Consider the following 55,385-nt stretch of genomic DNA (forward strand, 5'->3'; position numbering starts at 1 on the left):
CGCTCCTTCGAGGCCCCGATCATGAAGACCCTCACCCTGACCCTGACCGGGGTCCTCCTGGCCACCACCTCGCTGGTCGCGCCGACCCTTGTCATGGCGCAGGACCAGGCCCCCGCGCCGGCCGCCACCCAGACGGACGCCCCGACCGAGGAACAGGCCGACGTCGTCGAAGAGATCGTCGTCCTCGGTCGTTTTATTCCCGAGCCGAAACGCGAGTGCTCCGAAGTCGCCGCCATCCTGACTTCGGAAGACCTTGTACGGACCGGTGACTCCAACGCCGCCGCCGCCCTGACCCGCGTCACCGGCCTGTCGGTCGTCGAAGGTCGATTCATCTATGTGCGCGGCCTGGGCGAGCGTTATTCCTCGGCCATGCTGAACGGCTCGCCCCTGCCGAGCCCCGAGCCGCTGCAGCGCGTCGTGCCTCTGGACCTGTTCCCGTCCAACATTCTCGACAGCGTGACCGTCCAGAAAACCTATTCGCCCAACTTCCCCGGCGAGTTCGGCGGCGGTGTGGTCGATCTGCGCACCATCGACGCCCCGAGCGATCCCTTCTTCGACATGAGCGTCTCGATCGGCGGCGACTCTGAAACGACGGGCAAGGAAAGCCTGATCTACTTCGGCTCGCGGACCGACTTCACCGGCTTCGACGACGGCACGCGCGACGTCCCGGGACCGCTGGGCCTGGCCTTCGCCTCCGGCAAACAGGTCAACAGCGCCAACTTCACCGCCAACGAACTCCAGACCATCGGCCAGTCGCTGGTGAACTCGCCGCTGCGCCTGCTTCAGCGCGAAACCAACCCGGTCGACTTCGGCCTCGGCCTCGCCGGCGGAACCTCGGTCGAGACCGGGCTTGGGACGCTCGGCGTGTTCGCCGTCGGCGGCTATGACAACAGCTGGCAGACCCGCACGGGCAAGCAGCAGGAAGGCCAGTTCTCGGGCTCCGTCCTGGTTCCGGTCACCGACTACGATGTCGTATCCAACCAGAACGACGTGCAGCTGAACCTGCTGGCTGGTCTGTCGCTGACGGGTGAGACCAACACCCTGAAGTGGACGAATTTCTACGTCCGCAACACGACCAAGGCGGCGCGCAGCAAGGCCGGTCCGGACTTCGACGCGGGCGGCTCGCTGCTTCGCACCGACTACACGGAATACTTCGTCCGGGATCTGTTCTCGACCCAGCTGGCCGGCGAGCACGACTTCATGGACGGCGCCCTGTCGCTTGACTGGCGCGCGGCCTATGCCCGCACCTCGCGCGACGCGCCCTATGAGACCAAGTTCGAGTACGGCCAGAACGCCGCCGGCGACTGGATCCACAACATCCAGGGCAACCTGATCTCCTTCAGCGAGCTGGAGGACGAGATCGTCTCCGGCGGGGCGGACGTCAGCTATCGCCTGCCTCTGTCGGATCGCCGGGATGCGGTGTTCAGCTTCGGCGTCGCCGCCTTCGACAACACCCGCTCTGCGGAACGTCGCGACCTTCAGTTCGAGGCGGTCAACGGCCTGACGGACTCGCAACGTCTCTCCCGCGTGGATTTCCTGACCAGCGACTTCAACATCAACCCGACAACGCTGCAGATCCGCGAGATCGCCGGCGGCAACGGCGACAACGCCTATGACGCCGACCTGAAGGTCAATGCGGCCTATGTGATGGTGGACGCCGAGATCATCCCGCTGGTGCGCACCACCCTGGGAGTCCGCTACGAGGACGGGTCGCAGAGCGTCACGCCGCGCAACCTGTTCGGCGGCACGACCCTGTTCACCCCGACGGTGATCGAGGAGCAGTATTTCCTGCCGTCGATCACGGCGACCTGGAACTTCGCGGAGGATCAGCAACTGCGTCTCGGTGCCTCCCAGACCATCGGTCGCCCGCAGTTCCGCGAACTGGCGCCCCAGGCCTATACGGACCCCGAGAGCAACCGGACCTTCATCGGCAACCCGTATCTGGTCGATACGGAGATCCTGAACCTGGACGCCCGCTACGAATGGTTTTTCGCCCGCCAGCAGTATGTGACCGCTGGCGTCTTCTACAAGAAGCTCGACAAGCCGGTCGAGGCGACGATCGTCGATGTGGGCAACCAGCGTCAGCAGTCGTTCCTGAACGCGCCCGAGGCGACGATCATGGGCGCCGAGCTTGAAGCCAAGAAGTTCTTCGAGTTCCCCGATAACGGCATGGCTTTCATCGCGTCGAAGCGCTGGCTGGTCCAGGCCAACTACACCTACGCCAAGTCCGAAGTGAATGTGGACGCAGGGGACACCGTGCTGACGCTCGGCGGCGCCGGCGCGCCGGAGCAGGCGTCCTTCTTCATCGAGGACGGCAGCCGTCTGCAGGGCCAGTCGGAGCACGTCGCCAACCTGCAACTGGGCTGGGAGGACGACGCCGCCCGGTCGCAGGCGACGATCATCGTCAACTATGTGTCAGAGCGCACCACGGCGCGCGGCGCGGGCAGCGCGGGCAACCGCGAGCCCGACTATATCCAGGAACCGGGCGTCTTCCTGGACTTCGTCTATCGCAAGGACTTCGATATCGGGTCGCGCGAGCTGGGCTTCGCCCTGGAACTGCGCAACCTGCTGCGCACCGAGTTCGACGAGTATCAGGAACTGGGCAACAAGATCCTGATCAACAACTACGACCTGGGCGCCAGCGCCTCGGTCAGCCTGACGGCGCGCTTCTGATCCGGACCACACGGAAGGGCGGCTCGCCCTTCCGTGTCGGTTTCGCGTCGTTTGATCCGGGTCCGGTTTAATCGTCACAGCAACTTGTCGCCGTCGTCATGGAGCGGTGAGGGCCGTCCACGGACGATCGGTCTAGGACGGCGATCGGGGGCCGCAGGGCCGACGAGTGTTCAGCGTGATCTCTGGTCTTCGCAACATCGCAGTACGGGCGGGGACGCGCGTCGCCCCTGTCGCCGGGCGATTGAACGCGCCGCTCGTGGCGACGGTCGTGCTGTCGCTGCTGCTGGCCGTTCAAGCCGGTCGGCTGGTCTGGCTGTTCGTCGAGCCCGCGCCCGAGGCCCCTCAGGCCGCAGCGCGGCCGATGCCGGAGGCCGATGTCTCCATCTTCCAGAGGTTTGACGCCTTCTTCCGCACTGGCACCCAGAGCAGCCTGGCCGAGGTCACAGGCGCCGACGCCACGCAGATGCGCCTCTACGGCGTCCGCGCCGGCGGGCCGGGCGGCGGCTCGGCCATCATCGGCCTGTCCGACGGCCGTCAGGTCTCGGTCGGGATCGGGGAAGAGGTGAAGCCGGGTCTGGTGCTGCAGTCGGTCGGATCCGATCATGTGCTGCTGGCGCGGGGCGGCTCGGTCAGCCGACTGATCTTCACCGAGGCTCCGCCCGGAACGCCCGCGCCGCCCGCCGCCCCGGCGACCCCGCAGGTCGTGACGCCGCAGGCCAGTGCGCCCGCGACAACCCCGGCCGCCGCGCCACAGGTCGATCCGGCGCGTCTGGTGGCCCAGGCCGGGCTGCGGCCACGCCTCAAGGGGCTGGGGGTGTCAGGCTTCACCGTGACATCGACCGGAGACGGCGGCGCCCTGCGCGCGGCCGGGCTGCGGTCGGGCGACGTGATCCTCGCCGTCAACGGCTCCGAGCTTAACTCTCCGCAGGCCATCGCCGGACTGCGCAATCGTCTGTCCGGCGCGACCAGCGCTGAAATCCGATACGAGCGCGACGGCGCCGTCCAGACCACGACCATCAGGACCGCCCAATGACGCCGATTTCACGCAGACTGACGAGCGCTGCCGTCGTCGCCCTGCTCGTGCTGCAAGGCCCCATGGGCGTCGTGGCCGCACAGGCCCAGGAGGCGCGCCAGACGCTGAATGTGCAGGGCGCCGACATCCGGGCCTTCATCCAGGACGTGGCCCGTTCGACCGGCCGGACTTTTATCGTCGATCCGGCGGTGACCGGCACGGTGACGGTGACCAGCGACCGGCCGCTGAACCGGACCCAGATGTTCGAGGTCTTCCTGTCGACCCTGCGCGCCAACGGTCTGGTCGTGACCCCGACCTCGTCGGGCGCGTATCGCATCAGCCCGGCACAGGGCGCGGCGCAAGGGCCGGCGACGGTCGGAACGGAGCGGTTCACGACCGAGGTGTTCAACCTTAGGAACATCGACGCCGCATCTGCCGCCGAGACCATCCGGCCTCTGGTCGGGGCCCAGGGTCAGGTCCTGGCCAATCCCGGCGCCAACAGCGTCGTGGTGGCCGACTTCGCCGACAACCTGGCCCGGGTGCGCGCCCTGATCGGCCGGATCGATGTGGATCGGTCCTCCTATGATGTCGTACCGCTGGAGAACGCCTCGGCGCGGGAGATCGCTGGCGTGCTGCAATCGGTGACGGCCGGACCGGGCGGGCAGGGCGGTCTGGTGACCATCACCGCCGTGGAGAGCTCCAACGCCGTCATCCTGCGCGGCGACCCGACGGCGGTGGCGAAGCTGCGTTCCCTCGTCGCCGATCTGGATCAACGGGCGCGGTCGAGCGCGGACCTGAAGGTCGTCTTCCTGCAACACGCCGACGCCGAACAACTGCTGCCGGTGCTTCAACAGCTGGTCGGCCAGACGCCGTCCGCCGCCCCGTCCGCGCCCTCGCTGTCGACGCCGCGCCTTTCGTCCGCAGGTGGATCATCGGCGCCGGAAACGTCGACGAACGCCGCCTCGATCGGAGTCTCGACGACCACGGCGACCGGCCAGCGGGCCGCCATCGCCCGTTTCCCCGGCGCCAACGCCCTGGTCATCTCCGGCCCGGCCGACTTGCAGCGCAGCCTCGGCGAAGTGATCCGCCAGCTGGACGTGCGTCGCCAGCAGGTGCTGATCGAGGCCATCGTTGTGGAGCTCAGCGACACCGCCGTGCGCGAACTGGGCGTCCAGTGGCTGGTGGCCGGCGAGCAGGGCGTCGGCCTGACCAACTATTCCGACCGCGCCGCGCCCCTGGTTCCGATCGCGGGCGGGGCGGCCTCGGGCCAGCTGGACAAGGACGATCCGATCCGCGAGCAGCTCCACAATCTGGCGCTGAACACCCTGGTCGGCGCCAACGGTTTCGTCGGCGGCGCGGGCGGCTCGATGGGCGACGGCCTGTTCGGCTTCGTCATCAACGCCGCCAAGTCCGACGAGAACTCCAACCTGCTGCAGACGCCGTCGTTGATGACACTGGACAACCAGGAGGCGACCATCCTGGTCGGACAGGAGGTGCCGATCACCACGGGCAGCACCCTGCTGGACGGCAACACCAATCCCTTCACGACGACCGAACGCAAGGACATCGGCGTCAAGCTGATCGTCCGTCCGCAGATCAACGCCGGGGGCTCCATCACACTGTCCCTGCGGCAGGAGGTGTCGAGCATCAACGGCGTCCTGACCTCCGGCGCCTCGGATCTGGTGCTGAACAAGCGTGAGCTGGAGACCACCCAGGTGGTCGATGACGGCGACATCGCCGTGGCCGGCGGCCTGCTGGACCAGAACGACCGGCTGTCGGTGGACAAGGTGCCCGGTCTTGGCGACCTGCCCGGCGTCGGCGCCCTGTTCCGCTCAAACGCCCGCCAACGGGGGCGGACCAATCTGATGGTCTTCATCCGCCCGACCATCATCCGCAGCGCTGCGGACGCGCAAAACCTGACCGCCGATCGCTGGGGCTATATCCGTGGCGAGCAGGTGCGCACCCAGCCGGGCGTCGAGCCGTCGCTGGACGCCCTGCTGCGCGACTATATGCAGGCCCAGCCGCCTGCCGCCGCCCCCTCGGCCGGGACGCCGCTGGTCATCGCCCCGGTGGAGGCCCAAGCCCTTCCGCCGGCCCACAATGCGGTCTCGCCGGTGTCATGATCACCCTGGTCGCGCCCCGGCTGCCCTATGGCTTCGCCAAACAGCACGGCGTCATCCTGCTTGATGCGGGCGACATCGCTGTGATCGGACTGCGTGAGGGCGCCGATCCGATGGCTCTGGTTGAGACGCGGCGCGCCCTGGGCCGGCCGCTGCAGGTCGAGCGGCTGGATCAGGCCGCCTTCGACCGGCGGTTGTCGGATGTCTACGCCGAGGAGAACCTGGCCGGGGCCGATGCCGACCTCGCCATGCCGGGCGGTCTGGACGGGTTGATCGACGACCTGCCGGAGACGGCCGACCTGCTGGACAGCGCCGACGATGCGCCGGTCATCCGGCTGATCAACGGCGTCATCGCCGAGGCGGTGCGGGCCGGGGCCTCCGACATCCACCTCGAGACCTACGAGACGGCCCTGATCGTGCGGATGCGGGTGGACGGGGTGCTGCGCGAGGCGCTCAGGCTCAATCCGCGCGTGGCTTCGGTGATCGTGTCACGCATCAAGGTCATGGCGCGGCTGGACATCGCCGAGCGTCGCGTGCCGCAGGACGGCCGCATCCCTTTGGCCCTCGGCGGAAAGTCGCTGGACGTGCGCGTCTCGACCCTGCCGTCGCGCGGCGGCGAGCGTGTCGTGCTGCGGATCCTCGACAAGGATCAGGCCGGGCTGACACTGGACCGGCTGGGGATGACGCCGGATGCGCTGGACGCCTTCCGCGCCGCCCTGACCGAGCCCAACGGCATCGTCTTGGTCACCGGGCCCACGGGGTCGGGCAAGACGACCAGCCTCTATGCCGCGCTGAACCTGCTCAACGACCAGACGCGCAATATCCTGACCGTCGAGGATCCGGTCGAGTACGCCATCGACGGCGTCGGCCAGACCCAGGTCAACACCAAGGTCGGCATGACCTTCGCCGCCGGATTGCGCGCCATCCTGCGTCAGGACCCCGACGTCGTGATGGTCGGCGAAATTCGCGATACCGAGACCGCCTCGGTGGCGGTGCAGGCGGCCCTGACCGGGCATCTGGTGCTGTCGACCGTCCACACCAATGACGCGGCCGGATCGTTCACCCGGCTGAAGGTCATGGGGGTCGAGCCCTTCCTGCTGGCTTCGACGGTGCGGCTGGTCGTGGCCCAGAGACTGGTGCGGCGGCTGTGCGAACATTGCCGCACGCCCGAGGTCGCGGACGGCCCGACGGCCCGTCTGGTCGGCTTGAAGAAGGGCGCGCGCATCTGGCGACCGACGGGGTGTTCGCACTGCGGCCAGACCGGTTACGTCGGCCGGGTCGGTCTGTATGAAGTAGCGCGGGTGGACGACAAGCTGCGTCGCCTGATCGCCTCGGGTGCTGCGGAGGACGACCTGATCGCCGCGGCCTTCCCCGACGGCGGCCGTCTGAACGACCGGGCGCGCGTCGCCGTGGCCGAGGGCCTGACCTCGGTCGAGGAAGCGTTGAGGGTCGCCCGGCAGGAGACCTCGACCGCCCAGGAGGTCGCCGCCTGATGGCCGCCTTCGCCTATACCGCCGTGGACGGTCAGGGCCGGATGATCTCCGGCGAGGTTTCGGCACGCGACGAGGCGGAAGCCCATGCGCGTCTGTCCGGCCGGAAGCTGGCGGTCCTCGAACTGGCGGCAGGATCTGCGGCCCCGGTCGTCGAAACGGCGAGAAAGGGTAGGGGAGACCGGCTGAACGGCCGCATCCTGGCCCTGACGACACGACAGCTGGCGGCCTTGATCGCCGTCTCCCCGGTCGAGGAGGCCCTGCGCAATCTGGCGGATCAGGCCGACCGCCCGGCCGTGCGCAACATCCTGGGCGGCGTCCATGCTCGCGTGCTGGAGGGACGACGCCTGTCGGAGGCCATGGCCGACCAGGGGCGGGCGTTTCCGCCACTCTACCGGGCGATGGTGGCGGCGGGCGAGCAGTCCGGGGCCTTGCAGCCCATTCTGGAACGCCTGGCCGACGGCCTGGAGCGCGACCAGCAGGTGCGCGCCAAGGTCGTGACCGCCCTGGTCTATCCGGCGGTTCTGGCCGTGGTGGCCCTGGGCGTCATCACCGCCCTGATGGTCTTCGTGGTGCCCAAGGTGGTCGACCAGTTCGACAGCATGAACCAGACCCTGCCGTTGATCACCCGGGTGGTCATCGGCCTGTCGGACCTGATGCGGAACTGGGGCTGGCTGCTGGCGCTCGTCGCTGCGGCGGCCGTCGGCGCCGGGCTGGTCTTGCGCCGGCGAGAGGACGTGCGGCTGAGGCTCGACCGCTGGATGCTGCGCCTGCCGGTCGTCGGTCGGTTGACCCGCGACCTGCATGCGGCGCGGATGGCGCGGACCCTGTCGACCATGCTGGCCTCCGGCCTGCCGGTGCTGGAGGGTCTGTCGATCACGGCGCGTACCGTGTCGAACCGGCATCTGCGGCAGGCGACACAGACCATGGCCGACGCCGTGCGCGAAGGCGCCGGCCTCTCGGCCGCCATGCGCCGTGCGGGCGTGTTTCCGCCGATCCTCCTGACCATGACCGCCTCGGGCGAGAACGCCGGACGGCTGGAGCCGATGCTGGAAGGCGCGGCCGACTATCTGGAGCGCGAGTTCGCCACCTTCACCGCCACGATGCTGAGCCTGCTGGAGCCGGCGATCATCGTGGTCATGGGCGGAATCGTCGCCCTGATCGTCCTGTCGATCCTGCTGCCGATCCTGCAGATCAACACCCTGGCCCTGAGATGAGTAACCGCATGTCCCGACGCGAAAACACCGACCACGCCCTAGTGGCCGGCGTAGCGCCAGAACTCCGCGCTCAAGTCGCGAGCCGCCGCGCGGCGAGCATAGCGCAACGTAAAGGCTTCACCCTTGTCGAGCTGATGGTGGTGATCGTCATCATCGGCCTGCTGGCGACGATCGTGGCCATCAACGTTCTGCCCAGCCAGGACCGCGCCATGGTCGGCAAGGCCCAGGCCGACATCGCCGTGCTGGAGCAGGCGGTGGAGACCTATCGCCTCGACAACCTGACCTTCCCGACGGACCAGCAGGGGCTGGCGGCGCTGAAGACCCCGCCCGCCGACCTGGCCCAGCCCGCGCGCTACCGTCAGGGCGGCTATATCCGCCGTCTGCCCAAGGATCCCTGGGGGGCGGACTACCAGTATCGACGCCAGAGCGCCCACGGCGGCGCTTTCGACATCTGGTCCTTCGGCGCCGACGGCAAGACGGGGGGCGAGGGCGATGACGCCGATATCGGCAACTGGCAGGGCTGAGGACGCCCGTGATCGCAAACGGCGGACTGGCTTCACCCTCGTCGAGTTGATGGTGACCCTGGTCATCATCGGCCTGGCCGCTGGGGCCGTGCTGCTGACGGCGCCGGACCCGCGCCCGACCGTCGCCGAGGAGGCCGAGCGGTTGGCGGCGCGACTGGTGCGAGGGCGCGAGGAGGCCATGCTGACCAACCGGCCGGTCGTCGTGATGACCGACACCCAAGGCTATCGGTTCGAGACCCTTCAAGGCGACGACTGGACGCCCTTGCCGTCGCCCTTTCGCAGCTGGACTTGGGGCGAGGGCGTCGTCGTTGCGAGCGACGTGCGACGGCTGATGTTCGATCCGACCGGCGGCGCGGAGCCCGGCGACTGGACGCTGACGCGCGACGGCCGCTCTCTCAGTGTGCGCGTCGACGCCGGCGGCGAGGTGACCGTCCGTGGCTGAGGTCGCGCCCCGCGAGGGCTTTTCCCTGCTGGAAATCCTCGTGGCCCTCGCGGTCTTCGCCCTGGCGGCGATGGCGCTGCTGAACCTGTCGGGCGAGAGCGTACGAACGGCGGCAAGGGTGCAGGATCGCACCTTGGGCGGGATCGTGGCTGACAATGTCGCGGCCGAGGCGGCTCTGGGCATGGGAACGGACAGTACGGGGCAGACGGTTCTGGCGGGGCGTCAATGGACTTGGCGGCGCGACATCCAGCCGACCGGCGTCGCCGGGCTGGAACGGATCGAGGTCCGGGTAGCGCCGCAGGAGGACGCTACGGACGAGGCGGCGCGGCGGATCGTCTTCCGAACCACGGGAAGGTCATGACGCGGCGCGGCGGCTTCACCCTCGTCGAGGTGCTGATCGCGGTCGCGATCTTCGCCGTCCTGGCCGCCGCCGGGGTTCTGGTCCTGACCCGGACCCTGGACACCCGCGAGGTCGTGCATGAGCGATCGGAGCGTCTGGCGGAACTGCAGCGCATGCGCGCCCTTCTGCGAGCCGATCTCGCTCAGGCGGCGCCGAGGCGGACGCGGGGGGCGACCGGGCGTCCTGCGCCCCAGCCCCTGATCGGCGCCGCGCAGCCTGGCGATCCGCTGTTGGTGCTGGCCCGCACAGGCGTCGCCAATCCCGATGACGCAGCCCGCCCCTCGATGCAGCGCGTCGAGTACAGGTTGGTCGAGGATCGCTTGGAGCGGCAGGCCTCGACCTATCTGGACGGCGCCCGACCCGGAGCCCGCCAGATCCTGCTGCGCGGCGTGCGCAGCGCCGGGGTGACCTTCGTGTCGCGGGGCGCGGAGGCTCCCGCCTATGCCGCCTCCAGCGATCGGCCGCTGCCCGACGCCGTGCGCCTGCGCCTGACCGTCGATGGCCTCGGCGAGATCGACCAGTTGCTGCTGGTGGCCGGGGCATGAGGTCGCGGCGGTCGCGCGAGGGGATGGCCCTGCTGACCATCCTGCTACTGGTGGCGGCGATGGCCGCCCTGTGCGTGGCCATCCTCGACGATGTCCGCTTCTCGATCCGCCGCACCACCAATGCGGACACCCAGGCCCAGGCCCAGGCCTATGCCGCCGGCGCCGAGGCCCTGGCGGCGCTGGAGATCGGGCGGCTGTCCGCGGCCTCGCCCGACCGCACCCCGCTGCAACCCGCCTGGAACGGACGCAGCCTGTCGTTTCCGTTGGAGGAGGGCGAAATCCGCGCGACCCTAAGAGACGGTCAGGCCTGTATCAACATCAACAGTCTGGTGCTGGGCCAGGGGGAGGACCTGATCGCCCAGCCGACCGGCGTCGCGCAGTTCATCGCCCTCGGCGCCGCCCTGGGTCTGCCGCGCCAGAGAATGTCAGCCGTCGCGGACGCCGCCGTCGACTGGATGGATGTCGACGGCGAGGCGCGGGCCGGGGGCGCTGAGGACGCCCGCTACGCCGGCCGGGCCGAGGGCTATCGCACGGCCGGGGTGATGATGGCCGAGGTCACGGAGCTGCGCGCCGTGCAGGGGGTGGACGCCGCCCTCTATGCCCGGCTACGGCCCTGGCTCTGCGCCCTGCCGACGACGCGACTGTCGCCGCTCAATCCGAACACCCTCACGGTCGATCAGGCGCCCCTGCTGGTCGCCGTCAGTCAGGGGCGTCTGGGCCTCGCGGCCGCCAAGGCGGCGATCGCCGCCCGTCCGCCGGGAGGCTGGACGACGCTGGACGCCTTCTGGGCCCAGCCGGCCCTCGCCGCCGTCCGCCCCGACGAGGAGACGCGCAACCAGCTGTCGCTCGTCACCCGATATTTCGATCTCAACATCTCTGTCGAGATCGCCGGAACCCCCTATCGCCGCACCGCCCTGATCCGTCTCGATCCCGACGGCCGGGCCCGCACCGTCATCCGCCGCTGGACGTCCGAAGAATGATACCCACCCGACTGGTCCTCATCCCGGTCTCGGCCGACCTGCCCGCGCCCGTCGTCATCGTCGGTGCGGACGGGGCCGTGGCCGCGCAATCCGCCCTGACGCTGGACAACGCCGCAGACCTGGCGCCGATGCGGACGCTTGCGATCGCGCCCGGCGCGGACGTCCTGGTGCGCAGGTTGGTCCTGCCCGTGGGGAGCGCCGCCCAGGTCAGGGCTGCGGCCCTGTGGACCCTGCGCGCCGATCTGGCGGCGCCGGCGGACCGGTTGTCGGTGGCTCTAGGCCCGGCGGTCAAGGAGGGCGAACCCCGCACCGTGGCCGTGGTAGCGACGGCCCTAGTGCAGGCCTGGAGCGACTATCTCGCCAGTCTCGGTGTCAGGCCCGAGGCGATCGTGCCCGACAACCTCATCCTGCCGGCCCCGCACGAGACGAACACCGTGTCCCGGCGTGATCTCGGCGCCGATGTGGTCCTGCGTGGGGCGGATCTGGCGGTCACGACCCAGATCGACCTCGCCGACATCATGGTTGAGGGCCGGGCCGTGGATCTTGTCGACGATGTCCGGTGGGCCCGTGCTCTCGCGGCGACCGCGCTTGCGCCGCCGCTGGACCTACGGGCGACGGCCTCCGCGGCCTCCGCGCCCGGTCGCAAGGCCTGGCGTCTGCCGATCGGGCTGGCCGCCGCCCTCTTGGTGTCGCCGCTGCTGCTCGCGATCGGCGGCGGGCTGCGCGATACGGCGCTCGCCCGGGGCGCCAAGGATCGAACCGCGACGATGATCGCGACATCCGCGCCAGAGCTTGCCGAGGCGGAGAACCCAGCAGCAGAGGTGCGTCGTCGGGCCGAGGTCGCCCTTCCTCGCGGCGTGGGCCAGGCCGCCGCCGCCCTCTTCGCGTCCGTTGAAGGTGTGGACGGCGCTGAGATCGATGCCCTGTCGTTCGAACCCGCCCGGGGGCTCAGCGCCACAATCAGCTATCCGGCCTTCCAGGACCTCGACGGCCTGCGCACGGCCATGGCCGCTGCAGGCTACGGCCTGATCGACGAAAGCACGGTGGAGGACAACGGGCGCATCGTCAGCGGCGTCCTCATCGGGAGGGACGGATGAAGCTTGTGGCCCATATCAATGCCTGGCTGGACGGGCGCACGCCGCGCGAGCGGGTCATGCTGATCGTCTGTGCCGGCCTGGCCGCAGCGGTGCTGTGCTGGCTCCTGATCTACCGGCCGTTGCAGGCCTGGCGGGAGACGGCGGCGGATCAGCGCTTCGCGGCTGTCGCCGAGGAGACAGCTGTGGCGTCGGCGCTGAACGGGGCAGGGTCGCCCAGGCCAGCGACGCCGGTCCGGAACATCAACGCCGTCGTCGAGGCGGCCGCCGCCGAGGCCGGGGTGACGCCCAACCTCGCCATGGCCGCCAACGGCGATCTGGGCTTCACTGCGTCCAGCCTGCCCACTGGCGCGGCCTTCGCCTGGCTGGCGGCGATGGAGCGGGAGGGGCTGACGATCACCTCCCTGTCCGTCATCGAGAACGCGGACTCCACGGTCACGGTCGAGGGGGCGGCGAGCGGCGCTGCTCGGTAAGGGTTTTTCCATAGTGCCGGCCTAGATTGGCTCCATCCCGGGGAACAGGAGCCTGAATGTCGTCGCCACGCCCCAGATTCGTCCGCAAGCGCGCCCTTCAGCCGCGGACGGATCTGCTTGCCTTGGCGGCGGTCGTCGCGGTGACGAGCAGCGTGGTGACCCTGTTCGCCCAGGCCATGCACGCGCCCGGATCGAGCCAGGTTCTTCCGGCCGTGATGGCGGGTGTCGTGGCCGGGTCGCTCATTCTGCTGCGCCAATGGAGAAAGTCGATCCAGCTGAGCCGCACCTCTGCGGCCCGCTCGCAGTATCTGCTCAATCACGACCCGGTCACCCAACTGCCGAACCTGAATGGCGTCGTCAGCCTGCTGGAGGAGCAGCGCCGTCGCGCCCTCAGCCTGGGTGAAGACCCGACCTATGGCGCGATCGTTTGCGTCGGCCTGACCCGCCTCCAGGAGATCTACGACAATCTGGGCCACGACTGCGGGGATGCGGTTCTGGCCGAAATCGCGACCCGTCTCCAGGGCGTGTTCGACGAGGTCGATCGGGCCGCCCGCGTGGGGGAAGACGTCTTCGCCATCGTGGTGGGCTCCTTGACCCGGGCCAAGCTGGCCGTCCTAAGCGGCCAGTTGAACCGCTTGATGGACATGCCGGTCGCGACCCCGGCGGGCTCGGTCATCATCGGCAGCGCCGTCGGCGTCAGCTTCCCCGACGCCTCCTGCACCGACCCTCATGAGGCCATCCGGCAGGCCCGGCTGGCTCTCTCTGCCGCGCGGAACGCCAGGGGGACCATCGCCTTCTTCGAGCCGGAGTTCGACCAGTCCAGCAAGCTCCGGCTAGAGCTGACGCGTGAGCTGCGCGCCGCCCTCGTCGATGGGGCCCTGCGCATGGTCTATCAGCCCCAGGTGGACGAGCGGGGCGATCTGGTCGGCGTCGAGGCCCTGATGCGCTGGACCAGTCCGGTTCGGGGCGAGGTGCCGCCGACCGTCTTCATTCCCATCGGCGAGGCGTCCGGTCTGGGCGAGGCTTTGGGTCTATTCGCCCTGGGAGCCGCCTTCCGCGATTCCAAACGCTGGCCGGGCCTGAAGGTGGCGGTCAACGTCTCGCCCGTGCAGTTGAAATCGACCGAGTTCGTCCCGGCCGTGAGGCGGTTGGTCGAACATCATGCGGTCAGGCCTTCGGACTTCGAGCTGGAGATCACCGAGGGCGTGCTTCTGGACGCCGATCCCGTGGTGAGCGCCAGTCTGGACGACCTGCGCGGCCTGGGCTTCTCCATCGCCCTGGACGACTTCGGCACCGGCTATTCCAGCCTCGGCTATCTGAGCCAGTTCGAGGTCGACAAGATCAAGATCGACCGGTCCTTTGTCGTCAATCTGGGTCTGAGGCCCGACGCGACGGCGATCATCAAGGCGATCACCGATCTGGCGGAGGCCCTCGGGGTCAAGGTTCTGGCGGAGGGGGTCGAGAACGGCGCCCAGCTCAAGATCCTGCGCGCCGAAGGCTGCAAGCTGGCCCAAGGCTTCTACGTCGGCGAGCCGGCGACCGCGGAGGGCATCGACGACGCGATGGCGGCCCCGTCTGCCTCCGGTTCGTTGAAAGCTGCGGCCTGACAGGGCTCGAATCGAAACCGCCCCGAACCTTGCGATCCGGGGCGGCTTGATGGGCGGGAGATGGATCAGGCGGCTTCGCCGAACTGGTTCATCGTGTTGTGAACCCCGCCAGCCTTGAGGGCGGCCTCGCCGGCGAAGTACTCCTTGTGGTCATCGCCGATGTCCGAGCCGGACATGTTCTGATGCTTCACGCAGGCGATGCCCTCGCGGATCTCCTTGCGCTGCACGCCCGCGACATAGCCCAGCATCCCCGCCTCGCCGAAGTACTCCTTCGCCAGATTGTCCGTGGACAGGGCGGCCGTGTGATAGGTCGGCAGGGTGATCAGGTGGTGGAAGATGCCCGCCCGTTTCGCCCCGTCCGCCTGGAAGGTGCGGATGCGTTCGTCGGCGGCGACGGCGAGGTCGGTGGCGTCATATTCCGCGCTCATCAGCCGGGCCCGGTCATAGGCCGAGACGTCCTTGCCCTCGGCGGCCCAGGCGTCGAACACCTGCTGGCGGAAGTTCAGGGTCCAGTTGAAGGACGGAGAGTTGTTGTAGACCAGCTTGGCGTCGGGGATGACGGCGCGGATGCGATCCATCATGCCCGCGATCTGCTCGACGTGGGGCTTCTCGGTCTCGATCCACAACAGGTCGGCGCCGTTCTGCAGGCTGGTGATGCTGTCCAGGACGCAGCGGTCCTCGCCCGTGCCCGCCCGGAACTGGAACAGGTTGGACGGCAGGCGCTTGGGCCGCAGCAGCTTGCCGTCGCGGTTCAAGATGACGTCGCCGTTCTTCAGATCGGCCGGCGCGATCTCCTCGCAGTCCAGGAAGCTGTTGTATTGATCGCCCAGGTCGCCGGGTTCGTTGGAAACGGCGATCTGCTTGGTCAGGCCGGCGCCCAGGCTGTCGGTGCGGGTGACGATGATCCCGTCCTCGACGCCCAGCTCCAGGAAGGCGTAGCGACAGGCGCGGACCTTGGCCAGGAAGTCCTCGTGCGGGACCGTGACCTTGCCGTCCTGGTGGCCGCACTGCTTCTCGTCCGACACCTGGTTCTCGATCTGCAGGGCGCAGGTCCCGGCCTCGATCATCTTCTTGGCCAGGAGATAGGTCGCCTCGGCGTTGCCGAAGCCGGCGTCGATGTCGGCGATGATCGGAACGACGTGGGTCTGATAGGTGTCGACGGCGTCCTGGATCTGGCGCGCCTTGACCTCGTCGCCGGCCTCGACGGCGGCGTCCAGATCGCGGAACATCATGCCCAGCTCACGCGCGTCGGCCTGGCGCAGGAAGGTGTAGAGCTCCTCGATCAGGGCCGGCACCGAGGTCTTCTCGTGCATGGACTGGTCGGGCAGGGGGCCGAACTCCGAGCGCAGGGCGGCGATCATCCAGCCGGACAGATACAGGTACTTTCGCTTGGTCGTGCCGAAGTGCTTCTTGATCGAGATCATCTTCTGCTGGCCGATGAAGCCGTGCCAGCAGCCCAGCGACTGGGTGTATTGCGACGGATCGGCGTCATAGGCGGCCATGTCGCGACGCATGATGGCGGCGTTGTAGCGGGCGATGTCCAGACCGGTCTGGAAGCGGTTCTGGAGGCGCATCCGGGCCACGGCCTCGGGGCTGATGCCGCTCCAGGTTCCGGACTTGGAGGCGATCAGCGAGCCGACCTGGGTAATATGGTCTTGATACGACATGGCGGGCGTCCTTCGGCGAAGTCGAGAGAACGGCCGGATACGACGCTATTTCCCGGTGGTCATCGGTCTGCGCGGTGAAGGCGTCAAACACTACAAACATTCTTTGTAATGATGTAATGTCTTGACAGCACAGCGAGCCGCCATGTCCACGCCCCGTCGTCTCTATGTCGGTCCCAGCCTGCGTCGCATCCGGCGCGACCTCGGCCTGACCCAGGCTGACATGGCCTCCGACCTCGAGGTCTCGGCTTCCTACATCGCTCTTCTGGAGCGCAATCACCGGCCGCTGAGCGCCGAGATGCTGTTGCGTCTGGCCCAGACCTACAAGCTGGACATGGCGACCTTGGCCGGAGAGGCGACCAGCGACATCGCCGCCCGAATACAGTCGGTGCTGAAGGATCCGATGTTCGCCGACATCGACCTGCCGCCGCTTGAGAACGCCGACCTGACAACCAACTTTCCCGGCGTGACCGAGGCCCTGCTGCGGCTCTATTCGGCCTATCAGCAGGAGCATCTGGCTCTGGCCGACCGGACGGCAGAGGCGCGGTCGGGACAGGCGGACGACGCATCGGATCCAGTGGCTGAGTCGCGCCGGTTCCTGGCGGCACGACGCAATTGCTTCCCGGCCCTGGACGAGGCGGCCGAGGCGATCTCCCGAACGGTGGCGGACCTCGGCGGTCTGGCGGCTTGGCTGAAGGACCGCCACGGCCTGAGAACCCGACGCATGCCGTCAGACGTCATGGTCGGATCGCTGCGCCGCTATGACCTGCACCGGCGAGAGGTCCTGCTGGACGATGCGCTCGACGCCGCCGGCCAGCAGTTCCAGCTGGCGTCACAGATCGCCTATCTGGATCTTGGCGCCCAGATCGACGCGGCGCTGGGCGAGGCGGTGTTCGCCACCGAGGACGGGCGGCGGTTGGCCCGCCGGGCGCTGGCGGCCTATGCGGCGGCGGCTATCGTCATGCCCTACGCGGCCTTCGCACGGGCGGCCGAGACGCGACGCTACGACATCGAAAGTCTGGCGCGGCAGTTCGGGACCAGTTTCGAACAGACGGCCCACCGCCTGACCACCCTCCAAAAGCCGGGGCAGGAGAGGGTGCCCTTCTTCTTCCTGCGCGTCGATCCGGCCGGGAATGTCTCAAAGCGTCTGGACGGGGCGGGCTTCTCCTTCGCCCGGCACGGGGGCGGCTGTCCCCTGTGGTCGGTGCACACCGCCTTCCGCATGCCGCGCGAGATCGTGCCGCAATGGCTGGAACTGCCCGATGGCCAGCGGTTCTTCTCCATCGCCCGCTCGGTCACGGCCGGGGGAGGGGGATATGGCGCCCAGCGGATCGACCGGGCTGTGGCCCTGGTCTGTGCGGCCGAGCATGCGGACAAGTTGATCTACACCCGGGATTTCCCGGAGATGGCCACGCCCATCGGGGTCGCCTGTCGCCTGTGCCACCGCGCCGAATGCACGGCGCGGTCGGCGCCGCCGATCGGTCGTCCGATCCTGACCGACGACATCCGCCGCCCGACCGCCCCCTTCGCTTTCGCGGACGGTTAGGCGGCCTTGCGCCGGCGACAGTGGTCGGCGAAGCCTGTCACGAAGTCGGCCAGGCGTTTGCGGATCGTCTCGTCCGCGACGCGACCGTCTCCATCGAACACCGAACCTGCACGCGCCACCATCAGCCGCCCCTCGAACCAGGGGTCGGTCCCCAGGGTGCGCAGAACCGGCCACCAGGCGTTCTGGCTGAGGATCGTGCCGAATCCGCCGGGCGAGGCGCCCAGCACCGCCACGGGCAGACCGCCGAACACGCGGCCGATGTCGTCTGACGGCCGGCTGAGCCAGTCGATCGCGTTCTTGAACACGCCCGGGATGGAGTTGTTGTACTCGGGCGTGAACAGCATCAGGCCGTCGCTGTCGGCGATGAGATCCTTCAGCACCGTCACGGCGTCCGGCAAGCCGTGGTCCCGCTCCAGATCGCCGTCATAGAGGGGAATGTCCCGGATCGATCCGGCCACCAGCTCGACCCCGGCCGGCGCCAGCGACTGGGCCTCGCGCAACAGGGCCGCGTTGAAGGAGCCGGCCCGGAGGCTTCCCGAAAGTCCGATCAATCGCACGTCATGTCCCATCCGTTTTAAGGCGAGCCTAGATCAGGCCCTGCCGTCTGGCGACCTTTCAAAGCCTGTAACGGCGTCCGGACAGGCCTGCCCATCGCGGTCGATCGGTGCTAGACACCGGTATCATTTTGCGCGCGACGGTCTGCATTCGGCCCCGCGCCCATCGTCTGTCGAGAGGAAACACCATGAAAATCGCGCTGATCATCGAGAACAGCCAGGCCGCCAAGAGCAGCGTCATCCACGACGCCCTGACCGCCGTCACCGAGCCTCTGGGTCACGAGGTCTTCCACTACGGCATGTATGCGCCCGAGGACAAAGCCTCGTTGACCTACGTCATGAACGGCCTTCTGACCGGCATCCTGCTGAACTCGGGCGCCGCCGACTTCGTCGTCACCGGCTGCGGCACGGGCATGGGCTCCATGCTGGCCGCCAACTCGATGCCGGGCGTCTTCTGCGGCCTGGTCATCGACCCGACCGACGCCTTCCTGTTCGGCCAGATCAACGACGGCAACGCCATCTCCATGCCCTACGCCAAGGGCTTCGGCTGGGCCGCCGAGCTGAACCTGCAGGACGTCTATCGCAAGCTGTTCGAGGGCGAGCGCGGTCTGGGCTATCCCAAGGAGCGCGCCGAGATCATGGCCAAGAACCGCGGCATCCTGAGGTCGCTGAAGGCCGTGACCTGCCACGACATGCTGACGGTGCTGAAGACCGTCGATCAGGACCTGCTGAAGGCCGCGGTCGCCGGCGAGAAGTTCCAGGAATACTTCTTCGCCAACGCTACGGACGCGGGCATCCGCGACTACATCAAAGGCGTCGTCGCCACCGCCCCGGTCCTCGAACCGGCCTGAGCCTGCAACCTGTCCGGACGGGGCCATGCGCTCCGTCCGGAGATGGCGGAAGAGGTGGGATTCGAACCCACGGACGGCTTGCACCGTCGCCGGTTTTCAAGACCGGTGCCTTAAACCGCTCGGCCACTCTTCCTGGACGTCTCGAACGGGAAGGGGTGCATAGCAGGGTCACCCCCGATTAACCAAAACGGAAATTCCTTCGGTCATCCTGTTTGATCAGGAGGGTCCGATGAACGGCCTTGTTCGCATCATCAAGGTCTCGGCCATCGGGGCCGCCGGCCTGCTCATGGCGGCGTGCGGCAGTCTGGGATTCGCCGGGGGAGGCGGGCCGCCTGCTGCTCCGGTGGTGCGTGACCCGGCGCCCATCGTCTCCGGCACGATGAGGCCGTATCAGGTGCGCGGCCGCTGGTACCGGCCCAGCGAACAGCCCGACTATGACGAGACCGGGATGGCGTCCTGGTACGGCGACGCCTTCAACGGCAAGCCGACGGCCACCGGCGAGCGCTTCGACATGCATGGGCTGAGCGCCGCCCACAAGACCCTGCCGCTTCCGGGTCTGGTGGAGGTCACCAACCTGGCCAACGGACGCACGGCGGTGCTGCGGGTCAACGACCGCGGGCCGTTCGTGGATGACCGTATCATCGATCTGTCGCGCGGCGCGGCCGAGGAACTGGGCATGATCCAGCAGGGCGTGGGCCGCGTTCGTGTGCGTTATCTCGGTCCGGCGCCGCGCGGGGGCGGGGTGGGGGATCTGCGCTACGCCCGCCGCGAAGCTCCAGCGCCGCGCCCTGCGCCCGCCCCCACGGAACGTCCGGCGTCGTACTGGGTGCAGGCGGGCGCCTATTCCGACCGCACCGCCGCCCAGATCGCCGCCGAATCGCTGGGCGAGCGCACCCGGGTCGAGACGGCCCGTGTCGACGGCCGAGACCTCTATCGCGTCATGATCGGCCCCTGGAGCGACGCCAATAGCGCCGAACGGGCCCGCCAGGGGGCGATGGCGCGTGGCGTGCGCGACGCCCTGTTGATATCGGGACGCTGATCGCCACAGATCGTCTGCATGGGCTTGCCTTGCGCTGTCGCCCCGCCATTGTGCCCCGGACATGAGCGGCAGATTCATTACATTCGAGGGGGGCGAGGGCTCCGGCAAATCGACCCAGGTCGGCCGTCTGGTCGAGCGCCTGACCGCGCGCGGACTGGACGTCGTGCGCACCCGCGAACCCGGCGGCTCCGCCGGCGCCGAGGATATTCGCGCCCTGGCCCTTAACGGGGCGGCGGAGCGCTGGTCGCCCATGACCGAGACCCTGCTCATGTACGCGGCGCGGTCGGATCATCTGGAGCGCACGATCCGCCCGGCGCTGGCGCGCGGAGCCTTTGTGATCTGCGACCGCTTCTCCGATTCCAGCCGCGCCTATCAGGGCGCCGGCGGGGGCGTGGACGCGGGCTTCATCGAGGCGATGGACGCGGCGGTGGTGGGCGAGACCAAGCCGGACCTGACCCTGATCTTCGATCTGCCGGTCGAGATCGGGCTGGAGCGGGCCCTGGCGCGCGGCGGCGCAGACCTCAGGTTCGAATCCAAGGGACTGGCGTTCCATCAGCGCCTGCGCGAGGGCTTCCGACGCGTCGCTACCGAGTATCCGGAGCGGTGTCGCATCATTGACGCCAGCGGCGATCCGGACGCCGTCTTCGCCCGGGTCTGGGCGGCGGTCGAGCCCGTCCTGCCGTGACCGAGGTGCATCCGCGCGATCGGTTCGATCTGCAGCCGTCATCGGCGGCCGAGGCGGCGTTCGAGGATGCGCGCGGTCGTGACCGGCTTCACCATGCCTGGCTGCTGACCGGCCCCGAGGGGCTGGGCAAGGCGACCTTCGCCTACCGCGCCGCCCGGCGACTGCTGGGCGCGGCGCCCGATCCTTCGCGCGGGCCGCTGGGCGCACGGCCAGACGATCCGGTTTCGCGCCTGATTTCGGCCCAGTCGCACCCTGACCTGCTGGTGCTGGAGCGGCTGGTCGAGAACGGCAAGGTCAAGAAATCGATCTCGGTCGATCAGGCCCGCGACCTGCCGGAATTCTTCTCCAAGAGCCCGTCACAGGCCAGGGCGCGTGTCGCCATTATCGACGCCGCCGACGATCTGAATATAAACGCTGCCAATGCCTTGCTCAAGATTCTTGAGGAGCCGCCGGAGCATGGCGTGCTCTTAATGGTCACCCATTCGCCCGGGCGCCTGCTGGCCACCATCCGGTCGCGCTGCCGCAGGCTGTCTTTCCAGCCCTGGAGCGAGGCGGCGATCCGCGACCTGCTGGTCCGCCATGGCGAGGTCGAGCCCGACGACGCCGACCGGATCGCGGCGATGGCGGGCGGGTCGCCCGGCGCGGCTCTCGGGCTGGCCTCGGCGGCGACGATGGAGGCCGACGCCCTGGCGCATCGCTGGGTGTCCGGCGACGCTCTGGACCGGGCCGAAGCCCTGTCGGTCGCCGACGGGTTCAGGGGCGCCGAGGGGCCGGCGAAATTCGAGCGGATCATGGACCGGCTGATTGCGGCGGTGAAGGCGCGCGCCCTTTCAGCCTCGACGGCCGAGGGGCAGGCCTGGGCCGATCTGTGGTCCCAGCTCAGCGAGATTCCCGAGCGCACCGCCGGTCTAAATCTGGATCGCGCAGACGCACTTGCCGGCGCCCTGACGGCGCTGGAGCGTACGCGGGCCGTGGCGGCGGGGAGGACGCGCTGATGCTGATCGACAGCCATGTGAACCTGCACGCGCCCCAGTTTGACGAGGATCGCGAGGAGGTCATCGCCCGCGCCCGCGCCGCCGGGGTCGGCCTGATGATCGAGATTTCCGACCGGCTCGCGACCTTCGAGGCCACCCACGGCTTGGCCATGGCCCATCCCGAAATCTGGTGCACCGTCGGCGTCCATCCGCACGAGGCGCGCCACTATGAGGATCTGACGGACGATCGGCTGGTCGAGCTGTCGGCCCGACCGCGCGTGGTCGGGATCGGCGAGTGCGGCCTGGACTTCCACTACGACTTCAGCCCGCGCGACATCCAGGCCGAGGTGTTTCGCCGCCACGTCTCGGCCGCCCGCCTCACCGGTCTGCCTCTGGTGATCCATACCCGGGAAGCCGACGCCGAGATGGCCGCCATCCTGCGCGAGGAACAGGGCAGGGGGCCGTTCAAATTCCTGATGCACTGCTACACCAGTGGAATGGAACTGGCTGAAACGGCTATGGAACTCGGTGGCTGGTTCTCGGTCTCCGGCATCGCCAGCTTCAAGGCGGCCGAGGACGTCAGGCAGGTCATCCGCGCCATGCCCGCCGACCGCATCATCGTCGAGACCGACTGTCCCTATCTGGCACCGACGCCGTATCGAGGCCGTCGCAACGAGCCCGCCTATGTCGGGCGGGTGCTGGAGACCCTGGCCGAGGTCAGGGGGTGGTCTATGGAGGAGGCGGACCGGCGAACGACCGACGCCTTCTTCGACCTGTTCCACGCCGTGCCCCGACCGGATGCTGCGTCGTGAGCGGCGAGATCGAGATCACCATTCTGGGCTCCGGCTCCTCGGGCGGGGTGCCGCGCGGCGACGGCGACTGGGGCGCCTGCGATCCCGCTGAGCCGAGAAACCGGCGGACCCGTTGCTCTGCCCTGGCGCGTCGGCGCGGCCCGGACGGCGTGACAAACGTGCTGATCGACACCTCGCCGGACCTGCGAGAACAGGCCCTGGCCAATGGCGTCACGGCCGTGGACGCCGTCCTCTACACCCATGATCACGCCGACCAGACCCACGGGATCGACGATCTGCGCGTCTTCGTCATGCGCCGACGCAGGCGCATCGCGGCGTGGATGGATCATCCGACAGAGGCGGCGCTGCGGCGTCGTTTCGACTACATCTTCGACAGCAAGGAAGGCTATCCAGCCTTGCTTGAGGCGCATCGCATTCCAGCTCACGGCGAACACTGGTCCGTGAGTGGTCCCGGCGGCGACGTGCCGGTCGTGACCTTTGATCAGGCCCACGGACCGATCCGGTCGGTCGGGTACCGACTGGGGCCTATTTCATACTCCAGCGACGTGTCGGATCTGGACGACGCCGCGCTGGAGGCGGTTCGCGGCAGCAGGCTCTGGATCGTGGATGCGTTGCGCTGGACGCCGCACCCGACGCACGCCCATGTCGACAAGGCCCTGGACTGGATCGAACGCGCCGACGTCGAGCGCGCGGTGCTGACGAACCTGCATATCGATCTGGATTACAAGACCTTGTGCGCGGCTGTTCCTGCGAACGTCGAGGTGGCTTACGACGGCTGGAGCGCGACCGTGGCGCTGTAGACGCACTTCAGACCGCCCTCTGCAGCCCATGTATTTCGCATAATATATCTTAGGCGATAAATGGATGGGACGATCTGCTAAGTCGTTTCTGGCCTGAACTACCGCCCCGCTGCGGTCTGTCGCTGCGTCCAGGCGGCCAGACGCGTCTGCGCATCCCCCTCAATGTCCGCATAGAACAGATTATAGGGCCGCGCCTTGCGGCGGTCGGCCCAACTGCCACGATTGCTGAAGGATTCAGCGGTCGCGGCGCTGTGGCGCAGCAAGCCGTCACGGCACTGGCTGGACACCTGCCGGTCCAGGATGGCAGGCCTCACCGACCATTCCAGCCCTGTCGCGTTGGCGCCGCCGCGATGACGACGGGCGTCGGCGCGCTCTGGACCGTCGTCCCCCGTCACCGGATTGACGCAGAGCGCACGGCGGTCGGCCAGATCCTCAAGCCGATCTCGATCGTTCCACACCAGGGCCCGGCGGAAACGTCGCGCCGCGGCGCCGTCATCGTCGTCTCCCACCTGAGACCAGCCCACGACGCAGCCGACCTGAACCCGGTCGTGGCAGGCCGGTGTCTCGGGCGCCAAGCGATCCGCAGCCACGATGGCGTCCAGCAGATAGACCGACACCAGACGTCGCCTCAGGGCCGCATCAGGGGCCACCCGGTCCCGCACCAGCCGATCCAGAAGCTCGGCGCCCTGCTCCACCCCAGCGAGAATGATCGGGCCGTCGGGGTGAGCCTTCAGCCACTGCTCGAACGCCGCCTCTATATCGCGATAGGCGAAGGCGCGCGCGTCGCGGGCGTCGCGGCGCAGGGTCAGGCGAGTGTAGAGGCTGGCCTGCCGATAGCGGGGCGCGCTGACGCCCCCCAGCGGCGCGAACGGCCCGGCGTAGTTGGGCAGGACGACACGGGCCAGATAGGCGTCGGCCGCCGGGTCGCCAATCGGGGCGTTCCAGGCGCGGGGAGCGTCGAAGGTCGTGGAATGGACGAAGAAGATCGCGGCCGGACCGGAATTGCTCAGCCGGGCATCCCTCAGCGCCCAGGCCGACGACCGGGCGTAGTCCGGCGCGGACGGCGGGGTATAGGTCTGGAACGGCGTCTGGGGGTCCATGGCGGCGATGCGGATGTCGCTGCGCCAGACGAAGGTCGCCACTGTAATCAGGAAAACGAGGAAGAATCCGCACCAGCCGACCCACTGGCGGAAGGTCAGGCGCGGCCCTCTCATCGATACGGGTCCGGGCGGCTCAGGAAGTCCTGGACGTAGCGGCGGACCCCCTCTTCCAACGGCGTGGATTGACCCGGGTATCCGGCGGCGCGGAGGCGGTCCATGCGAGCCTCGGTGAAGTACTGATAGCGCTCGCGGATGGCCTCGGGCGTGTCGATATAGGCGACGCTGGGCTCAATCCCTGCCGCCGCGAAGGTCGCGTGGGCCAGGTCGAGGAAGGACCGCGCCCGGCCCGATCCGGCGTTGTAGATCCCCGACACCTGCGGCGCCGTCAGCAGCCAGGCGATGATGTCGACCACATCGTCGACGAAGACAAAGTCACGCATCTGGCCGCCGTCGGCATAGTCGGGCCGGTGCGAGCGGAACAGGGTCACCGTCTGGCCCGCCGCCACGCTCGGCCAGATGCCGGCGATCACCGACTTCATCCCGCCCTTGTGACCCTCGTTGGGGCCATAGACGTTGAAGAATTTCAGCCCCGCCCATTGCGGCGGCGCATGGCCGCGACCGGCCTGACGCACCGCGTACTGATCGAACAGCAGCTTGGAATAGCCATAGGCGTTGAGCGGACGAAGGGCGGCGAGGCCCTCGGCGCTGTCGTCATCGTCGAAGCCCTGATCGCCATCGCCATAGGTCGCGGCCGAAGAGGCGTAGATCAGCCGCGTGTCGTGCGCGACGCACCAGTCCCACAGGTCGCGCGACAGAGTGAAGTTGGTGCGCAGGATCAGGTCCGCGTCCGGCTCGGTCGTCGCCGAGACGGCGCCCATATGAACCACGGCCTCGATGGCGTCGGCGTGGCGGTTCAGGCGGTGGAAAAGCTCTTCCGGCAGCCAGAAGTCGGCCACGGCATGCTTGACCAGGTTCTTCCACTTGGCGTCGTCGGCCGAGCCCAGGCGGTCGCAGACGACGATGTCGTAATGGTCCTCGGCCGCCAGCCGGGCGACGACGTTGGAGCCGATGAAGCCCGCCCCGCCGGTGACGACGATCATGCGTCGGCTCATGCCGTCTCTCCGGCCAGCTTGGCGATGGTGCGGGTGGTGGAATAGCCGTCCTCGAACGTCGCCAGCCGGACCTCTCCGCCCCAGCTCTCGACCAGATCGCCGCCGACCACGCCCTCGCGCGTGTAGTCCGCGCCCTTGACCAGAACGTCGGGCCGCAGCCGCTCGATCAGGGCGATGGGCGTCGGATCGTCGAAGGCCGTCACGCGGTCCACGCTGGCCAGTCCGCCGATGACGGCGGCGCGGCTGTCCAGATCGTTGACGGGACGTCCCTCCCCCTTCAGCCGCCGCACCGAGGCGTCGGTGTTCAGGGCCACCACCAGCCGGTCGCACCATCCCCGCGCCTGGGCCAGATAGGCGACGTGACCGCGATGCAGGATGTCGAAACAGCCGTTGGTGAAGCCGACGCGCAGCCCCTGTCGCCGCCACCCCTCGACCTCGGCGGCCAGTTCATCGACCGGCGACACCTTCGCATAGGCCAGCGAGGCGTGCTGGCTCATCTCGGCCTCAATCAGTTCCTGTGGCGTGACCACGGCGGTGCCGCTCTTGGCCACCACCACGCCCGAGGCGAGGATGGCGAACCGCACGGCGTCCTCCAGCGAACGGCCGGCGGCGAGCGCAAGTCCCAAGGCCGCCATACAGGTGTCGCCGGCGCCGGAAACGTCGAACACCTCGCGCGCCCGGCCGGGGAAATGCTGCACGCCGCCGCCGCGCCGCGCCAGGGACATGCCCTTGCCGGCGCGCGTGACGACGATAGCCTCGGCGGTCGTGGCGTCCAGCAGAGCCGCCAGGGCCGTTTCGATCTCGGCGTCGGTCCCGACCGGCAGGCCGGTGGCGCCCGCGAGTTCAGAGGCGTTGGGCTTGATGACGGCGACCGCGCCGTATCGAGCAAAGTCCCTGCCCTTCGGATCCACCACCACCGGGGCGCCGGACTTCAGGGCCGCCTCGATCACCGGATCATCGATCACGCCCTTGGCATAGTCAGAAAGAAGAATGACGGAAGCGTCTGAAAAAACGTCATTCCCATCGAAGGCGGCCTTCGCGGGCGCCTCGTCGTCCTGGCGCAGCAGCTGCTGTCCGGAAGCCACGTAGCGGGTCTTCACAGTCGTCGTCGCATCAGCGGGGCGAGCGATAAAATCCTCGATATCAGCCTCCGCCGCGACCAGCTCGGCCAGGCTGTCGCCGGCCGCATCCTGTCCCGTGACGGCGCCGAGCCGCGCGCGACCGCCCAATGCGGCGACGTTACGGGCCACATTGCCCACGCCGCCGGGCATGACGACGGTCCGCTGGGTTTTCAGGACCGGGATCGGGGCCTCGGGCGAGACGCGGCTGACCTCGCCATAGACGTAGCGGTCCAGCATCAGGTCGCCGACACAGGCGACCGAGCGGCCCCGTGCGTCGTCCAGCAGCCTCTGCAACTCGCCCAGGTTCAGTGCGTGATCCGCCATGCGTCCGGCCTATCGGATTCAGGCGGCCCCGGAAAGCCGGACCTGCATGCGCGACTTTGTCAGGTCGTCATAGGCGATCAACTCGGCGGCCAAGGCTTCGAACTGGTCCAGCGGCACCATGTTGGGGCCGTCCGACGGGGCGTGGTCGGGATCGGGGTGGGTCTCGATGAAGACGGCGTCCACGCCCACGGCCACGGCGGCGCGCGCGAGGACCGGCACAAACTCGCGCTGGCCGCCCGAGGAGGTCCCCTGCCCGCCCGGTTGCTGGACGGAATGGGTCGCGTCGAACACGACCGGGCAGCCGATGTCGCGCAGGACCGGCAGAGCCCGCATGTCCGAGACCAGGGTGTTGTAGCCGAAGCTGGCGCCCCGCTCGCAGGCCATGACGTTCGGATTGCCCGCGCCCGTGACCTTGGCGACGACGTTCTTCATGTCCCAAGGGGCCAGGAACTGGCCCTTCTTGATGTTGACGGCCCGGCCGGTGGCGGCGGCGGCCAGCAGGAGGTCGGTCTGGCGGCTGAGGAAAGCGGGAATCTGCAGCACGTCCACGACCTCGCCCACCGGCACGCAATGCGCCTCGGAATGGACGTCGGTCAGGGTCGGCAGGCCGGTGACCTCGCGGATCTCGGCGAAGATGGGCAGGGCGTCCTTCAGGCCAATGCCGCGCGCCGCGGTGGCGCTGGTGCGGTTGGCCTTGTCGAAACTGGTCTTGTAGATGATCCCGACGTTCAGCCGCTGGCCGATCTCCTTCAGGGCGTGAGCCGTTTCCAGAGCATGCTGGCGGCTCTCCATCTGGCAGGGGCCGGCGATGAAGGCGATGCGAGCGCCGCCGCCGATGACGACCGGCGTCTGGATGCCGTTGCCGGACAGGGTGATGACGGCGTTGGGTGCGCTCACGGGCGGGAACCTTCTCTGGCGATCGGGTCTTGGCCTCGGAGGCCGAATTCGATCTGGACGGGGCGGCTTCTGCCGCGACTATGGGGCGTTCAGGTGGCGTGTCTCGCCGACTGATTCAAGTTATCACGGAGAGAGCGCGCGTGACCACAACGGCCCGAACCAGCAAGGCGCCCGTCATCCTGTGGTTTCGGCGCGACCTGCGCCTGCACGACAACCCCGCGCTGGAGCGGGCGTTCGCGACCGGGCGGCCTGTCCTGTGCCTCTATGTGCTCGACCCCGCCCAGTGTGGACGGGCCTCGGGCGCGGCGTCCCTGTGGTGGCTGGACAAGTCCTTGCGGGCGCTGGCCGCATCGCTGGCGGAGCGGGGCGGACGCCTGATCCTGAGGCGGGGCGACTCTGAGACCGAGTTGCGCCGCCTGATCGACCAGACCGGCGCCGACGCCGTCTACATGAACCGTCTGTTCGAGTCCGAGGGCTTCACCCGCGACGCCGACATCGCCCATGCACTGAAGGCCGAGGGCGTGGAATGCCAGGGCTACAACGGCGCGCTGCTGACCCGCCCGGGATCGGTGCTGAACGGCTCCGGCGGGCCCTACAAGGTCTTCACCCCGTTTCTGAAGGCCCTGCTGGCTCAGGCCGAACCGCCGCCCCACACCCTCGGTCCGCGCGACATGTCGGGTGCGTCCAAGGTCGCCAGCGACGACATCGACGACTGGGGACTGCATCCGATGCGTCCCGACTGGTCCGGCGGCTTCGACTGGACGCCGGGCGAGGCGGGGGCGACCGAAGCCCTGTCGCGCTTCATCGCAGGCGGACTGAAGACCTATGGCAAGGGACGAGATCATCCCTCGGAGCCCGGGTGCAGCCGCCTGTCGCCCCACCTGCACTGGGGCGAAATCTCGCCCTGGCGCGCTGTTCAGACAGCGCGCGACGCAGCCGCCCACGGCAAGGTTCCGGCCGCCGAGGCGGAGAAGTTCGTGGCGGAGATCGGCTGGCGGGAGTTCTCGGCCCATCTGCTGCACCATTTCCCGACCTTGCCCGATCGCGCCTTCCGGCCGGAATACGAGGCCTTCCCCTGGCGGGACGACGAGGCCGGGTTCCGGGCCTGGACGAAGGGCCTCACGGGCTATCCCATCGTGGACGCCGGCATGCGCCAACTCTGGACCACGGGCTGGATGCACAATCGCGTGCGCATGATCGTGGCCTCCTTCCTCATCAAGGATCTGCTGGTGGACTGGCGGCGAGGCGAGGCCTGGTTCTGGGACACGCTGGTGGACGCCGACCTGGCCTCCAATGCGCAGAACTGGCAGTGGGTGGCGGGTTCCGGCGCCGACGCCGCCCCATATTTCCGCATCTTCAACCCGACTGCCCAAGGCGAGAAGTTCGACGCCTCGGGCGCCTACGTCCGGCGCTGGGTTCCGGAGCTCCGCGGCCTCAACGACAAATGGCTGCATGCGCCCTGGACAGCGCCGCCCGAAATCCTGCGCGCTGCGGGTGTTCGCCTGGGGACCGACTATCCCCGGCCCATCGTCGATCATGGCGAGGCTCGGGACCGGGCGCTGGCGGCGCTGAAGGTCGTGTCGGCGTCGCGCGGGGACGACTGATCACTCTATCGGCGTCGCGCCGAGCAGGAGCCGACAGGCCTCGGCCTCATCCAGCAACGCCTTCCGCTTCTCTTCGCCGAAACCGTCCAGCGTCCGATAGGGCATGGCCAGTCGCGGGTTGTCGCGCAGTCTCGCCCGATTGCGCTCCAGAAATCCCCAATAGAGCCGGTTGAAGGGACAGGCCCCCTCCCCCGTCCTGGCTTTCACGTCATACCGGCAGCCGCCGCAGTAGTCGCTCATCCGGTCGATATAGGCCCCTGAAGCCGCATAGGGTTTGGAGCCGACGATGCCGCCATCGGCAAAGGTCGCCATGCCCCGGGTATTGGGCATCTCCACCCACTCGTAAGCGTCGGCGAAGACCACCATGTACCAGTCGTCGACCTGATCCGGGTGGACCCCCAGCAGCATGGCCAGATTGCCGGTCACCATCAGCCGCTGGATGTGATGGGCATAGGCATGGTCGCGTGCCGATTTCACCGTATCGGCCACGCAGGCCATGTCGGTCTGACCCGACCAGTAGACCCACGGCAGGTTTCGGTCGGCGTCGAGAAAGTTGCGGGACCGGTATTCCGGCGTCTTCAGCCCGTAGATCCCGCGGACGAACTCCCGCCAGCCCAGGATCTGGCGAATGAAGCCCTCGACCGCGTTCAGGGGCGCGTGGCCGTCCCTATAGGCCACCTCCGCCCGGCGGCAGGCGTCCAGGGGGTCGATCAGGCCCAGATTGATCGAGGTCGAGATCAGGGCGTGCCACATCCACGGCTGGTCGTGGGCCATGGCGTCCTGCCAGTCGCCGAAGCGCGGCAGGATCTCGGCGATGAAGTCGGCCAGCACCTGCTCGGCCGCCTCCGCCGTCGTCGGCCAGCCGAAATCATCCAGATCGCCGAAATGATCGGGAAACAGCCGGGCCACATCGGCCAGGGCCTCGCGGGTCACCGCATCCGGGGCGATCCGCAGCCGTTTCGGCGGTCGGATGTCGCGCGGCAGGCGTTTGCGGTTCTCGGCGTCATAGTTCCACTGGCCGCCCTCCGGCTGATCGCCGTCCATCAGCAGTCCCTGCTCGCGCCGCATCTCGCGGTAGAAGAACTCCATCCGAAGCTGCCGCTTGCCGGAGGCCCAGCGACGGAACCGGTCGTGCGAACACAGGAACCGGCCGTCCTCGCGCACCTCGACCGGCATCGGCGACGATTCGACGAAAGCCGAGATGGCCTGAGCGAGCCGCCATTCTCCGCATTCGGTCATGACCACGGAGGTCGCGCCGATCTCCTCCAGCGCCCGCTGGATCTCGCCGACGATGGAATGGCGGTTGGCCGGGTCGTCGATACGGACATAGCGGACCGCCACGCCGCGCTGCGTGAGCCGATCCGCGAAATGGCGCATGGCGGCGAAGGTCAGGGCGATCTTCTGCTTGTGGTGCCGGACATAGGTCGCCTCGTCCCGCACCTCGGCCATCAGCACGACATCCGCCTGCGGATCGAGGCCGTCCAGCGCCGAGAGGCTGTCGGACAGCTGATCGCCCAGCACCAGTCGCAGCGCGCCCGTTCGGGCTGTGGTAGGGGTGGCCAATGCGCTCTCCTCTGATCACCACTGACGAACTCGCGGCTAATCTGGATGATCCACGACTGAGGATCATCGACGCCTCGTGGCATCTGGACGGTCGCGATGCGCGCGCCGACTTCGAGGCCGCCCGCATTGCCGCCGCGGTCCATTTCGATCTGGAGGCGGTGTCGGATCACGACAGCCCCCTGCCCCACATGCTGCCGACGCCGGAAGCGTTCGCGGCGGCGGCGGGCGAGTTGGGCGTCAGCGAGACGGACACCGTCGTCGTCTATGACACCGTGGGCCTGTTCTCCGCCCCGCGCGTCTGGTGGACCTTCCGCCTGATGGGGGCCCGGGATGTGAGGGTGCTGGACGGCGGCCTGCCGAGATGGCTGACGGAAGGTCGACCGGTGGATCGTTCGCCGCCCGTCGCTCCGGTTCCGGCCGTCTTCCGCGCGATCCGCCGCGCTTCCGATGTCGCCGACCTGCCGACCGTGCTCGGCGCTCTGACCGGCGAGGCCCAGATCGTGGACGCCCGCCCGGCGCCCCGCTTTCGGGGCGAGGCGGCAGAGCCGCGCCCGGGCCTGCGCTCGGGCCATATGCCGGGCGCCCTGAACCTGCCGTTCAAGACGCTGTTGAGCGACGACGGCGTCCTGCTGCGGGGCGAGGCCCTTTCGGCGCGGTTCGCCGAAGCCGGGGTCGATCTGGACCAGCCGATCATCACCAGCTGCGGCTCGGGCGTCTCCGCCGCCATCCTGACCCTGGCCCTGGCCGAGCTGGGCCGCGACAGCGCCGTCTATGACGGCTCCTGGGCCGAATGGGGCGGGCGGGACGACACTCCGGTCGCAACCGGCTGAACCGCCCCGCCTCAGGGGTCAGACCGCCGGGGCGGTCGGTTCTTCCAGCCCCTCAGGCACGCTGTCGTCGCTCTCGCCGCGCGAGACGACCGTAGCCAGGACCAGGTCGCCGGTGACGTTCAGAGTCGTCCGGCACATGTCGAGGAAGCGATCGACGCCGAGGATCAGGCCGATGCCTTCGGCCGGCACCCCGACCATGACCAGGATCATCGCCACGACCGGCAGGGAGCCCGCAGGGACGCCCGCCGTGCCGACGCCGCCGAGGATGCAGACCAGCATCACCACGATCTGCTGGGTGATCGTCAGGTCGATCTGGAAGAACTGGGCCAGGAACAGCACCGTGACCCCCTCGAACAGGGCCGTGCCGTTCTGGTTGGCGGTGGCGCCGACGGTCAGGACGAAGCGGGCGATCTTGCGCGGCAGGCCCAGCTGGGTTTCCGCCGCCTTCAGCGAGACCGGCAGGGCGGCGTTGGACGAGGCGGTCGAGAAGGCCACGACCATCGGCTCGCGCACGCCCCTGAAGAACTTCATCGGCGACATGCCGGCCCCCAGCCAGACGACCAGCGGATAGACGACGAACATGTGGATCGCCATGGCACCGACGGCCACGCCGACGTAGGCGGCGAGCCGCACCAGCAGGTCCCAGCCGAACAGGGCGGCCAGATTGAACATCAGGCAGGCGATGGCGATCGGCGCCAGTTTGATGAAGAGGTTGATGAGCTTCATCGCGACCTCGAAGACGCCCTCGATCCCCTTCTGCAGGTGGTCGGTGGCGGGGCTCTTGGCCATCACCAGCCCGATGCCGAAGAACAGGGCGAAGATCATCACCGGCAGGATCTGGTTCTCCGCCGCCGCCGTGAAGAAGTTGGACGGCACCAGCTCCAGGAAGAACTGGCCGAGCTGGATGCTCTCCGGCGCCTTGTCCACGATATTGGCCGCGCCTTCCCTGCCCGTCTCGAGCAACTGTGCGGCGAGAATCGGGTCCACGCCCGCACCGGGTCGGAAGACGTTGACCATAACCAGGCCGATCACGACGGCGATGGCGGACACGACGACCGTCAGCAGCAGGGTCTTGATCCCCGCCCGGCCGAGGCTCTTGAGGTCGCCCATCTCCGCCACCCCGACCACGAGGGCCGAGAACAGCAGGGGAATGACCATCATGAACAGCAGGCGCAGGAATATCTGCCCGATCGGGCCGGTGACGTTGGACGTCAGCCAGACCACCCAGGGAGCTTCCGCACCGAAGCTCAGGTGAACGAACAGTCCCCCGCCCAGGCCGACGAGGAAGCCGATCAGCATCAGCCAGTGAAGCGGCAGCTTGCCGGGTTTGGTCTCAGTCATTCGTCCCCCTCGGGCGGAAAATCGTCACGAACGCTCGAACGGGATCAGCCCCCCGGCCGGCCGGTTCAGTCTCAGCGCACGGGCAGGCCGTAGATCAGTCCGCCGGAACGCGCGTTCCATTGTGCATTCAACCCGCGCGTCAGGTCGAGAGGCGATTGCGGTCCCAGGTTCCGGTCGAAGATCTCGCCGTAGTTTCCCACGGCCCCGATAGCAGAGGCCGCCCAGGTCTTCGACAGCCCAAGAGGCGCCCCGAAATCGCTCTCCAGTCCCAGCAGACGCCGCACGCGCGGGTCGCGGCTGTCCTTCGCGAGGGATCTTACGTTGTCGCGGGTGACACCCAATTCCTCGGCCAGGATGACGGCGTTCAGGGTCCAGCGCACCAGGGCCGTCCACTGTTCGTCGCCACGGCGCGTCACCGGGCCCAGGGGCTCCTTGGAGACGATGTCGGCCAGGATGGCGTGCTGCTGCGGGTCGGACAGGGTGGTTCGCGCCGCGGCCAGGGCCGAGATGTCGGCGCTGAAGGCGTCGCAGTCCTCCCGTGCATAGGCAGACCGCGCCGCCTCCTCGTTCGGGGCGACGACGGGGGTATAGGCCAGTCCGCGCGACCGGAAATCGTCCGCGAGATTGAGCGCGCTGGTCGATCCCGACGCCACGCAGATTCGCGCGCCGTTCAGCTCGGACGCCGAGTTCAGATCCAGAGAGCGCCGGACCAGGAAGCCCTGGCCGTCGTAGTAGTTGATCCCGGCGAAGGCGAAGCGCCCCTCGGTATCCTTGGTCATGGTCCAGGAGCTGTTGCGCCACAGGACGTCGATCTGGTCGGAGGCCAGGGCGTCGTATCGGGTCTCGGCCGTCAGGGGGGTGAATCGCGCCCGCTCAGCGTCGCCGAAGATGGCGGCCGCCATGGCGCGACAGAAGTCGATGTCGAACCCACGCCACTGGCCGCGATTGTCCTGGACCGCGAACCCGACCAGTCCCTGATGCACGCCGCAGCGCAGGTAGCCGCGCTGCCGGACGGCCGCGAGGGTCGCACTGGCCCGGGCGCCGGTCTGGGCGGCCGGGGGCGGCGCGCCGGCGTCCGGGACGCCGGGTTCGGCCTTGCGATCGTCGCAGCCGCTCAGGACAGCCGCGCAGGCGAACACGCCCGCCGCCGCCCGCCATCCCGTCACCCTCTCGCGCATCGCCGCTTTCGAGCCCATGCCTCGCCTCGCCGCCTGCGCCCCCACGCTTGCACCACAGGGCTTTTTGACGCCTTTGGAGGGCGATCCGCAACCCGTTCTCGACCACTCGCCTCAACGAATCGACCCATGGCCGCTCCGACAGACCGCACCCGACTGATTTCCGGCGCCACGAAGCGCGGCGGAGGTCGTCGGCCGGTCAGTCCGCCGATCGAACGAGCGTCCACCATGCTCAGCGACAGCGCGGCCTCCATGCGCGACCCGGCCCTGGGACCGACCTATGGCCTGGACGGCGGGTCTGCGGCCCGGGCCCTGCGGTCCGCTGTGGCCGACCTGGAGTGCGCTTCAGACGCCTGGATCGTCCCCTCGGGGCTGGCCGCCGTGACCGTGCCGCTTCTGGCCCTGCTGCGGCCCGGCGACGACGTCATCGCCACCGACGCCCTCTACGGCCCCAGCCGCCGGTTCCTGTCCCGCTGGATGGCCGCGCGAGGCGTGACGACCGTCTATCACCCGGCCGGGGCCGACGCCGGGGCCGTCGCGGACCTAATCGGCGAGCGCACGCGGCTGATCCTGATCGAATCGCCGACGTCCCTGACCTTCGAGATTCTGGACGTCCCCGCCCTGGCCGCCGCCGCCCGGGCGCGCGGGGTGCTGACGGTCATGGACAACACCTGGGCTGCGGGACTGGCGTTCAAGCCTCTGGCCCATGGCGTGGACGTCAGCGTTCAGGCTCTGACCAAATACGCCTCCGGACACTCGGACGTGCTGATGGGCGCCGTGGCCGTTTCGGACCCCGCCCTTGGTCGCCAGATCGAGGCGACGATCGAGGATCTGGGCTGGCACGTCTCGCCCGATGACGCCTGGCTGGCCCTGAGAGGTCTGCGCACCCTGCCGCTGCGCTACGGGGAGCAAGGCCGGTCCGGATTGCGCGTCGCCCAGTGGCTCCAGGGCCGGCCCGAGGTCGCCCGCGTCCTCTATCCGCCCCTGCCGACGGATCCGGCCCACGTGCTTTGGACGCGAGACTATTCGGGCGCCGCCTCGATCATGGGGCTCGTCATGAAAGGCGGCGACGAGGCGTCCGCCCATGCCTTCCTCGACGCCCTGACCCTGTTCGGTCTCGGCTGGTCCTGGGGCGGGTTCGAGAGCCTGGCCACGCATGAGACCGGGCAACTGCCATTCCGTCAGACGCCGCCTATGATGGAGGGAGAGTTGATCCGTCTGCACATCGGTCTTGAAGACCCCGCGGACCTGGTCGCGGATCTCGAGCTCGGTCTCGCAGCCTGGCGGGTCGCCGTCGGCTGACCCGTCAGTTTTGCTGGATTTCCGGCATCAGGCCCAGCACCACCTGACGCATGTTGCTCTGCGGCCTCAGCATCGCGCGCAGGAAGTTGGTCGTGTTGCCGGCCGCGCCGGTGAAGGCGAACGTGGCCTCCGAGAAGGTGCAGTCGATGACATGTGGCGGAGCGCCGCCTTCATAGACCAGCTCCGCCTTCTGGAAATCCACGTTCGTGAACGTCTTGCCGTCCAGCTTGATACGGCCTTGGAGAACTTGTCGCTTCGGTTCGGTCATGGCGGCGTTCCCATCTGCAAAAGCCGTGGCGCGCCCAGCAGGACTCGAACCTGCAACCGTCCGCTTAGAAGGCGGATGCTCTATCCGGTTGAGCTATGGGCGCGAAGAGGGGCCTAACTAGTGCGAGGCGCGGCGGGCCGCAAAGCAAAATGGGCTGGGCAAAGGGCCAAACCCTGAGAGACGGGCTCAAGTCGCGGAGCGACCGCGTCGCGAGCGGCCGCCCCCTCTTCCTGATTTAATGCGTCCAGGACTGTTTGCGGTTGGTGGCGAAGTTGTCGGCATAGGCCTTGAGGATCAGCGGCGGGTCCTGGGGCTCGTGCAGTCGGAAGGGGATGCCGTGCCGCTCGGCATAGGCGATGGCCTCGTCGCGCGTCTCGAAGGTCAGCCGGACCTGTCCGTTCATGTCCGCCGACCCGGTCCAGCCCATGAGAGGGTCGATGGTGCGGGCGGAAGCCGGCTCGAACTCCAGCCGCCAATCCTTCGACTTGGCCTTGCCGGACTGCATGGCGGTCTTGGCGGGGCGATAGATACGGGCCAGCATGACAGTTCTCGCTCCACATCGAAGAAGCGCTCCGGGCGCCTCGCCGATCCCGGCGCTCAAGCCGCGAGCGACCGCGTCGCGAGCATAGCGCCACTAAAATCATGGTCGGAGTGAGAGGATTCGAACCTCCGACCCTCTGGTCCCAAACCAGATGCGCTACCAGGCTGCGCTACACTCCGGCGGCGGGATTTGCCACGTTCGGTCAGCCGCCGCAAACCCCAATCCGCAAATCTATGGCCAATTGCCGAAGAAGGGGTGCTCGACCCTGTCGCCGGCCTTGGCGCCGATCTCGGTCATCCGCCCTGCTCTGACCTCCAGCACCCCCTTGGCCGCGCCATAGGACGGCAACGGCTGCTCCGAAAAGGGCGTGGCGTTGTGGGCGATGGAGACGATACGACCGTCGGCGGCGACATAGACGATGTCCAGCGAGCTGGGCGTGTTCTTCATCCAGAAGGACTGTTCCGCCGGCGCCTCGAACTGGAACAACATGCCGCGATCGTCGGCAAGCGGCGGTCGGAACATCAGCCCCTTCTGGCGCTCCGGCTCGTCATCGGCGATCTCGACAAGGAAGTCATGCCGTCCGCTGGATGTGACGACGGTCAGGGGCTCGAGGGGACGGCCGGCCGCATCGACCGGCGGCTTGGGCGCGCAGGCGGCGGCCAGCAGCATAAGGCCGACAAACAGGCGTCGCGACAGGGGCATGGGCTTGGCTCCGGGAAGGCCTCCATCGAACCCGCTCTCTCGCCCCCCTGTCAATCGCGGTGTGGGGCGGCGGTCAGCTCGGACGAATCTCGGCCACGACCAGCCCCTTGGGCCCCTGGGCGAAATGAACCCGCACGGCTTCGCCGGGCAGCAGATCATCCAGGCCAAACCGGCGCAGGGTTTCGATATGGACGAAGATGTCCGTGGCATCACCGGGGCGAACCACGAAACCATAGCCCTTGGTCCGGTTGAACCATTTGACCGTGGCGGCCTCCAGCCTCGGATCGTCGGCAAGGATTTCTGCGCGCGGCTCGGCGCGTCGGGTCGGCGTAACCAGGGTGGGCGGTTGGGTCAGGGCGTGGATCCGCGTCACCTGCCATCCCTTGGGACGTTCAGCGCAGTCGAACTGAATCTCGGCGCCTTCTCCTGCGACGTCCTGGCCGGCCTCGCGCAGGCAACTCACATGCAGGAGGACGTCACGTCCCCCGGTCTGGTCGGGCGTGTCGGGAACGACGAAACCATATCCCTTTCCCGGATCAAACCACTTCACACGCCCGCTGAGCCGGACCGCGTCCGGCTGCGGGAGTCCATCCTGTTCGGACAATGCAACCCCCCACATGTCCACGCACCCTTGTGAACCTGATCCGTTTACCACGGTTCCGCGAACGGACGAAAACAGAAAACTGCATGTTTCTGTCACGCATCGCCCGGAATGGGGACAATGCCTGCATGCTGCGGCGCAAAATGACGGACGGCTGCAAGTTTCGGCCTCAGCCATAGGCGCGTCGGCAGAGGCGACAGGCCGAGTTCCTGCGAATACGACACCCAGCCTGGAGCCGTATCGGAACTCAAAAACATAAATATGAGGAATGCCCCGCGTGGCAGTCCCTAGGGGAGTCGAACCCCTCTTTTCAGGTTGAAAACCTGACGTCCTAACCGATAGACGAAGGGACCGCTGCGCGGGGAGCCGGCGATATAGCCGCCGATTCCGAGGGTTGCAACCCCTCTTTGGCCGGCTGGGTCCGAACCCTGGCTTTCAGCTCAGGCCATGCGCGGATCGGCGGCGTCCTCGATCTCGAACTGCACACCGCGACGCCCGTTCCAGTCATCCGCCTTTAGTCGTCCAGCAACGTTCAGGCCGCCCTGCCCAGCCAGCAGAGCCTTGCCCAGCGGCAGGTCGGCGCAGCGCCAGGCGATGGCCCGCACCGAGGCGCCGTCGGCGCCGACCAGACGGCATCGAACATGGCCCCCGTTCATGGCGACGGGCTCGCGCGCCTGCACCCCGTTCAGGGCGAACAGAGGCTCCGGGTTGGCCGGGCCAAAGGGCGCCAGGCGCTCGAAATCCTCGAAGAGCGCGCGCGTGGCGCTGGAGGGGTCGATCAGGGCGTCGATCTCGACCAGATCCAGGGCCTCGGCCGCGACCTGCTCCTCCGCCATCCGGTCGTTCAGGAAGTCGCGCAGCCGGCCGATATCTTCCACTCGGACCGTCAGCCCGGCCGCCATGGCGTGGCCGCCGCCGGCCAGCAGAACGCCCTCGGTCCAGGCCGCCTGCACCGCACGGCCCAGATTCATGCCCGGCTGGGACCGCCCCGAGCCCTTGCCGATGCCGTTGACGGCGTCCACGCCGATGACGATGACGGGCTTTCTCCAGCGCTCCCGCAGCCGCCCGGCGACGATCCCGACGACGCCCGGGTGCCAGTCCTCGCCCTCGACCACGACCACGGCCGAGCCGTCGGCGTGATGACCGGTCGCCTCGACCCGACGCACGGCCGCCTCGGTGACGTCCCGCTCCACATCACGGCGCGCCAGATTGAGCGCGTCCAGCTCCTGCGCCAGCGCTGCGGCCTCGACCGGATCGTCCGTGGACAGCAGACGCGCGCCGAGGTCCGATTTGCCGATCCGTCCGCCCGCATTGATGCGGGGGCCCAGGATGAAGCTCGCGTGACTGCTCTTGGCCGGCGCCTGCTCGGCGCCCGCAGCCGACAGCAGGGCGGCGAGCCCCGGATTGCCCCAGTCGGACATGACCCTCAGCCCCAGACTGGTCAGGGCGCGGTTGAAGCCGGTCAGGGCGGTCACGTCGCAGATCGCCCCCATGGCGGCCAGATCCAGCCACTGGCGGATATCGGGCTGGGGCCGGTCGTCGGTGAATAGACCCCTCGCCCGCGCCTCGCGGTTCAGGGCCGCCAGAAGGACGAAGACGACCCCGGCCGCCGCCAGATTGCCCTGGCCCGAGTTGCAGCCCGGGCGGTTGGGATTGACCACGGCCAGGCAGGCGGGCGGCTGTTCGCGCATCATGTGGTGGTCGATGACGACGACGTTCAGGCCGATGGCCGAGGCATGGGCGACCGCCTCGTTGGCCGCCGCGCCGCAGTCGACGGTGACCACCAGATCGGCCCCGCGCGCCTTCAGCGTGTCGAAGGCGCGGGCGCTTGGGCCATAGCCCTCCGTCAGCCGGTCGGGCACATAGATCGGCAACTCGGCCCCCATGGCCCGGAACCAACGGACCAGCAGGGCCGCGCTGGAGGCGCCGTCCACGTCATAGTCGGCGAAGACATGGATCGACCGACCGGCCTGCAGCGCATCGACGATGGCGCCGGCCGCCACATCCATGTCCAGGAAGCTCGACGGATCGGGAAACAGGGCCTTGAGCGTGGGCGTGAGGAAGTCCGCCCCTTGATCCGCCCGCACCCCGCGCGCCGCCAGGGCCCGGGCCAGGGGCTCCCTCAGACCCAGGCCCTGAATGTGGGCGCGGACCACGGTGGGGTCGGCCGGGCGCTGACGCCAGGCGCGGCCCGAAAGGGAGCGGGCGACCTCGAGGAAATCGGACAAGATGCGCCTACTGACGGCGAGGGATCGGCGGCGGCGCCTTGCCGCGTTCACGCAGGCCGGCGGCCCAGGCCTCGATCTCGGCCTCGGTCTGCCGCGTGGCGGGCGAAATCTGGACGGCGGCCAGTCGCGCGCGGACGTCGCTTTCGAAGACGGCGGGATCGCCGAGACGCCACTCGATGCGCGCCACCTCGCCCTGCACCCGGCTGTCGGCGGCGCCGAGGGCCGCGACGCGCGTGGCCACCTCGGCCGGTGCCGGCGTGTCGGTGGACGTCTTGGGGAAGTCGGCCCAGCGCGGATAGGTGCGGTTGGCGTCCACCAGGGCCTGGACCTGGGCGGCGATGGGCGAGTCGCTGCGATCGGCCTCGAACGCCCCGGCGCATCCGCCCAGCATCGAACCTGCGGCGAGGATCGCCGCCGTCGCGGATCGAGCCCTGATCTTTTTCATCGCGCGACCGTTCATTTCGGGACCGGTCATATGCCATGATCGGACCCGGCGAAAGGGCGGCGGTGGACGCCCCGGGCCCAACAGCCCCTGAGCGGGCCCCAAGCTGGAGGATTCGCCTTGGCCAAGACGCCCGTCACGCCGCCGCCGGTCTCGACCGCGCCGCGCAAGTCCGGTCGCCCGACCTCCGCCCGTCCCGCGCGGCCGAAGGCGATGGCGGCTCCGGCGCCCGAGACCGAAACGGCGCCTCCCCCGCCCCAGCCTGACCCTACGCCCCGGCTTGAAGCCGCTGCCGAGCCCTTCGTCTCGGCTGAGGCGCAGCGGGAGATGATCGAGACCCTGTCCATCAACCTGGCCAAGGCGGCGATGACAGCCCAGACCGCCATGGCCGAGGCGGCCATAAACCAGGCGGGTCGGATGCAGGCCCAGATGCAGGACGGCGGCGCCGCGCCCGCCGCCCCGTCCGCCGATCCGTTCAACATCGGCCCGGCCATGAGCACGGTGATGACGGGCCTTGCGGCGCGCCCGGACAAGCTGTTCTCCGCCCAGGCCGACCTGTTCAACCGCTACCTGGACCTGTGGAGCACCGCCTCGCGCCGCGCCGCCGGCGAGCCGGTCGCCGAGACCGTCAAGGACAAGCGGTTCAAGGACCCGGCCTGGTCCGAAAACCCCATGTTCGACATGATGCGCCAGTCCTATCTGGTCACTTCGGACTGGATGAACGGCCTGATCTCCGGCGTCGAAGGCGTCGATCCGACGGTGAAACGCCGCGCCGAGTTCTTCACCAAGCTGCTGACCGACGCCTTCTCGCCCGCCAACTTCCTGGCCTCCAACCCGGCGGCCCTTAAGGCCATGGCCGAGACCAATGGCGAGTCCCTGGTGCGGGGCATGCAGAACTTCGCCGCCGACCTCGAGGCCGGGATGGGCAAGCTGCGCATCAGCCAGGCCGACTACGGCAAGTTCACCGTCGGCGAGAACGTCGCCACCGCGCCGGGTCAGGTCGTCTGGCGCGACGAGCTGTTTGAACTGATCCAGTACGACGCCGCCACCGACAAGCAGCGCGCCATTCCCCTGCTGATCTTCCCGCCCTGGATCAACAAGTTCTACATCATGGACCTGCAGCCGGCGAACTCGCTGATCCGCTGGCTGTCGGCCCAGGGCTTCACCGTCTTCGTCTGTTCCTGGGTCAATCCGGATGTCGACAAGGCCGGGTTCGGCTTCGACGACTACCTTGAGAAGGGTATCTACCGGGCGACCCAGAAGGTCATGGACCAGACCGGTCAGGACCGGCTGAACACCGTCGGCTACTGCATCGGCGGCACCCTGATGGGCGCGGCCTTGGGTCATATGGCGGCCAAGGGCGACAAACGCGTCAACGCCACCACCTTCTTCGCCGCCCAGCACGACTTCCAGGAAGCGGGCGACCTGCTGCTGTTCACCGACGAACACTGGCTCGCTCAGGTGGAGCAGTTGATGGACGACGCCGGCGGAGTTCTGCCCGGCGCAGCCATGGCCGACACCTTCAACGCCCTGCGCGCCAATGATCTGATCTGGTCGTTCTTCGTCTCGAACTATCTGATGGGCAAGTCGCCGGCGGCCTTTGACCTTCTGTTCTGGAACGCCGACCAGACCCGCATGCCGAAAAAGCTGCACATGGACTATCTGCGCCAGCTCTACGGCCAGAACCGGCTGACGAAGGGCGAGTTCGAGATCGGCGGGGTCAAGGTCGACCTGTCGAAGGTGAAGACGCCCCTCTATTTCCAGGCGTCCAAGGAGGACCACATCGCCCCGATGGGCTCGGTCTATCGGTCGGCCAGGGCCTTCGGCTCGGACGACGTCACCTTCACCCTGGCAGGCTCGGGCCATATCGCCGGAGTCATCAACCCGCCGTCGGCCAACAAATACCAGCACTGGATCAACCCCGCCCTGCCCGACACCGTCGCCGAATGGCAGGCCGGCGCCGAGGAGCATCCCGGCAGCTGGTGGAACCACTGGGCCGAATGGCTGCATGCGCGCTCGGGCGACTGGATTCCCGCGCGCGATCCGTCCAAGGGACCGCTGAAGCCGCTCGAGCCGGCCCCCGGTTCCTATGTGAAGGTCAAGTCTTGAAGTCTCTCGAGCCCAATATCCTGCTGGCCGTCACGACCCTGGTGGCGCTGGTGCTTCTCGTCATGACCGCCAGCGTCTTCGGCGAGTCGGGACAGACGCTGAAGTATGTCATCCTCGCCGCCGTCTGCATTCCGGCTTTGGTTGTCGGCAACGGCTTTCTGGCCAAGCGCTCGAGTCGGGCAAGCCCTGCCATGGTCTCTCGCGAGGCGCCCGCCACGGCGGTCTGGGCGGCGATCGTGCCGGGGCTGGTGATGCTGTTCGCCTTGGTTCCCGTCCTGTTCGGCGGCTTCGATTACGGCCTGCTGGTCATTATCGGCGCCGTGCTGGCCGGAGTGACGGTCGAGTCGGCGATCAAGGCCAACCGCAAGGGCTGACCGCTCAGCCCGGCTTGAACAGCAGGGCCACGCCGTTGTTGCAGTAGCGTTTTCCGGTCGGGCGCGGCCCGTCGTCGAAGACGTGACCCTGGTGCCCCAGACAGCGGGCGCAGTGATATTCGGTTCGAGGAATGCCGATCTCGAAGTCGGTCTTCGTGCCGATATGGGCCGGATTGACCTGGAAGAAGCTGGGCCAGCCGGTGCCGCTGTCGAACTTCCACGCCGACAGAAAGAGGGGCAATTCGCAGCCGCGACAGACGAAGGTCCCGGCGCGCTTCTCGTCATCCAGGGGGCTGGTGAACGGTCGCTCGGTCGCCGCGTGACGCAGGGTCTGATAGCTGGCCACCGGCAAGGCGGCGCGCCACTGGGCGTCGGTCATCCGCCGGAACGGCGACGAGGCGAAGGCGTCGGCGGCGGAGGCGCGCGACGAACACCCGGCCGCCAACACCGCGGCGCCGCCGAGCAACAGGGACCGTCTGGGCAGGGAGATTTGTGTCATGCCCTGACTACGTCGGGACGGGCGAAGTGGTTTCAAGTCCCCGGACGGGTCACTCCAGCCCCGTGGCCTCGTACAGGCCCAGCATCAGGTTCAGGTTCTGAACCGCCGCGCCGGACGCCCCCTTGCCGAGGTTGTCCAGCAGGGCGACCAGACGCACCTGTTCGCCCTCGCGGTCGCCGAACACATGCAGCCGCATGGAGTTGGTCCCGTTCAGCCCCTCGGGCGTCAGACCGGTCATGGCCTCGGTCTCCTCCAGCGAGGCGACCTCGACGAACCGCTCGCCCTCATAGGCCTCGACCAGAGCGCCGTGGATCACCTCGATCGAGGTCCGCGAAGGCAGGGCCGCCAGTTGCAGCGGCACCTCGACGATCATGCCCTGCCGATACGCGCCGACGGATGGGGCGAACAGGACGTCACGGGTCAGGCCCGCATGCCGCGTCATCTCCGGCACATGCTTGTGCTTCAGGCCGAGGCCATAGGCGCGATACGGCGGCGCCTTGGCCGCGTCGGGGCCCTCGAACTCGGCGATCATCGACTTGCCGCCGCCGGAATAGCCGCTGACGGCGTTGACCGTCATCGGCAGGAAGCCGGGGATAATCCCCTCGCGCACCAGCGGCGCGACCAGACCGAGGAATCCCGTCGGATAGCAGCCGGGGTTCGACACCCGTTTCGACTCGACGATGGCCTCACGCTGGCCCGGCCGCAGCTCGGCGAAGCCATAGGTCCAGCCGCTGGCGACGCGGTAAGCCGTCGAGGCGTCGATCACCTTCACTGTCGGACTGTCGATCATGGCCACGGCCTCTCGCGCGGCGTCGTCCGGCAGGCAGAGGATCACCAGATCGGCGGCGTTGAGCGCCTCCTTGCGCTTGGCCGGATCCTTGCGGTCGGCCTCGCCGAGGGAGATGAAGCTCAGCTCCCCCCTTCCCTTCAGCCGCTCGCGGATCTCCAGACCCGTGGTCCCGGCCTCGCCGTCGATGAAGATGGTGTGGGTCACTTGCTCAAATCCCGCCAATTGCTGGTCCGGCGTCCAAACCAACCTGATCCCCAGCCGGGGAAAAACTCAATCACCGCATCGGCCTCCAGATGAGGCTCGTCCTAAAGGTAGAGGATCACCGGCTCGCCCACCTGCACGCCTCCGACGTCCGAAAGCACGTGTTCAATCAGATACTCTCCACCATCCGGATGGCGGTCCGCTCCGCTGATTGCGAGACGCTTCATCTAAAATCTGCCCATAGAAAAAGGGCGCTCCGGTTTCCCGAAGCGCCCCGTTTCGTAATCGCTGTCGCGAAACGGCTTAACGCTTCGAGAACTGGAAGGAACGGCGGGCCTTGGCGCGGCCGTACTTCTTGCGCTCGACCACGCGGCTGTCGCGGGTCAGGAAGCCGTGCGGCTTCAGGACCGGGCGCAGAGCCGGCTCGTAGTGGGTCAGGGCGTGCGACAGGCCGTGGCGGATGGCGCCGGCCTGGCCCGACAGGCCCGAACCCTCGACAGTGCAAACGACGTCGAACTGGGTAGTGCGGTCGGTCACTTCGAGAGGCTGGGCGACCATCATGCGCAGGATTTCACGGGCGAAGTAGGCCGTGATGTCCTTGCCGTTGACGGTGATCTTGCCGGTGCCGGGCTTGACCCAGACGCGGGCGATCGCGTTCTTGCGCTTGCCGGTCGAATAGGCGCGGCCCTGGGCGTCCAGCTTCTGGACATGCTCGGGCGCGGCCTCGGCCGTGGCGGACAGGCCCTTCAGGGCGTCGAAGCCGGTGGCTTCCGTGGTCACGTCGGTCATGCTCAGACGCTCCGGGTGTTCTTGGCCGAAGCCGACGCGAAGTCGATCGTCTCGGGCTGTTGGGCTTCATGGGAGTGGGTCGCGCCGGAGAAGAGACGCAGGTGCGTCATCTGCTTGCGGGCCAGCGGGCTTTCCTTGGGCAGCATGCGCTCGACGGCCTTTTCAAGGACGCGCTCGGGGAAACGACCGCCCAGCACCTTGGCCGGGGTGGTTTCCTTGACGCCGCCCGGGTGGCCGGTGTGACGGTAGTAGATCTTGTCGGTGTTCTTCTTGCCGGTGAACACCACCTTGTCGACGTTGGTCACGACGACATAGTCGCCGCAATCGACGTGCGGGGTGTAGGTCGGCAGGTGCTTGCCGCGCAGGCGGTTGGCGATGAAGGTCGCGTGGCGGCCCACGACGACGCCTTCGGCGTCGATGTGAATCCACTTCTTCTCGACCTCGGCCGGCTTCAGAGAAGCCGTGGTGGTCTTCAACATGATGAAGGGTCCCAAAGAGAACGGAAAAACGGTTTGCCCGTCCCGACCAAGGCCGGAACGAACGGAAGGCGCGCTGATAGAGGACATGGACGGCGCGGTCAATACGTCGCAACGCACCAAACCTCATTCAATATATTGAAATATCTAGACTAATTAAATACGGTATTAAAATACCCAGTCTTGAGGCGCTTTTCCGACGTCCAACGTCATCGAACCGTGACCGTTTCGACATAGGCGATACAGAGTAACATCTGTCAGCGGATACTCTCATGCTCGCCCATCGACGCGCCCTCCTGACCGGCAGCGCCGCCGCCCTCGCCTTCTCCGGCCTGGCCCGTCATGCTGCGGCGCAGACGGCCTCCACGGGCGAGACCTATGTCAACGAGGTCGAGGGCTACGGCCCGCTGCTGCGCGATCCCAACCGTCTGCTCGATCTGCCCGAAGGCTTTTCCTATCAGGTCGTGGCCCAGAGCGGGGACACCATGGACGACGGCCTGTTCGCGCCGGGCCAGCCCGACGGCATGGCCTGTTTCCCGCTGGACGGGACCCGGGTCGCTCTGGTGGTCAATCACGAGCTGAAGGGCTCCAGCGCCCTGCACCGCAACCTTGGGCCGGGCGGCCTGCAGCAGGAACGGATCGGGCGGCTGGACGCCAGCCGCGCCTATGACACCTACAAGGACGGTCGTCCCCTGCCCGGCGGCTGCTCCACCATCATCTATGACCTGGCGACACGTCAGGTCGTCAGCCGCCACCTGACCCTGGCGGGCACCTCGACCAACTGCTGCGGCGGGCCGACGCCCTGGGGCAGCTGGCTGAGCTGTGAGGAGACGGTCGAGACCCCGGCCGACGCTGACGTGACGAAGCCCCACGGCTGGGTCTTCGAGGTGCCCGCCACGGCGACCGGCCTGGTCGATCCTGTGCCGCTGAACGCCATGGGCCGGTTCGACCACGAGGCCGTCTGCGTCGATCCCCGCACGGGCATGGTCTATCTGACGGAGGATCAGAACGAGGGCCTCTTCTACCGCTTCATCCCGACCACGCCGGGTCGGCTCGCCGACGGCGGCAAACTCCAGGCCATGGCCTTGAAGGGCGCGCCCTCCGCCGATACCCGGAATCAGGACGCCCGCCTCTGGGCCGTCGGCGACTGGCGCGAGATCGCGTGGATCGACATGGACGACGTCGAGTCTCCCAACGATGACCTGCGCAAGCGGGGTCACGCCGCCGGCGCCGCCCTGGTCGCCCGGGGCGAGGGCATCTGGTGGGGCGACGACGAGATGTATTTCACCGCCACGTCCGGCGGCCCGATCCGGCGCGGCCAGATCCTGCGGCTGGTTCCCGGTCTGAACGGGGCCGCGGACCGGTTGCAGCTCTTCGTCGAAAGCACCGACGAAAAGACCCTGAACATGGGCGACAACATCACCATCGCGCCCTGGGGTCACTTGATCGTCTGCGAGGACAATTATTCGCGCGAGATTCGCAACCACCTGAAGGGCGTCACCCCCGAGGGCCGCGTCTATACAATCGCCCGCAATATCTTCAGCGGGAACTCCGAATTCGCCGGGGCCTGTTTCTCGCCGGACGGACAGGTGCTGTTCGTCAACATCATGTACCCGGGCATGACCCTGGCGATCAGAGGCCCATGGTCCTCGGTCCGGACATGAACAGGCGCGGCTGGGAACGTCGCACCAGCCACAGGTTGACCGTCGCCACCACCAGGACCAGCGCCGCCCCGGCCTGATGCAGGCCGCCCAGCCACAGGGGCACGGCGTGGATCAGGGTCACCACGCCCAGCGCGGCCTGCAGCCACAGGGCGACGGCCACCGCGATCGCCCAGGCGCCCAGTCCCTCGGCCAGCCGCCAGCGCCAGGCCTGGATCGCATAGGCCGTTCCGCCGATCAGCAACCCATAGGCCCAGATGCGGTGGTTGAACTGCACCAGGGCCTGATCGTGCAGGAAGGTCAGCGCACCCTTGCCCCAGTCTGCAGGCGGGAAGAAGGCCCCGTTCATCAGCGGCCAGTCGGTATAGACGAAGCCCGCCTTGGCCCCGGCCACCAGCCCGCCCAGCAGGCACTGGAAGAAGATCGCGCCCCACAGCAAGGCGGAACCCCGGCTCCAGCCCTCGGGCGACCGCGAATGCTCCTCGCCCGACCAGGCCTCCAGGCCCGTCCAGATCAGGCCCGCGAAGATCAGCAGGGCCAGACCGAGATGGACCGTCAGCCGCTCGGGGGCGACATCGACCCGTTCCGACAGGCCGCTGGACACCATCCACCATCCGATCAGTCCCTGAAACCCGCCCATGGCCAGCAGCGCGGCGCAACGCCAGATCAGCCGCTGCGGAATGCGCTTGATGGCCAGGAAGACCACGAACGGCAGGGCGAACGCCACGCCGATCAGCCGCCCGAACAGCCGGTGCAGCCATTCCCACCAGAAGATGCCCTGGAACTCCGACAGGCTCATGCCCGCATTGACCTGGGCGTATTGGGGGATGGTCTTGTATTTCGCGAACGCCTCGGCCCAGGCGGCGTCGCTCATCGGCGGTACGGCGCCCATGATCGGCTTCCATTCCGTGATCGAGAGACCCGAGCCCGTCAGCCGGGTGACCCCGCCGATGACCACCATGGCGAAGACGAGGGCGGCGCAGGCGAACAGCCAGATCGCGACGGCCCGGCTCTGGTCACGCTGGATAAATCGGTTCATTCGACGCCTGCGATCCTGACGGCTACACTGTCGGCATACGACGATGGTCGCTTCCGACCGTGGCGGTATGCCCCCCGATCGGGGCAAGATCAAAGCCGATTTGGCCGCACGATGTCGCGGGCCGCATCGAACAGCGTTGGAGGAGAGGCTTGGAATACGCCGATATCGCCGCGGCCGTGGTGGGGACGTCGATCGTCGCCTGGATCGCCGACCTGCTGACGGGCCGTCGCGGCTATTTCGGCGCCATCCTGGTGGCGGGCGTGGGGGCCCTGTGCGGCTGGTTCCTGTCGATCCGGGTCTTCGCCCTGACGACGATGGACGGATGGATCTGGGTCGCCTGGTCCCTGTCCGGCGCGGCCCTGAGTCTCGTCGCCTTCTATCTGTTCCGGAGCAAGCGCTGATGCAGCCGGTGACCAAACCCAGCGGACGGCGCGCCGTCGCCGCGATCCTGACCCTCGCCTTTCTGGCCTTCTACGTCTGGGCGGTGATCGCCATCGGTGAGCACCTGCCCGACCACTGGCTGGCGCAACTGGCCTTCTACGGCCTGGCCGGCATCGTCTGGGGCCTGCCCCTGCTCCCGCTGTTCAGCTGGGCCGAACGCGGCGGGCGAAAGGGCTGAGGGCCTCAAACGACAAAGGGGCCGCTCGAAAGCGACCCCTCTAACCGACCGTCTTCTTTGCGGAAGATGGTCGGAGCGACAGGATTCGAACCTGCGACCCCTTGACCCCCAGTCAAGTGCGCTACCAGGCTGCGCCACGCTCCGAGAGGCGGTCGTATAGCGGGGCGGTCGGCGCGCCGCAAACCCTAAAAGCCGCAAAAACGCACACGGGCGAAGCTAGCGCGTCAGGGCCGCGTCCAGCCGGGACTTGGCGGTCTGCAGTTCAGCCAGCAGAGCGTCCAGAAGACCGCCCGTCGCGTCCGACGGCTCGCCCCTTGGCGATGTCGGCGCCTCCGCACCCGCTGCGTCCATGACAAACCCGGCCTCGGGATCGCCATAGGCGGCCAGGCGGGCCAGTCCCTGCTCGCGGTGGAGCCTCTGCACGCCCTTGATCGTCAGACCCTCGTCATGCAGCAGGCGGCGCACGGCCTTCAGCAGCACGATGTCCTGCGGACGATAGAAGCGGCGTCCGCCGGCCCGCTTGACCGGGGTCAGGAAGGCGAACTTGGTCTCCCAGAAGCGCAGTACGTGCTGAGGCGCGCCCACGGCCTCGGCCGCCTCGGAGATGGTGCGAAAGGCGTTCGGTCCCTTGACGGTCGTCCTGGGCGCGCTCGCCATGGCGGTCAGCCGACGACGGCGTCGTGGACCCGCGCCTTCATGATCTGGGAGGCGCGGAAGCTGATGACGCGGCGCGGATTGATCGCGGCGGGTTCGCCGGTCTTGGGGTTGCGGCCCATGCGCGCGCGCTTTTCACGCACCTGGAAGACCCCGAAGCCGGACAGTTTGACCGTCTCGCCGCGCTCGAGCGATTCGACGATCAGTTCCAGGGTGCGTTCGACCATGGCGGAGCACTCCTGCCTCGACAGGCCCACCTCTTCGTGGACCGCCTCGCAGAGGTCGGCGCGGGTCAGCGTGTTCTGTTCACCCAAAGCCGTGCCCTCCAGCCCCCAAGACCCACATATAAAAGGCGAAAAACGCCAAAAACAAAAGCCGCAATCGTGCTTTACAGTCTGAAGGCGCAGGCGCCCCAGGTCAAACCGCCGCCCATGGCCTCCAGAAGCACGATATCGCCCCGCTTGATGCGCCCGTCCCTGATGGCCGAATCAAGCGCCAGGGGAATGGAGGCGGCCGAGGTGTTGGCGTGCTGGGCGACCGTCAGGATGACCTTGTGCTCGTCCAGGCCCAGCCGATCGCCGACGCCCTTGATGATGCGCTGATTGGCCTGGTGGGGCACGAACCAGTCCACATCGGCCACTTCCAGGCCAGAGGCCTCGCAGGCCAGGGTGATGGCTTCGGCGATATTGACCACGGCATGGCGGAACACCTGGTTGCCGAGCATCCGCAGATGACCGACCTGGCCGGTTGTGGAAGGCCCCCCATCGACGTAGAGCAGATCGGTCTTGGAGCCGTCAGCGCGCAGGGCGAAGCCCAGCAGGCCCTGATCGGCCCTGGTCCCCTGCCCTTCGCGCGGCTCGACCACCACGGCGCCGGCGCCGTCGCCGAACAGGACGCAGGTCGTCCGGTCGGTCCAGTCCATCAGCCGGCTCATTTCCTCGGCCCCGATGACCAGGGCGCATTTCGACAGGCCGCGCGCCACGAAGCCGTCGGCGACGCTCAGGGCGTAGACGAAGCCCGAGCACACCGCCTGGACATCGAAGGCGATGCCGACCGGGCAGCCCAGCTTGGCCTGGACGATGGCGGCCGTGGCCGGGAAGGTCATGTCGGGCGTGGTCGTGGCCACGATGATCATGTCGACGTCGGCGACGCTGCGGCCCGCATCTTCGAGCGCCTTCTTCGCGGCCTCCACGGCCAGATCGCTGGTCGGCTGATCCTCGCGTGCCTGGTGCCGCTGCTTGATGCCGGTGCGTTCGGTGATCCATTCGTCTGTGGTGTCGACGAACTTCGCCAGATCGGCGTTGGTCACGATCTTCTCGGGCAGGAAAGACCCCACCCCGGTGATCGCGCTGCGGGTTACGCTCACTTGGTCGCCTCTTCGGTGGACGGCGCGGCGGTCTGGGCGGCCTCGACCGCCTCGATCACCTCGCCCAGCCGGCCCAGACTGACGCCGACCTTTTCAAGATAGTCGCTGCGCGCCAGATCGACAGCGATACGGATCGCGGCCCCGAACCCACTGGCGTCGGCGCCGCCGTGGCTTTTGACCACAATGCCGTTAAGGCCGAGCAAAGGCCCGCCGTTGATGGCGTTCGGGTCGATCCGGCGACGCATCACCTTCAGCGCCGGAAGCGCGATCAGGGCGCCGATCTTGGACTGCACGCTGGAGGTCAGGGCCTCCTTCAACAGGGTCGAGATGAAACGGGCCGTGCCCTCGGCGGTCTTCAGGGCGATATTGCCGGTGAAGCCGTCGGTGACGATGACGTCCACGGTGCCCTTGGCGATGTCGTCGCCCTCGACGAAGCCGTAGTAGGGCAGATCCAGTTCGCCGCTGCGCAGGATCCGGTGCGCCTCGCGCACCTCCTCATGGCCCTTCATGTCCTCGGAGCCGACATTCAGGACGCCGATGACGGGCTTCTCCACGCCGTTGACGGCGGCGTGATAGGCCTCGCCCATGATGGCGAACTGAATCAGCTGACGCGCGTCGCTCTCGACATTGGCGCCGACGTCCAGAACGGCCGTGATCCCCTTCAGGGTCGGCCAGCCCGCGACGATGGCCGGCCGCTCGAGCGCCTCGGCCGACATGCGCAGGATCAGCTTGGAAATGGCCATCAAGGCGCCGGTGTTGCCGGCCGAAACGACCGCGCCGGCCTCGCCCTGCTTCACCGAATCGATGGCGTTCCACAGGCTCGATCCCTTGCCGCGCCGCATGGCCTGGGCCGGCTTCTCGTCCATGGCCACGACCTTGTCGGTGTGGCGAACCTCGATGAGAGCCGGATCGAGATGAAGGCGGGCGATCTCGGCCTGGATCGCCGCCTCGTCCCCGTGCAGCAGGAATTTTAGGTTCTGCGCGCCGTGGCGCCGGACATAGTCACGAACGCCCCCCACGACGGCGGGCGGCCCATGGTCGCCGCCCATGGCGTCGAGCGAAATCACGGTGGGGGAAGGCAAGGACATTCAGCTCCACGCGCCGTCTGTCGCGGCGCTCAACTGCTGGGGTGGAAGATAGCGACGGCCGCGCGGAATGGAAGCCCGATGACCCTGGGTCAACCTTGGATCAGGTTCAGCTGGTCTCGCCGCCGTCCGGGCGCTTGAACTGTTTCAGAACAGCGAAGGGCGAAATCTCGATCGGCTCAGGGGGCTGAACGAACTCGGCCCCCGGCTTGCGCGGGAAGGGATCCAGCGACAGGACCAGTTGCTCAAGGGCGTATTGCCCCAGATCGATCTTGCCGTTCTCGATGACGTCGGGCGCATCGTCGTCGATCGAAACCTCGACCTCTCCCTCGTCGTTCGCGGTCGGCGAGCTCTCAACGAGATCGACGGAGAACCGCTCGTCGATTGAGACCGGCAGGGGATCGAGCGTGATGCCGCAGGCCTGAACCGCCTCTGCCTGCAGCCGACCCGACAAAAGCCAGCCCTCACGGGCCGGCGCGACATGAAGTTCGGCGTCAAAGGCGTCGAGCGAAATCAGTTCCAGGCTTCGGGCGATCTGGCGACGAAGAGCCTCATCGGGCTGAATCCGGCGTGTGACGCCGGCGCCGATCTCGTTGATCCGCAGGGTTTCGGACAGGAGCGATTCGGTCATGCCGCCACCTCCGGCCAGGCAGGGCTGGCGATCACCGCTGCAAAGGGCTGGCCGGCCAGACGCCGTCGAGCCTCGATCGCATATTTCGCCAGATCAGCGGCGCCTGGCGCGGTCTCGTCGCCATGGACATTGCGGGCCAACAGCGTCGTCAGGGCCGCCGCATCGCCCGCGCGCAGGGGCGCCTCATAGGCGACCATCCGCCCATACAGGGCCTCGCCCAGCTTCCTCATCTTGCGCGCCATCGACATGTCGCCGACTCCGAGTTCCCGCAGGACGTTGTCCAGCGCCGAGACGTAGGTATCGAACAGGGACTGCGCCGCCTCCCCGCCCGGACCCGAGGTCTGTTCGCCATCAGCCGTCACGTCCTCGTCGCGCAGGCGCAAGATCAGCAGCAGGGCGTGGAGGGTGTAGAGCTCGAACCGCGCGTCGATCCGGTCCGCCACGCCCATTCGGGTATAGAAGCCGGGCTGACGCGCCTGGGCCGAGACGGCGGCGTACAGTGGCTCGCCGACCTGTTCGATGACGCGTTTTCGGAAGAGACTTCTCAGCATGGTTTCGACGGCCCCTTTTCCGCCGCGCCGTTGAACTAGGACGCGGGTCCGGTTAGGTCAAAGACCTTGTTCAATCCAGGCGACTGTTTCATGCCCCGTTACGCTCCTCTTTTCGGTGCGGCCGCCCTCGTGGTCCTGAGCGCCGGCGCCCTCGGGGCCTGTGCGCCGGTGATCGGCCAGCACGGCTTCCAGGCCATCGACGCCAAGCCCGCGGACGTCGTCGCCGGCACGGACACCAAGGAAACCGTCCTGGCGCGCCTGGGCACGCCCTCGACCACCTCGGTCTTCGAGGGCGACCACGTCTGGTACTACATCACCCAGACGACCGAGCGGTACACCTACCAGCAGGCCAAGGTGTCCCAGCGCAGCGTCACCGAAATCACCTTCAACGAGGCAGACGGGAAGGTTGCGGGCGTCCGCACCCTGGGCCTCGACGACGGCGTCCAGGTCGCCATGGAGCGCCGTGAGACCCCGACCCGTGGTCGCCAGCTGACCATCCTTGAGCAACTCCTGGGCAACGTCGCCCGCGGCCAGCTGCCGCGCGACGACGACGACCCCGGCGCACGCCGCCCGGACTAGGCTTCGGCTCAGCACAGAATCGAAACGCCCCGGAGAGTGATCTCCGGGGCGTTCTCTTTTGTCATCCCGGAAGCGGCGTCGCCGCAATCCGGGATGCCGATCAGACGATCTTGCCGCTCGCCAGCACCGCCAGAAGCAGCAGGGCGACGATGTTGGTGATCTTGATCATCGGGTTCACCGCCGGACCGCTGGTGTCCTTGTAGGGGTCGCCGACCGTGTCGCCGGTGACGGCGGCCTTGTGCGCCTCCGACCCCTTGCCGTGGACGACGCCGTTCTTGTCGGTGAAGCCTTCCTCGATCACCTTTTTGGCGTTGTCCCAGGCGCCGCCGCCCGAGGTCATCGAGATGGCGACGAACAGGCCGGTGACGATCACGCCCATCAGCATGGCGCCGAGGGCGGCGAAGGCGTTGGCCTTGTACGGCTGGATGAACAGCACCACCACGAACAGGACGATCGGCGACAGCACCGGCAGCAGCGACGGCACGATCATCTCCTTGATCGCCGCCTTCGTCAGGATGTCGACGGCCCGCGCATAGTCCGGCTTGACATCGAAGGTCATGATGCCGGGGTTGTCGCGGAACTGGCGGCGCACCTCGGCCACGACCGATTCGGCCGCGCGCCCCACGGCCGTCATCGACATGCCGCCGAACAGGAAGGGCAAGAGCCCCCCGAACAGCAGGCCGATCACGACATAGGGGTTGGTCAGATCGAAGGCGACCTGGCCCAGGCCATAGAAGAAGCTGCCCGGCTGGGCCTCGGCCGAGAAGAACTTCAGGTCCTCGGTATAGGCGGCGAACAGCACAAGGGCGCCGAGACCGGCCGAACCGATCGCGTAGCCCTTGGTGACGGCCTTGGTCGTGTTGCCCACGGCGTCGAGGGCGTCGGTCTTCTCACGCACCTCGGACGGCAGGCCCGCCATTTCGGCGATGCCGCCGGCGTTGTCGGTGACCGGGCCGAAGGCGTCCAGGGCGACGATCATGCCCGCCACGCCCAGCATGGTCGTGGTGGCGATGGCGATGCCGAACAGACCCGCCAGCTGGAAGCTGGCGACGATGCCGACGATGATGGCCAGGGCCGGAAGCGCCGTGGATTCCAGCGACACGGCCAGTCCCTGAATCACATTGGTGCCGTGACCGGACACCGAGGCGTTGGCCACCGAACGCACGGGCCGGAAGTTCGAGCCGGTGTAGTATTCGGTGATGACCACGATGGCGGCCGTCACGCCCAGACCGACCATGCCGGCCCAGAACAGGTTCATGGGCTGGATCAGCAGCCCGCCGGAGGTTTCCACCGCGCCGGGCACCAACTG

General features: G+C 68.1%; 56 protein-coding genes and 5 tRNA genes (1 of these 61 running past the window's edge). 29 read left to right on the top strand and 32 right to left on the bottom strand.

What is annotated here, in order from left to right; all coding sequences use genetic code 11:
* The 13 genes from ACT6QK_RS02165 to ACT6QK_RS02225 form a co-directional block, all read left to right on the top strand.
* Positions 1 to 2,673, top strand: a 2,673-nt coding sequence (locus ACT6QK_RS02165) for a TonB-dependent receptor domain-containing protein (RefSeq protein WP_444596186.1), incomplete at its 5' end; no start/stop codon positions are given.
* A gap of 175 nt (positions 2,674 to 2,848) precedes the next feature.
* Positions 2,849 to 3,706: a type II secretion system protein N gene (locus tag ACT6QK_RS02170; RefSeq protein WP_444596187.1), complete on the top strand. Its 858-nt coding sequence runs from the start codon at positions 2,849 to 2,851 to the stop codon at positions 3,704 to 3,706.
* Positions 3,703 to 5,808, top strand: coding sequence for a type II secretion system secretin GspD (gspD, locus tag ACT6QK_RS02175; RefSeq protein ID WP_444596188.1), 2,106 nt, complete (start codon positions 3,703 to 3,705; stop codon positions 5,806 to 5,808). Before ACT6QK_RS02170 ends, gspD begins: the two co-directional genes overlap by 4 nt.
* Complete coding sequence (gene gspE / locus ACT6QK_RS02180) at positions 5,805 to 7,298, top strand: type II secretion system ATPase GspE (protein WP_444596189.1); 1,494 nt, start codon at positions 5,805 to 5,807, stop codon at positions 7,296 to 7,298. The genes gspD and gspE overlap by 4 nt, the downstream gene beginning before the upstream one ends.
* Positions 7,298 to 8,512 carry a type II secretion system inner membrane protein GspF gene (gspF, locus tag ACT6QK_RS02185; protein WP_444596190.1) on the top strand — a complete coding sequence of 405 codons (1,215 nt, stop codon included), beginning with the start codon at positions 7,298 to 7,300 and terminating at the stop codon, positions 8,510 to 8,512. Before gspE ends, gspF begins: the two co-directional genes overlap by 1 nt.
* An 8-nt stretch (positions 8,513 to 8,520) precedes the next feature.
* Positions 8,521 to 9,036, top strand: coding sequence for a type II secretion system major pseudopilin GspG (gene gspG / locus ACT6QK_RS02190; protein WP_444596191.1), 516 nt, complete (start codon positions 8,521 to 8,523; stop codon positions 9,034 to 9,036).
* Positions 9,005 to 9,478, top strand: coding sequence for a GspH/FimT family pseudopilin (locus ACT6QK_RS02195; RefSeq protein ID WP_444596192.1), 474 nt, complete (start codon positions 9,005 to 9,007; stop codon positions 9,476 to 9,478). Before gspG ends, ACT6QK_RS02195 begins: the two co-directional genes overlap by 32 nt.
* On the top strand, positions 9,471 to 9,839 hold the full coding sequence (gene gspI, locus ACT6QK_RS02200) for a type II secretion system minor pseudopilin GspI (RefSeq protein ID WP_444596193.1): 369 nt from the start codon (positions 9,471 to 9,473) through the stop codon (positions 9,837 to 9,839). Before ACT6QK_RS02195 ends, gspI begins: the two co-directional genes overlap by 8 nt.
* Positions 9,836 to 10,423, top strand: coding sequence for a type II secretion system minor pseudopilin GspJ (gene gspJ, locus ACT6QK_RS02205; protein WP_444596194.1), 588 nt, complete (start codon positions 9,836 to 9,838; stop codon positions 10,421 to 10,423). The genes gspI and gspJ overlap by 4 nt, the downstream gene beginning before the upstream one ends.
* Before the next feature lie 23 nt (positions 10,424 to 10,446).
* The gene (gene gspK / locus ACT6QK_RS02210; RefSeq protein ID WP_444596195.1) at positions 10,447 to 11,403 is read left to right on the top strand and encodes a type II secretion system minor pseudopilin GspK; all 957 of its coding nucleotides are present in this window, start codon (positions 10,447 to 10,449) and stop codon (positions 11,401 to 11,403) included.
* The gene (gspL, locus tag ACT6QK_RS02215; RefSeq protein WP_444596196.1) at positions 11,400 to 12,500 is read left to right on the top strand and encodes a type II secretion system protein GspL; all 1,101 of its coding nucleotides are present in this window, start codon (positions 11,400 to 11,402) and stop codon (positions 12,498 to 12,500) included. The genes gspK and gspL overlap by 4 nt, the downstream gene beginning before the upstream one ends.
* On the top strand, positions 12,497 to 12,970 hold the full coding sequence (gspM, locus tag ACT6QK_RS02220) for a type II secretion system protein GspM (RefSeq protein WP_444596197.1): 474 nt from the start codon (positions 12,497 to 12,499) through the stop codon (positions 12,968 to 12,970). Before gspL ends, gspM begins: the two co-directional genes overlap by 4 nt.
* Positions 12,971 to 13,092: 122 nt before the next feature.
* The gene (locus tag ACT6QK_RS02225) at positions 13,093 to 14,577 is read left to right on the top strand and encodes a putative bifunctional diguanylate cyclase/phosphodiesterase (RefSeq protein ID WP_444596198.1); all 1,485 of its coding nucleotides are present in this window, start codon (positions 13,093 to 13,095) and stop codon (positions 14,575 to 14,577) included.
* A gap of 65 nt (positions 14,578 to 14,642) precedes the next feature.
* On the opposite strand, the gene ACT6QK_RS02230 is transcribed toward ACT6QK_RS02225, so the two are convergent.
* Positions 14,643 to 16,244, bottom strand: coding sequence for an isocitrate lyase (locus ACT6QK_RS02230; RefSeq protein WP_444596199.1), 1,602 nt, complete (start codon positions 16,242 to 16,244; stop codon positions 14,643 to 14,645).
* A gap of 142 nt (positions 16,245 to 16,386) precedes the next feature.
* On the opposite strand from ACT6QK_RS02230, the gene ACT6QK_RS02235 reads away from it, so the two are divergent.
* On the top strand, positions 16,387 to 17,787 hold the full coding sequence (locus tag ACT6QK_RS02235; protein ID WP_444596200.1) for a helix-turn-helix domain-containing protein: 1,401 nt from the start codon (positions 16,387 to 16,389) through the stop codon (positions 17,785 to 17,787).
* On the opposite strand, the gene ACT6QK_RS02240 is transcribed toward ACT6QK_RS02235, so the two are convergent.
* On the bottom strand, positions 17,784 to 18,344 hold the full coding sequence (locus tag ACT6QK_RS02240) for an NADPH-dependent FMN reductase (RefSeq protein ID WP_444596201.1): 561 nt from the start codon (positions 18,342 to 18,344) through the stop codon (positions 17,784 to 17,786). The two genes, ACT6QK_RS02235 and ACT6QK_RS02240, sit on opposite strands and share 4 nt — an antisense overlap.
* A gap of 185 nt (positions 18,345 to 18,529) precedes the next feature.
* Between ACT6QK_RS02240 and ACT6QK_RS02245 the strand changes: the two genes are divergently transcribed.
* Positions 18,530 to 19,192, top strand: coding sequence for an RpiB/LacA/LacB family sugar-phosphate isomerase (locus tag ACT6QK_RS02245; protein WP_444596202.1), 663 nt, complete (start codon positions 18,530 to 18,532; stop codon positions 19,190 to 19,192).
* A 43-nt stretch (positions 19,193 to 19,235) separates the two neighbouring features.
* Here the strand turns inward: ACT6QK_RS02245 and ACT6QK_RS02250 are convergent.
* Positions 19,236 to 19,325, bottom strand: a tRNA-Ser gene (locus tag ACT6QK_RS02250).
* Positions 19,326 to 19,421: 96 nt separating this feature from the next.
* Here ACT6QK_RS02250 and ACT6QK_RS02255 point away from each other — a divergent pair.
* The 5 genes from ACT6QK_RS02255 (at position 19,422) to ACT6QK_RS02275 (ending at position 23,502) form a co-directional block, all read left to right on the top strand.
* On the top strand, positions 19,422 to 20,231 hold the full coding sequence (locus ACT6QK_RS02255) for a septal ring lytic transglycosylase RlpA family protein (protein WP_444596203.1): 810 nt from the start codon (positions 19,422 to 19,424) through the stop codon (positions 20,229 to 20,231).
* 61 nt (positions 20,232 to 20,292) lie between these two features.
* On the top strand, positions 20,293 to 20,916 hold the full coding sequence (gene tmk, locus ACT6QK_RS02260) for a dTMP kinase (protein WP_444596204.1): 624 nt from the start codon (positions 20,293 to 20,295) through the stop codon (positions 20,914 to 20,916).
* The gene (locus ACT6QK_RS02265; protein ID WP_444596205.1) at positions 20,913 to 21,911 is read left to right on the top strand and encodes a DNA polymerase III subunit delta'; all 999 of its coding nucleotides are present in this window, start codon (positions 20,913 to 20,915) and stop codon (positions 21,909 to 21,911) included. Before tmk ends, ACT6QK_RS02265 begins: the two co-directional genes overlap by 4 nt.
* Positions 21,911 to 22,702 (top strand): TatD family hydrolase, encoded by a 792-nt coding sequence (locus tag ACT6QK_RS02270; protein ID WP_444596206.1) that lies wholly within the window; start codon positions 21,911 to 21,913, stop codon positions 22,700 to 22,702. The genes ACT6QK_RS02265 and ACT6QK_RS02270 overlap by 1 nt, the downstream gene beginning before the upstream one ends.
* Positions 22,699 to 23,502 (top strand): MBL fold metallo-hydrolase, encoded by an 804-nt coding sequence (locus tag ACT6QK_RS02275; protein WP_444596207.1) that lies wholly within the window; start codon positions 22,699 to 22,701, stop codon positions 23,500 to 23,502. The genes ACT6QK_RS02270 and ACT6QK_RS02275 overlap by 4 nt, the downstream gene beginning before the upstream one ends.
* A 98-nt stretch (positions 23,503 to 23,600) precedes the next feature.
* On the opposite strand, the gene ACT6QK_RS02280 is transcribed toward ACT6QK_RS02275, so the two are convergent.
* Genes ACT6QK_RS02280 through kdsA form a run of 4 tightly spaced genes read right to left on the bottom strand, consistent with a single transcriptional unit; the run spans position 23,601 to position 28,104 of the window.
* The gene (locus ACT6QK_RS02280; RefSeq protein WP_444596208.1) at positions 23,601 to 24,716 is read right to left on the bottom strand and encodes a DUF3089 domain-containing protein; all 1,116 of its coding nucleotides are present in this window, start codon (positions 24,714 to 24,716) and stop codon (positions 23,601 to 23,603) included.
* Complete coding sequence (gene rfaD / locus ACT6QK_RS02285) at positions 24,713 to 25,714, bottom strand: ADP-glyceromanno-heptose 6-epimerase (protein WP_444596209.1); 1,002 nt, start codon at positions 25,712 to 25,714, stop codon at positions 24,713 to 24,715. The genes ACT6QK_RS02280 and rfaD overlap by 4 nt, the downstream gene beginning before the upstream one ends.
* Entirely contained in the window at positions 25,711 to 27,159 is a 1,449-nt protein-coding gene (gene rfaE2 / locus ACT6QK_RS02290) for a D-glycero-beta-D-manno-heptose 1-phosphate adenylyltransferase (RefSeq protein WP_444596210.1), read from the bottom strand. The genes rfaD and rfaE2 overlap by 4 nt, the downstream gene beginning before the upstream one ends.
* Positions 27,160 to 27,177: 18 nt before the next feature.
* Positions 27,178 to 28,104, bottom strand: a complete 927-nt coding sequence (gene kdsA, locus ACT6QK_RS02295; RefSeq protein WP_444596244.1) for a 3-deoxy-8-phosphooctulonate synthase — start codon at positions 28,102 to 28,104, stop codon at positions 27,178 to 27,180.
* A gap of 92 nt (positions 28,105 to 28,196) precedes the next feature.
* Between kdsA and ACT6QK_RS02300 the strand changes: the two genes are divergently transcribed.
* Positions 28,197 to 29,660, top strand: a complete 1,464-nt coding sequence (locus ACT6QK_RS02300) for a cryptochrome/photolyase family protein (RefSeq protein ID WP_444596211.1) — start codon at positions 28,197 to 28,199, stop codon at positions 29,658 to 29,660.
* Here the strand turns inward: ACT6QK_RS02300 and ACT6QK_RS02305 are convergent, their stop codons facing one another.
* Entirely contained in the window at positions 29,661 to 31,223 is a 1,563-nt protein-coding gene (locus tag ACT6QK_RS02305; protein ID WP_444596212.1) for a cryptochrome/photolyase family protein, read from the bottom strand.
* On the opposite strand from ACT6QK_RS02305, the gene sseA reads away from it, so the two are divergent.
* On the top strand, positions 31,223 to 32,053 hold the full coding sequence (gene sseA / locus ACT6QK_RS02310; protein WP_444596213.1) for a 3-mercaptopyruvate sulfurtransferase: 831 nt from the start codon (positions 31,223 to 31,225) through the stop codon (positions 32,051 to 32,053). The genes ACT6QK_RS02305 and sseA overlap by 1 nt on opposite strands.
* Positions 32,054 to 32,071: 18 nt before the next feature.
* Here sseA and ACT6QK_RS02315 read toward each other — a convergent pair whose 3' ends face one another.
* Positions 32,072 to 33,394 carry a dicarboxylate/amino acid:cation symporter gene (locus tag ACT6QK_RS02315; protein ID WP_444596214.1) on the bottom strand — a complete coding sequence of 441 codons (1,323 nt, stop codon included), beginning with the start codon at positions 33,392 to 33,394 and terminating at the stop codon, positions 32,072 to 32,074.
* A 71-nt stretch (positions 33,395 to 33,465) separates the two neighbouring features.
* A complete protein-coding gene (locus tag ACT6QK_RS02320; RefSeq protein ID WP_444596215.1) occupies positions 33,466 to 34,590 on the bottom strand; it encodes an amino acid ABC transporter substrate-binding protein in 1,125 nt (374 codons plus the stop codon).
* 108 nt (positions 34,591 to 34,698) lie between these two features.
* On the opposite strand from ACT6QK_RS02320, the gene metC reads away from it, so the two are divergent.
* The gene (metC, locus tag ACT6QK_RS02325) at positions 34,699 to 35,871 is read left to right on the top strand and encodes a cystathionine beta-lyase (protein ID WP_444596216.1); all 1,173 of its coding nucleotides are present in this window, start codon (positions 34,699 to 34,701) and stop codon (positions 35,869 to 35,871) included.
* Between the two features lie 4 nt (positions 35,872 to 35,875).
* Here the strand turns inward: metC and ACT6QK_RS02330 are convergent, their stop codons facing one another.
* From ACT6QK_RS02330 to ACT6QK_RS02370, 9 genes are all read right to left on the bottom strand, one after another.
* A complete protein-coding gene (locus ACT6QK_RS02330) occupies positions 35,876 to 36,139 on the bottom strand; it encodes a hypothetical protein (protein WP_444596217.1) in 264 nt (87 codons plus the stop codon).
* Positions 36,140 to 36,165: 26 nt separating this feature from the next.
* Positions 36,166 to 36,242, bottom strand: a tRNA-Arg gene (locus ACT6QK_RS02335).
* Positions 36,243 to 36,374: 132 nt separating this feature from the next.
* Positions 36,375 to 36,680 carry an ETC complex I subunit gene (locus ACT6QK_RS02340; RefSeq protein ID WP_444596218.1) on the bottom strand — a complete coding sequence of 102 codons (306 nt, stop codon included), beginning with the start codon at positions 36,678 to 36,680 and terminating at the stop codon, positions 36,375 to 36,377.
* 102 nt (positions 36,681 to 36,782) lie between these two features.
* Positions 36,783 to 36,859 (bottom strand) — tRNA-Pro (locus tag ACT6QK_RS02345).
* A gap of 52 nt (positions 36,860 to 36,911) precedes the next feature.
* Complete coding sequence (locus ACT6QK_RS02350) at positions 36,912 to 37,382, bottom strand: DUF192 domain-containing protein (RefSeq protein ID WP_444596219.1); 471 nt, start codon at positions 37,380 to 37,382, stop codon at positions 36,912 to 36,914.
* A gap of 73 nt (positions 37,383 to 37,455) precedes the next feature.
* Positions 37,456 to 38,001 (bottom strand): cold-shock protein, encoded by a 546-nt coding sequence (locus tag ACT6QK_RS02355; RefSeq protein ID WP_444596245.1) that lies wholly within the window; start codon positions 37,999 to 38,001, stop codon positions 37,456 to 37,458.
* 260 nt (positions 38,002 to 38,261) lie between these two features.
* A tRNA-Glu gene (locus tag ACT6QK_RS02360) sits at positions 38,262 to 38,336 on the bottom strand.
* Positions 38,337 to 38,423: 87 nt separating this feature from the next.
* Positions 38,424 to 40,211 (bottom strand): single-stranded-DNA-specific exonuclease RecJ, encoded by a 1,788-nt coding sequence (gene recJ, locus ACT6QK_RS02365; RefSeq protein ID WP_444596220.1) that lies wholly within the window; start codon positions 40,209 to 40,211, stop codon positions 38,424 to 38,426.
* A 7-nt stretch (positions 40,212 to 40,218) separates the two neighbouring features.
* The gene (locus ACT6QK_RS02370) at positions 40,219 to 40,656 is read right to left on the bottom strand and encodes a hypothetical protein (protein ID WP_444596221.1); all 438 of its coding nucleotides are present in this window, start codon (positions 40,654 to 40,656) and stop codon (positions 40,219 to 40,221) included.
* 324 nt (positions 40,657 to 40,980) lie between these two features.
* On the opposite strand from ACT6QK_RS02370, the gene phaC reads away from it, so the two are divergent.
* Positions 40,981 to 42,762 (top strand): class I poly(R)-hydroxyalkanoic acid synthase, encoded by a 1,782-nt coding sequence (gene phaC, locus ACT6QK_RS02375; protein ID WP_444596246.1) that lies wholly within the window; start codon positions 40,981 to 40,983, stop codon positions 42,760 to 42,762.
* Positions 42,759 to 43,136, top strand: coding sequence for a hypothetical protein (locus ACT6QK_RS02380; protein ID WP_444596222.1), 378 nt, complete (start codon positions 42,759 to 42,761; stop codon positions 43,134 to 43,136). Before phaC ends, ACT6QK_RS02380 begins: the two co-directional genes overlap by 4 nt.
* 4 nt (positions 43,137 to 43,140) lie before the next feature.
* Here the strand turns inward: ACT6QK_RS02380 and msrB are convergent, their stop codons facing one another.
* The 4 genes from msrB to rplM form a co-directional block, all read right to left on the bottom strand.
* Positions 43,141 to 43,635, bottom strand: coding sequence for a peptide-methionine (R)-S-oxide reductase MsrB (msrB, locus tag ACT6QK_RS02385; RefSeq protein ID WP_444596223.1), 495 nt, complete (start codon positions 43,633 to 43,635; stop codon positions 43,141 to 43,143).
* 49 nt (positions 43,636 to 43,684) lie between these two features.
* Positions 43,685 to 44,629 carry an N-acetyl-gamma-glutamyl-phosphate reductase gene (argC, locus tag ACT6QK_RS02390; RefSeq protein ID WP_444596224.1) on the bottom strand — a complete coding sequence of 315 codons (945 nt, stop codon included), beginning with the start codon at positions 44,627 to 44,629 and terminating at the stop codon, positions 43,685 to 43,687.
* A 300-nt stretch (positions 44,630 to 44,929) separates the two neighbouring features.
* The gene (gene rpsI / locus ACT6QK_RS02395) at positions 44,930 to 45,415 is read right to left on the bottom strand and encodes a 30S ribosomal protein S9 (protein WP_444591698.1); all 486 of its coding nucleotides are present in this window, start codon (positions 45,413 to 45,415) and stop codon (positions 44,930 to 44,932) included.
* 2 nt (positions 45,416 to 45,417) lie between these two features.
* The gene (rplM, locus tag ACT6QK_RS02400; protein ID WP_444596247.1) at positions 45,418 to 45,891 is read right to left on the bottom strand and encodes a 50S ribosomal protein L13; all 474 of its coding nucleotides are present in this window, start codon (positions 45,889 to 45,891) and stop codon (positions 45,418 to 45,420) included.
* Positions 45,892 to 46,163: 272 nt separating this feature from the next.
* Between rplM and ACT6QK_RS02405 the strand changes: the two genes are divergently transcribed.
* A complete protein-coding gene (locus ACT6QK_RS02405) occupies positions 46,164 to 47,555 on the top strand; it encodes an alkaline phosphatase PhoX (RefSeq protein ID WP_444591699.1) in 1,392 nt (463 codons plus the stop codon).
* Here the strand turns inward: ACT6QK_RS02405 and ACT6QK_RS02410 are convergent.
* The gene (locus tag ACT6QK_RS02410; RefSeq protein WP_444591700.1) at positions 47,524 to 48,591 is read right to left on the bottom strand and encodes a COX15/CtaA family protein; all 1,068 of its coding nucleotides are present in this window, start codon (positions 48,589 to 48,591) and stop codon (positions 47,524 to 47,526) included. The two genes, ACT6QK_RS02405 and ACT6QK_RS02410, sit on opposite strands and share 32 nt — an antisense overlap.
* A gap of 149 nt (positions 48,592 to 48,740) precedes the next feature.
* Here ACT6QK_RS02410 and ACT6QK_RS02415 point away from each other — a divergent pair, with 149 nt between their 5' ends.
* Positions 48,741 to 48,992, top strand: a complete 252-nt coding sequence (locus ACT6QK_RS02415) for a transglycosylase (protein WP_444591701.1) — start codon at positions 48,741 to 48,743, stop codon at positions 48,990 to 48,992.
* Positions 48,992 to 49,210 carry a DUF2842 domain-containing protein gene (locus tag ACT6QK_RS02420; RefSeq protein ID WP_444591702.1) on the top strand — a complete coding sequence of 73 codons (219 nt, stop codon included), beginning with the start codon at positions 48,992 to 48,994 and terminating at the stop codon, positions 49,208 to 49,210. Before ACT6QK_RS02415 ends, ACT6QK_RS02420 begins: the two co-directional genes overlap by 1 nt.
* 67 nt (positions 49,211 to 49,277) lie before the next feature.
* Here the strand turns inward: ACT6QK_RS02420 and ACT6QK_RS02425 are convergent.
* The 7 genes from ACT6QK_RS02425 to ACT6QK_RS02455 form a co-directional block, all read right to left on the bottom strand.
* Positions 49,278 to 49,354: transfer RNA gene (locus tag ACT6QK_RS02425), tRNA-Pro, on the bottom strand.
* Between the two features lie 72 nt (positions 49,355 to 49,426).
* Complete coding sequence (locus ACT6QK_RS02430; RefSeq protein WP_444591703.1) at positions 49,427 to 49,867, bottom strand: MerR family transcriptional regulator; 441 nt, start codon at positions 49,865 to 49,867, stop codon at positions 49,427 to 49,429.
* Positions 49,868 to 49,872: 5 nt separating this feature from the next.
* Positions 49,873 to 50,178, bottom strand: a complete 306-nt coding sequence (locus ACT6QK_RS02435; RefSeq protein ID WP_444591704.1) for an integration host factor subunit alpha — start codon at positions 50,176 to 50,178, stop codon at positions 49,873 to 49,875.
* Between the two features lie 74 nt (positions 50,179 to 50,252).
* Positions 50,253 to 51,230 carry a beta-ketoacyl-ACP synthase III gene (locus ACT6QK_RS02440; protein ID WP_444591705.1) on the bottom strand — a complete coding sequence of 326 codons (978 nt, stop codon included), beginning with the start codon at positions 51,228 to 51,230 and terminating at the stop codon, positions 50,253 to 50,255.
* Positions 51,227 to 52,279: a phosphate acyltransferase PlsX gene (gene plsX, locus ACT6QK_RS02445; protein WP_444591713.1), complete on the bottom strand. Its 1,053-nt coding sequence runs from the start codon at positions 52,277 to 52,279 to the stop codon at positions 51,227 to 51,229. The genes ACT6QK_RS02440 and plsX overlap by 4 nt, the downstream gene beginning before the upstream one ends.
* Before the next feature lie 145 nt (positions 52,280 to 52,424).
* Positions 52,425 to 52,946, bottom strand: coding sequence for a YceD family protein (locus tag ACT6QK_RS02450; RefSeq protein WP_444591706.1), 522 nt, complete (start codon positions 52,944 to 52,946; stop codon positions 52,425 to 52,427).
* Positions 52,943 to 53,497 carry a ubiquinol-cytochrome C chaperone family protein gene (locus ACT6QK_RS02455; RefSeq protein ID WP_444591707.1) on the bottom strand — a complete coding sequence of 185 codons (555 nt, stop codon included), beginning with the start codon at positions 53,495 to 53,497 and terminating at the stop codon, positions 52,943 to 52,945. The genes ACT6QK_RS02450 and ACT6QK_RS02455 overlap by 4 nt, the downstream gene beginning before the upstream one ends.
* A gap of 90 nt (positions 53,498 to 53,587) precedes the next feature.
* Between ACT6QK_RS02455 and ACT6QK_RS02460 the strand changes: the two genes are divergently transcribed.
* The gene (locus ACT6QK_RS02460) at positions 53,588 to 54,076 is read left to right on the top strand and encodes an outer membrane protein assembly factor BamE (RefSeq protein WP_444591708.1); all 489 of its coding nucleotides are present in this window, start codon (positions 53,588 to 53,590) and stop codon (positions 54,074 to 54,076) included.
* Between the two features lie 100 nt (positions 54,077 to 54,176).
* Here the strand turns inward: ACT6QK_RS02460 and ACT6QK_RS02465 are convergent, their stop codons facing one another.
* Positions 54,177 to 55,385 carry the 3' portion of a sodium-translocating pyrophosphatase gene (locus ACT6QK_RS02465; protein ID WP_444596225.1) on the bottom strand. It continues 942 nt past the right edge of the window, so only the last 1,209 of its 2,151 coding nucleotides appear in the window; its start codon lies beyond the right edge, outside the window; it ends in the stop codon at positions 54,177 to 54,179.

It is taken from the genome of Brevundimonas sp. (assembly GCF_052436175.1).
GTDB lineage: Bacteria > Pseudomonadota > Alphaproteobacteria > Caulobacterales > Caulobacteraceae > Brevundimonas.

Coding starts and splice junctions, on each gene's coding strand:
- gspD (WP_444596188.1), top strand. CDS start 3,703: ATGACGCCGATTTCACGCAGACTGACGAGCGCTGCCGTCGTCGCCCTG.
- gspE (WP_444596189.1), top strand. CDS start 5,805: ATGATCACCCTGGTCGCGCCCCGGCTGCCCTATGGCTTCGCCAAACAG.
- gspF (WP_444596190.1), top strand. CDS start 7,298: ATGGCCGCCTTCGCCTATACCGCCGTGGACGGTCAGGGCCGGATGATC.
- gspG (WP_444596191.1), top strand. CDS start 8,521: ATGTCCCGACGCGAAAACACCGACCACGCCCTAGTGGCCGGCGTAGCG.
- ACT6QK_RS02195 (WP_444596192.1), top strand. CDS start 9,005: ATGACGCCGATATCGGCAACTGGCAGGGCTGAGGACGCCCGTGATCGC.
- gspJ (WP_444596194.1), top strand. CDS start 9,836: ATGACGCGGCGCGGCGGCTTCACCCTCGTCGAGGTGCTGATCGCGGTC.
- gspK (WP_444596195.1), top strand. CDS start 10,447: ATGGCCCTGCTGACCATCCTGCTACTGGTGGCGGCGATGGCCGCCCTG.
- gspL (WP_444596196.1), top strand. CDS start 11,400: ATGATACCCACCCGACTGGTCCTCATCCCGGTCTCGGCCGACCTGCCC.
- gspM (WP_444596197.1), top strand. CDS start 12,497: ATGAAGCTTGTGGCCCATATCAATGCCTGGCTGGACGGGCGCACGCCG.
- ACT6QK_RS02230 (WP_444596199.1), bottom strand. CDS start 16,244: ATGTCGTATCAAGACCATATTACCCAGGTCGGCTCGCTGATCGCCTCC.
- ACT6QK_RS02235 (WP_444596200.1), top strand. CDS start 16,387: ATGTCCACGCCCCGTCGTCTCTATGTCGGTCCCAGCCTGCGTCGCATC.
- ACT6QK_RS02245 (WP_444596202.1), top strand. CDS start 18,530: ATGAAAATCGCGCTGATCATCGAGAACAGCCAGGCCGCCAAGAGCAGC.
- ACT6QK_RS02255 (WP_444596203.1), top strand. CDS start 19,422: ATGAACGGCCTTGTTCGCATCATCAAGGTCTCGGCCATCGGGGCCGCC.
- tmk (WP_444596204.1), top strand. CDS start 20,293: ATGAGCGGCAGATTCATTACATTCGAGGGGGGCGAGGGCTCCGGCAAA.
- ACT6QK_RS02270 (WP_444596206.1), top strand. CDS start 21,911: ATGCTGATCGACAGCCATGTGAACCTGCACGCGCCCCAGTTTGACGAG.
- ACT6QK_RS02280 (WP_444596208.1), bottom strand. CDS start 24,716: ATGAGAGGGCCGCGCCTGACCTTCCGCCAGTGGGTCGGCTGGTGCGGA.
- rfaD (WP_444596209.1), bottom strand. CDS start 25,714: ATGAGCCGACGCATGATCGTCGTCACCGGCGGGGCGGGCTTCATCGGC.
- rfaE2 (WP_444596210.1), bottom strand. CDS start 27,159: ATGGCGGATCACGCACTGAACCTGGGCGAGTTGCAGAGGCTGCTGGAC.
- sseA (WP_444596213.1), top strand. CDS start 31,223: ATGCGCTCTCCTCTGATCACCACTGACGAACTCGCGGCTAATCTGGAT.
- ACT6QK_RS02315 (WP_444596214.1), bottom strand. CDS start 33,394: ATGACTGAGACCAAACCCGGCAAGCTGCCGCTTCACTGGCTGATGCTG.
- ACT6QK_RS02320 (WP_444596215.1), bottom strand. CDS start 34,590: ATGGGCTCGAAAGCGGCGATGCGCGAGAGGGTGACGGGATGGCGGGCG.
- metC (WP_444596216.1), top strand. CDS start 34,699: ATGGCCGCTCCGACAGACCGCACCCGACTGATTTCCGGCGCCACGAAG.
- ACT6QK_RS02330 (WP_444596217.1), bottom strand. CDS start 36,139: ATGACCGAACCGAAGCGACAAGTTCTCCAAGGCCGTATCAAGCTGGAC.
- ACT6QK_RS02340 (WP_444596218.1), bottom strand. CDS start 36,680: ATGCTGGCCCGTATCTATCGCCCCGCCAAGACCGCCATGCAGTCCGGC.
- ACT6QK_RS02350 (WP_444596219.1), bottom strand. CDS start 37,382: ATGCCCCTGTCGCGACGCCTGTTTGTCGGCCTTATGCTGCTGGCCGCC.
- ACT6QK_RS02355 (WP_444596245.1), bottom strand. CDS start 38,001: ATGTGGGGGGTTGCATTGTCCGAACAGGATGGACTCCCGCAGCCGGAC.
- ACT6QK_RS02370 (WP_444596221.1), bottom strand. CDS start 40,656: ATGAAAAAGATCAGGGCTCGATCCGCGACGGCGGCGATCCTCGCCGCA.
- phaC (WP_444596246.1), top strand. CDS start 40,981: ATGATCGAGACCCTGTCCATCAACCTGGCCAAGGCGGCGATGACAGCC.
- msrB (WP_444596223.1), bottom strand. CDS start 43,635: ATGACACAAATCTCCCTGCCCAGACGGTCCCTGTTGCTCGGCGGCGCC.
- rpsI (WP_444591698.1), bottom strand. CDS start 45,415: ATGACCGACGTGACCACGGAAGCCACCGGCTTCGACGCCCTGAAGGGC.
- ACT6QK_RS02405 (WP_444591699.1), top strand. CDS start 46,164: ATGCTCGCCCATCGACGCGCCCTCCTGACCGGCAGCGCCGCCGCCCTC.
- ACT6QK_RS02410 (WP_444591700.1), bottom strand. CDS start 48,591: ATGAACCGATTTATCCAGCGTGACCAGAGCCGGGCCGTCGCGATCTGG.
- ACT6QK_RS02420 (WP_444591702.1), top strand. CDS start 48,992: ATGCAGCCGGTGACCAAACCCAGCGGACGGCGCGCCGTCGCCGCGATC.
- ACT6QK_RS02430 (WP_444591703.1), bottom strand. CDS start 49,867: ATGGCGAGCGCGCCCAGGACGACCGTCAAGGGACCGAACGCCTTTCGC.
- plsX (WP_444591713.1), bottom strand. CDS start 52,279: ATGGGCGGCGACCATGGGCCGCCCGCCGTCGTGGGGGGCGTTCGTGAC.
- ACT6QK_RS02450 (WP_444591706.1), bottom strand. CDS start 52,946: ATGACCGAATCGCTCCTGTCCGAAACCCTGCGGATCAACGAGATCGGC.
- ACT6QK_RS02455 (WP_444591707.1), bottom strand. CDS start 53,497: ATGCTGAGAAGTCTCTTCCGAAAACGCGTCATCGAACAGGTCGGCGAG.
- ACT6QK_RS02460 (WP_444591708.1), top strand. CDS start 53,588: ATGCCCCGTTACGCTCCTCTTTTCGGTGCGGCCGCCCTCGTGGTCCTG.